Here is a 57455-nt window from a genome sequence, read left to right on the forward strand (position 1 = left end):
AGTGTTTGAGCAGCCTGATTTAAAGGCACGTTTCTTTTTTACGGTTGAAGCTCCCGCCCACTGGCTCGTGGTTAGCAATCAGCCGACCCCTGAGCCTGAGGCAATCGGTGTCGCGGGCGCACAGTCGCACAAGCCCGGCGAAGCGATCGCACGCTGGGTGTTTGAGCCAACTCCGATCATGTCTAGCTACATCACTGCGATTATCGCAGGCCCTTACGAGGGTGAACGCGGGTCGCTCACAAGCAGCGACGGTCGTGAGATTCCTTTGGGTGTGTTTGCGCGCAAATCCTTGGTGGAATATCTTGACGCTGATTACATCATGGAAAAGACTCGGCAGGGTTTTGAGTTCTTCGAGAAAGAATTTGACTACCCGTACCCGTTTGCTAAATATGATCAGGTTTTCTGCCCTGAGTTCAACATGGGCGCGATGGAGAACATCGGCGCGGTAACACACACTGAGGCTTATGTGTTCCGTTCAAAAGTGACCGATGCAATGCGCGAACGTCGCGTTGTCACAATCGAGCATGAGCTTGCGCACATGTGGTTCGGTGATCTTGTCACAATGCGCTGGTGGAATGATCTGTGGCTCAATGAGTCATTTGCCGAATACACCTCAACGGTGTGCACCGCCGAGGCAACAGAGTGGCAGGATGCTTGGACGACCTTCGCTTCTCTCGAGAAAAGCTGGGCTTACCGGCAGGATCAGCTGCCTTCAACCCACCCAATTGTGGCGAAAATTCGCGACCTGGAAGATGTGCTGGCAAACTTTGATGGCATCACTTACGCTAAGGGTGCTTCGGTTCTAAAAGCGCTGGTGGCCTATGTTGGCCGCGATAACTTCCGCCGCGGTGTTGCACGATACTTTAAAAAGCACGCCTACAAGAACACCGAACTGGTTGATTTGCTGACGGAGCTTGAGGCTGAGAGCGGTCGTGATTTGAAGGCTTGGTCGAAAGCCTGGTTGGAGACTGCCGGCGTGAACACTCTGCGAGCTGATTTTGAGCTTGACAGTGACGGAAACTACACCTCATTCGCAGTCACACAGAGCGCGACCGAAGACTACCCAACAATTCGCCCACACAGCATTGTGATCGGTTTCTACAATCTAGTAGACGGCAAACTAACCCGCACCGATAGCGTGGCTGCAGATGTTGTTAGTGAACGTGTTGAAATTGCTGAGCTTGTTGGCAAGCAGCAACCTGACCTGTTGCTGCTAAACGATGACGATCTTACATACGCGAAACTCCGTTTTGATGAGCGTTCGCTACAGACGGCGCTTAAAGCAGTCAGCACTCTCGATGATTCTCTCGCGCGAGCTGTTATTTGGGGGGCGCTTTGGGACACCACGCGTGACGGTGAACTAGCCCCGCAGCTCTTTATCGACGCTGTGCTCGAGCACATTGGCGGTGAGGATCAGTCGAGCACGCTGCGTGTTGTGCTGAGTCAGCTGCGCACCGCAGCAACACTTTATGTGAAACCAGAAAACCGCGCTAGCGTTGCTGAGCGTGTAGCTGATCGCCTGTGGGTGCTTGCCAAAGAGGCTCCAGCTGGTTCGGATCGCCAGTTCCAGTTTTTCACCGCTTTCGCAGGTGCGGCAGTTTCGGCTGCGCATCTGGATACTGTTGAGGCGTTGCTTGCGGGTGAAATTGAGCTTGCAGGAATGCCGCTGGATACCGATATGAAGTGGAATCTATTGCAGGCGCTCGTAGCTGGCGGTCGTGCGGGTGAGGCTGAGATTGCAGAAATGCTCGCCTCTGATAAAACCGCAAACGGGGAGCAGGCGGCTGCAGCCTCTCGTGCTGCTGCACCAACCACCGCAGGTAAGGAGAAGGTGTGGCACGACATCTTTGAAACTGCGGGGGTTGCTAACCTGATAATTCGCTCGAGCGGCACTGGCTTTAAGCGTGCAAGCGATGTTGAGGTGCTCCGCCCATTCGTTGCTAAGTTCTTCGACAGCCTAAGCACTGTGTGGGAGACGCGCAGCTACCAAATTGCGGAGGAGCTTATCACCGGATTCTTCCCGCTGCCGTTGGCTGACGAAGAGCTGCGCGATGCTACTGCGGCATGGCTTACTGCAAACGCAGATGCAGCCCCAACTCTGCGCCGTCTTATCACGGAAGAGCTCGCTGATGTTGAGCGAGCACTGCTCGTGCAGCGCGCTGACGTCTAACCCTTCTTAGAGGTTTCGCACAAAACCGTTTGGAGTGACCCGTGGAAGCAATCTGGCTCGCAATCAGAGATTTCTTTACCGACAATGAAACAGCGTGGCGCATTCTGTTTATTCTCGTACTCGCTTTCTTCCTCTGGTGGGGTTTGCGTTTCGGAATTAAGCAGGCGGTTGATCGTTTTGTGCACGGCGTAAAGAAAGCTCAGGCAACCGATTCAACAGCCGAAATCTCCACCTCAGGGCTGGTGCGGGAGCGCGCAATTCAGCGCACCCGCACCCTCGGCGCTGTTGGGCGCAGTGTTATCACATGGATTATTGTGGCCGTCACACTCGTGCTTGTGCTGCACGAGTTCGGAATAGACCTAACCGCTATTTTGGCCTCAGCAGGCTTCATCGGCGCCGGCCTCGCATTTGGTGCGCAATCTATTGTAAAAGATGTCTTAAACGGCATATTTATGGTTTTTGAAGACCAAATTGGTGTCGGCGATTACATTACAGTGGGTGAGGTCTCAGGCACTGTTGAAGATGTGGGCGTCCGAATAACGCAGGTGCGCGCACTCGACGGCACTTTATGGTTTGTGCGAAACGGTGAGATTCTAACTCTGGGTAACATGTCGCAGGGTTACGGTCAGGCTGTGATTGACATCACCGTTGCAGCAAACACCGACCTTGAACGAGCCCAGACTGCAGCCCTGGAGTCAGCCAAACAGGCGATCCAAATTCCAGAAATCCGCCGGAAGGTAACCGGCACACCAGAAATGTGGGGTGTGCAGGCACTCGCGGGTGATAGAGCGACAATACGACTGACCATCCGCACTCGCCCTGAGGTGCAGGGCGCTGTTTCGCGCGCTGTCCGCCTGCAGATTCAGAAGTACTTCCAAGAGCAGGGTTTGGAACTCGCGCCACAGACGGTAAACATTTTAAGGCCCGGGAATGCCTAACACACCAAAACCACAGCTAACACTGCGCTCTGGCGTGACGGGCGATGCTGTCTTAGATACGGTGTGGTCACATGTTGGTGGCAGTGAAACTTTCGAAAAAATTGTGCGGGAATTCTATCGCAGGGTGCAAACCGATGAAATTTTAGCTCCGATGTATCCCGATAACGACTGGGAGGGCGCTATCTGGCGTCTCCAAAAGTTTCTCGAACAATACTGGGGTGGGCCCACCACCTACTCTGAGCAGAGAGGTCATCCACGTCTGCGCATGCGGCACGCCGCATTCCCTATCAACGCTGTCGCCCGCGACCGGTGGCTGCTACACATGAATGCTGCTTTAGATGCTGTAAAACTACCCCCGATGCACGATACAGCCATCCGCGACTACGTTACACGGGCGGCAACCGCGCTCATTAACCGCGCCGACTGACGCTGCTGTCACCTAAAACAGCCGCTATCAAAGAGAAGGATCGTGACCGTCGCTGATTGCATCCCAATCTGAAATACGGTCGTCAGAGCTTACAGGATTGTCACTTCTACCCCGTTTTTCGCTCTGCACAGTAGCTGCTTCCCGCCTCTTTTTAGAGTCTGCGACGGTGTCATATTTTGAGCGCCCCAACTGCCAGCGACGATTTCCAGCAAGCCCTAAAACAGTGGCAAGAACCAGCAAAGCAGCGCCAATATACGTGACCGCGATAACACCAGATGTTGCAATTTCAGTAACGGCGTATGTGGCTTCTTCGCCGGTAATGCCTGTCAGTTCTGCAAGCTGTTTACCACCGGCAGTAATCGGCATAATTACAAACGTAGTTACGATATATAGGCAGGCAATAGCTGCTAAACCGGTCACTATCAGGCACAGATAGCGCAGCACTCGATTCAAAGCCGGTAATGCCAGGGTTGCAGCGATAGCAGCAAGCGTCGCCGCAATCAAACTCGCGGTTGTTTCAGCGCCTGTCACGGTGAACTCATCTACGACGGCAACACCCGGCTGTAGCTTGAAATTAAACCACACCTGGCTGAGGCTTACTAACAGCAGCGCCGCACCAAAGAGCGCTACAATCACCACTGTTTTCAGCTCGGTTATTTTCCGCATGACAGTATAAATCTAACAGTCTAAGCTGCACGCAAAGTATTTGCGATGGCAACCGCTCTGAGCGGCGCAGCCGCTTTGTTTCGACACTCAGCATCTTCGCTGACAGGATCTGAATCTGCGACGAGACCGGCGCCTGCCTGCACATAGGCGGTATCCCCCTTAAGTGTCGCAGTGCGAATAGCGATCGCTAAATCAGCGTTACCCCCCAGGCCGAAATAGCCTACGACACCGCCGTAAACCCCGCGGCGCACCGGCTCGAGATCATTTATGATCCGGAGCGCCCACGGTTTTGGCGCGCCCGAGAGCGTTCCCGCAGGGAATGTTGCAACCAGTGCATCCACCGGCGAACAGTCAGCGCGCAGTTTACCCTCGACGGTTGAGGAGATGTGGGTAACATGGCTGAAACGCTCAATCTCCATAAATTCAGTCACTGCGACTGAGCCCGGCTCACACACGCGTGATAGATCGTTTCGCGACAGATCTACGAGCATGAGGTGTTCAGAACGCTCCTTCTGATCGGCGAGCAGCTCTGCTGCGAGGGCTGCATCCTCATCGGGATTCGCACCACGTGGTCTGCTGCCCGCAATCGGATGGGTGAGCACCTGCTCCCCCTGCACGGTGATAAGCGCTTCAGGGCTTGATCCAACAACTGCGAAGGGCGCGCCGGAGGCATCACTCGCGCTCAGCAAATAAAGATAAGGGCTCGGGTTCAGATGGCGTAAAACGCGGTAAACATCGAGCGGATCAGCATGGTTTTCAAGCTCAAAGCGCTGAGACAGCACCACCTGGAAGGCATCACCGTCAATTATGTGCTGTTTTGTGCGCGCAACACCCGCAAAAAACTCTTCCTGGCTTGTGCGTCGCACAGCTTCAGCAACGATTTCTTTGTCAATCACACCCACCGGGGTTGCTGCTGCCTCTCTAAGGGCTTCCTGCATGACGTCAAGACGCTGCTGCGCTAGCTGCCACTGAGATTCTGCTTCTGCCTCGCTTAAATCATTATCTGTCAGCACATTGGCGACCAGTGTAACAGTTCCCTCGCGATGGTCTATTACAGCAAGATCTGCAACAAAACCAAGGTACTGCCGCGGCACAAGCGGTTCGTCGTCAGACTGCGGTTGAATGTTTTCAAACTCGACAACACTCTCCCAGCCAAGATAGCCAACAAAGCCGCTGACCAGCGGCGGCAGCTCGGGGTGGGTTGATCCTTCCCAATGGTTATAAACCGCTGCAACAGCTGCAACCGGATCGAGATGAGACACACCACCAGGCAGCAGCCTGTTTTCATCTACCGGATTGGGAAGCGCTAGATTGGGCTCCCAGTGCGCTTTCCCCTGCCGTTCTGTGAGCACGCCGAAAGACTGCACACCGACAAAACTGTAGCGGTCAAAAATACCCTGCGCCGCTGACTCCAGCAGGAAGGTTCCTGATCGGCCGCCGGTTAGTTTGCGGTAAATGCTAACAGGGGTGTCAGCATCAGCAAACAGCTCGCGACAAACCGGGACTATTTTTTGTGTCACTCGATCCGCCGCAAAATCAGCGTAAGAAGTTGTGAGCCGCATCTTTGTCTACTCTCCCTCGGTTTCTGCGCACAAGAGCACCGGCAGGCTCCCGGTTTCAAAACAGGAGCGAGTGCCTAGGTGGCAAGCTGCGCCCAGCTGTTCAACCAGCAGCAAAAGTGTATCTCCGTCGCAGTCGTATCGAATCTCTTTAACGAACTGCTTATGACCGGAGGTGTCTCCCTTCCGCCACAGCTCGCCACGTGAACGTGACCAGTAGGTAACCCGCCCCTCGGCGAGAGTTCTGCTCAGCGCTGTTTTGTTCATCCAGGCCATCATTAGCACTTCACGAGATTCGTGATCTTGCACGATAGCTGGCACAAGGCCGTGTTCGTTAAACTGAATTTTTGCGATATCCATAAGTTAAACCCTGCTCTGTCGCACGCTGATACCGCTTTCGCGCATCGCTTCTTTTACCTCTTCGATGGTGAGGATCCCGTGGTGAAACACCGATGCAGCCAGCACCGCATCGGCACCGGCGGTGATCGCAGGGGCGAAGTCAGCAGCCCTGCCAGCACCTCCTGACGCAATTACAGGGACTGTCGAGAAGTCGGCAATCTTTTCGATGAGCTCAATATCGAACCCGGCTTTGGTGCCGTCGGCGTCCATTGAGTTCACTAATAACTCGCCAGCCCCGCGTGTGATCGCTTCTCGCGCCCAAACGAGGGCGTCCAAATCTGTCTCTTTTTTGCCACCGTGCGTGGTTACAATAAAACCTGACGGCGCACGGTCAGAGCGTTTAATATCCAGGGAAAGCACAAGCACCTGATTGCCAAACCTGTCGGCTATCTCATTCAGCAGCTCCGGCCGGGCAATTGCCGCTGAATTCACACCAACTTTATCTGCTCCCACACCCAACAGACGTGCAACATCTTCAGCGCTGCGCACACCCCCGCCGACCGTGAGCGGGATAAACACACTCTCAGCGGTGCGCTGCACGATGTCATAGGTTGTCGCACGCTCATCAACCGTTGCTGTCACATCCAGAAACGTTATTTCGTCGGCGCCCGCAGCAGCGTATTTTGCGCCTAACTCAACCGGATCACCGGCATCTTTAAGATTTAGAAAATTCACACCCTTCACGACGCGGCCAGCGGCAACGTCGAGACAGGGGATCACACGAGCGGTAACTGACATTAGCTTAAATTCTTGCCGCGTGGATTGAAGTGACGATAATGGCTTTCGCCCCGAGTTCATGCAGTCTGTCCATAATTGGTGCGGTCTCATCGCTGGGCACCATGACGCGCACCGCCACCCAGCCGGCGGTGGATAGCGGGGAGACTGTTGGCGCTTCCATGCCCGGGCTAATAGCGGTGGCCGCCTCCAATTTTTCAGCTTCGAGATCGTACTCCAGCATGACGTACTTGCGCGCAACAAGAACGCCCTCAAGGCGCTGCAGCAGCCGGTTGGTTGCCGAGTTATTCTGCGGCAGAGACGGCTCTGTTCCGATAAGGATCGCTGTTGATTCGAGGATTATCGGCCCGAAAATTGTAAGCCCTGCTGCGCGCAGTGTTGCGCCGGTTGAAACCACGTCGGCAACCGCATCGGCAACACCAAGCCGCACAGCAGATTCCACCGCCCCCTCAAGCTTTACAAGTTTTGCGCTGATGCCGCGCGCCGCAAGAAAATCACCGACAAGCTTTGGGTAGCTTGTTGCAACACGTTTACTTTCGAGCTGCGCGAGTTCGGTGATTTCAGTTGCCGGGGCGGCAAATCTGAAAGTTGAGTCAGCAAAGTCTAGCGACCTTATTTCTGTCGCCTCAGTGTTTGAATCAAGCAGCAGATCGCGCCCGGTGATACCAACATCAACCGCGCCAGAACCAACATAGGTGGCAATATCGCGGGGGCGCAGATAGAAAAACTCAACCCCGTTGCGCTCATCAACCGAGATTAGGGTGCGACTGTCGCGACGCCCGCGGTATCCAGCTTCAGTAAGCATTTGTGCCGCTGTCTCTGAGAGAGAGCCTTTGTTTGGAACTGCGATTCTCAGCATTTTATTCTCGGTCAAGAGTTACAGCTCCTTATATACATCGTCTAGGGTTAGGCCTTTAGCCACCATAAGCACCTGCAGGTGATACAGTAACTGACTTATTTCTTCCGCCAATTCTGCATCACTCTCATACTCAGCTGCCATCCACACTTCGGCCGCTTCTTCAACAATTTTCTTTCCAATCTGATGCACTCCGGCGTCAAGTCGCGCGACTGTGCCGCTGCCGGCCGGTCTGGTTAGAGCTTTTTCGCTCACTTCAGCAAACAGTTCTTCAAAAGTTTTCATTATCTCTCAGATTCCAGTAGCGCGTTATAAATTGTTTAAGCGGCACACGTGTGGGCCAAAGCAGCGGCACGAAGCTCAGCAATCCGCGCGCTTGGGTCGCCCTTATACACGGCGCTGCCCGCTACGAATGTGTCGGCGCCAGCTTCCGCAGCAATCCCAATGGTGTCAACGCTAATACCGCCATCAACCTGCAGCCACATGTCGATCCCGTGGCGTTTGCGCGCCTGAGCAACCTGCTTCACCTTCGGCATCATGTCAGCCATAAATTTCTGGCCGCCAAAACCCGGCTCAACAGTCATCACCAAAACCATGTCAAATTCTGGGAGCAGCTCAAGGTAGGGAGCAGCGTCAGTGCCCGGCTTTAACGCAATACCGGCGCGCGCTCCGATCTCACGAATGCGTCGTGCTAAGGCGACCGGATTGTCAGTAGCTTCGGCGTGAAAGGTGACAGAGGCAGCACCCATTTCGGCGTATCCTGGCGCCCATTTGTCAGCGTTGCTAATCATCAGGTGCATATCGAGCGGAACTGGGGAGACCGCTTGAATGCGTTCAACAACAGGCGGACCAAAGGTTAGATTTGGCACAAAGTGGTTATCCATCACGTCCACGTGCACAGAATCGGCATTTGCGATGCGCTCTAGCTCGCTCTGCAGATTCACAAAATCTGCAGAAAGAATGCTCGGGTGTATCCGCTGGTGTGTGGTATCACTATTCACTCTGCCCATTTTAGTTTAGTTTCCGAGCTCCTGTTCGGTTGTGCTCTGCCGCATAATTAACGCGATAAACATTGCGTCACTGCCGTGGGCGTGCGGCCAGAGTTGCAGGGCGCGCTGCGTTGGGTATTTTTCGGATCGCAGGGTCTGCAATTCTTGCAGCCCCAACTGTGCGGTCACATCAAGCGCTGCCGCTGCATCATGATTGCGTAAAAAGCGCTCAACAACTCCCTTAGTTTCTGCCAGATGCGGTGAACAGGTGACATACGCAATAACCCCGTTCGGCGCAAGGTGCGCATAAGCTTTCTCCAGCAGTTGCTCTTGCAGCTGCACAAGCTCTGGAATATCGCTCGGTTGTTTGCGCCAGCGTGCTTCGGGGCGGCGGCGCAAGGCGCCGAGACCGGAGCACGGAGCATCGAGCAGAATACGATCATATTTAGTGTCGGGCGACCCGTATGCAGTATCGCTACGACCGTCTGCGGTAACGAAGGAAACCGGCTCACTATTGTCTGCAACTGCTTCGCGAACGAGACGGCTGCGATGCTCTGAAACCTCGTTTGCACGCAAGGTAATTTCTTTGCCAGCTGCGCGCTCGGCGACAGCCGCATTAGCTAGCACTGCGGTTTTCCCTCCGGGACCTGCGCACAGGTCGAGCCATGCTTCTTTTTCTGCAACCGGTTTTGCGCGCAATAAAGCTAGCGCGGCAAGTTGTGATCCCTGATCTTGCACACGCGCTGTGACACCCGCCGCGGCCAGCTCGGTGAGCGCTTGAGCTGGGCTTAAACCCGCTATTTCTGCGCCAATTGGGCTGACACCCGTAAAGCTGATTTTGTCTCCCAAAACAGCCTGCGCCCGCTCTATAACAGCTGTCAGTGACTGTTCTGGGCCGGGCAGAAACACTATGTTCACCCTTGGGGAGGTGTTATCAGCTGCGAGCAAGTCTGCTAATTCTTCGGCACGACCGTCAGATTTGAGCGCATCCGCCAGGGCTCGCACAACCCACTGGGGGTGGGATTCTGCTACCGCCATTTTCACTGTTGCGGAGGCAAGCTCCTCTGTGACGACTGTGCGCCATTCAGCAATTGACTGCCGGCTGACTGTGCGCAACACACCGTTAACAAAACCAGTCGCTTTTTTGTTTGCGACAAGTCTTTGCACCTCAACTGTTTCATATATTGCAGCGTGAGTGGCAACACGCATTGAGAGCAACTGATGCACACCGAGTCTCAGCACTCTCAGCGTGCGCGCATCAATTTTCTCAGCCGGGCGCTTAGCAGCGTGCGCGATAATTGCGTCGTACAAGCCCTGCAGGCGCAGTGTGCCAGCAGTAAGTTCGGTAGCTAAACCAGCATCCTGCTGATTCAGCCGCGCCGCACGAATCTTGCTCGGCAGCATTAAATTCGCGTAGGCGTCACGATCCTCCACGTCCCGCAGCACATCGTAGGCGACCAGTCTCGCTGCTGAAACCCGCTTAGCCATCGGCTGTCAGCCTCCCGCCTTTGCCCCGCAGCCAGTCTGCCGCCAACATTTTTGTTTTACCCGCCGGTTGCACTTCAAGCACCTCTAAAACACCCGCGCTCACGCCAAGGAACACTTTCTTTCCAAGCAGCGCAAACTCCCCTACGGGGGGCTCGATATCAGAGTTTTCAACCGGGGCGATACGAATAATTTTTAACGGTTGTTCCGCTGTTTGCACAAAAGCACCCGGCTCCGGCGTCACCCCCGCCCACTGCGCTAACACTTGTGCAGCAGATTTTGTGAGGTCTAAGCGCCCGTCTTCTCGCGTTAGTTTGTGTGCATAACTCACTTCTCCGTCTTGCGGATCGCCCGCGTTGGGATTTTCTGCCAGCTGCTCCAGCGCGGCAAGCATCTCGGTCCCGCCACGCAGCGCCATCGCAGTCAGCACCTCACCAGCGCTCTCCCCTGGGGTGACGCTGTATGTGAAGCTGTGCACAACAGCACCGGCATCAAGCTCTTCAACGAGTCTGAAGATTGTTCCGCCAATCTCGGTTTCACCGGCCATCAAAGCGCGCTGCACGGGAGCTGCCCCGCGCCATTTCGGGAGGGCAGAAAAATGCAAGTTGATCCACCCCAATCGCGGGGCTGTCAGCAGATCTGTTTTTAAGAGACCACCGTAAGCGACAACAACTCCGATGTCTGCGCCAAGCTCTGCTATTTGTTCGGTAGTGTCTGCGTCTAATCGGTTCGCTTTTATGGTTTTTAATCCTGCTTCTTGCGCAAAAGAAGCAACAGGCGAAGCCGTCAACACACGTTTGCGCCCCAAGGGCGCATCTTCACGAGTAACCACCCCGACCACTTCGTGTGCGCTCTCGGTTAGGGTTTTCAGCACCGGCACCGCAACATCTGGAGTGCCTGCAAAAACTATTTTCAGCTTCGCCATACTTCTAGCCTAATTCTTCCGGTGCCTCTGTGACAGTGCGGGTGTATGCATCGAAAACTGTCTGATCGTCCATCCGCACTCTTAACAGTTCTGGGGCGCGGGTGCGCGGTCTGGCCCGGCTTCCCTGCCGGCCAGCGGCTGCTGCAACCACCGCAGCGCGCAGTGTTCTAGCGACTTCTGCGCCGATGGCATAGCTAAACCGAACGATTGCGCGCCATGCACCATTCGACATTTTTACCGGCGGCAGCACATCGTATGCAGTAAATTCGGTAAGTTTTGCGAGCGCAGTTTCAACCTCTGTGTGAGTCCCCTCAACTGAGGCAACACGCACCGCAGGAGGAAAGCGCAAAGAGTTGCGCAGCGCCAGCTCGGAGCGCAGCCAAGCAATCAGCGTGCCTCTAAGAAAAACCTCAGTCACTCCACCGAGTTCGCGGGAGATGTAGCATATCCCATCTTCACGAGCCTTTGCAGCAGCATTCTCCCACCAGCGTAAACAGTCTTCAGAGATGCTGAGCGTCGGTATCTGCAGCATGTTTTCTGCATCTAACAACACCACAGTCGCATATCCTGCTGCGGCAACCGGTTCAGCACCCGGTGTTGCAACAACAATGGCGGGATCACCGCTCACCAGTTGCACAGGGTGGGTGCCGTCAGACAGTACGAGCGGCACACCAGGGAAGGTAACGCTCAGCTGCTCAACAGTGCGTTCACTCCCCGCTCCTCGCAGCTGGAGCTGTGTGCCACGACACTCCGTGCAGCGCCAGTGTGTGAAAGTTTCCAGGCACCACAGGCAGCTGATCTCAGCGGTTAACGAAGTTTTGCTTAGGGGGCCGGTGCAGTTTGCACAGCGGGCAGGAGTTTTACAGCGCGCGCAGCTGCCGGCGAGTGCGTAACCTGGTTTAGAAACCTGTATCAGCACCGGGCCTGTTTCAAGACCCGCACGGATTGCGACCACAACCCCGCTCGAGATGCGCCCGCCTGTGCGCTCTGCCGGCAAAGATTCAAGCGCCCGCACAGTGGTGCGTTTCGGCGGATTAGCTGCCGTCTCAAAGATCCCGATCTCAACCAGCCTCTGTATCGCAACTGAACGACTGTAGCCGGCGCTCAGCACTGCGCAGCCTGTTTGGCTCTGCCGCACCAATGCGATATCTCTGCTGTGCATATAGGGCGCTTTGGGAAATTGCAGGAGCGGATCGGCTTCATCCCAAATCACAATAGTTCCAAGGTTGTGCGCGGGCGCAAGCACAGCTGCTCTGTTTCCAATAATTACACGCGGCACCTCTGTTAGGCATTCAAGGTGTGCGCGATATCTATCTTCCTTTGATTGTTTTGCATCTACGCGCGTCACCCGCGCTGCAACCAGCGCGCGTAAGGCCGCTGCGAGCTGATTCAGATCACGATAGTCGGGCACACAAATAATAATTGAGCGCCCCTCACGCATTTCTCTTTCTGCGAGCAAGGCTAGGGTTGCCGCCCATCCCTGCACCCACAGAGAGTTGGGCAGCTGATCCATACCGTGATTCACTTCGAAGCTCAAACAGCTGCCAGCTTGAAGCTTTGCTGTAATCTCATCTATTACCGAGGTTGGGGTTACAGCGCTCTCCCATACGTCTCTCAGCGCGGGCGGGCTGTCATCATCGCTTGGCGCGGCAGATACTTCTTTTAAAAACGCTTTTTCGGCTCGCACGTGGCGTGGCGGAATCGCAAAGCGCAATAGATCACTGGCGTTTCCCGCCGCCCGATCAGCGCAGTGGTTTACGAGATCCCACACCTCTGCGGTTAAAACCGCTGGTTCTCCTAGAATCTGCGTCACCGGCTGCAGAATGCCGTCATATGCAGTGTTCGTTGCCAGGCGAATAACCCAGCCAAAGCTGCTTCTGCTCTGCGATCTGAGCGGAACTTTCACGCGCTGCCCGACCTTTATCTGAGCCGCCATCTCAGGTGTCACGGCATAGTCAAAGAGCTGATCGAGCTGCGGCAGCCGTGAATCCAACAGCACCGCAGCAACTGTTGGCACTTGGCCAGCAGGAACAAGATTCGCCATCTCGCTGCGCAAGCTGCCACACCTCCTCTCTAAAACCAAAACGCCGGGTACAACCAAAGGTTACCCGGCGCCTCTATTACTTTTACGGTTTTAGTTTGCTTCGCGAGTGTTGAGTTCGAGCTTGCCCTCAGCAATCTCACGCAGTGCAATAGTTAAAGGCTTGTCGTCGATTCCATGATCAACGAGCGGGCCAATGTTATCGCCAAGCTGCCCCTCCTGCAGATCTGCGTAATAGTCGTTGATCTGACGCGCACGCTGTGCAGAGAAAGCGACAAGTGAATACTTTGACTCAACCTGTTTCAGCAACTCGTCAATCGGCGGCTCAATAATGCCTTTGTTGGCAGACATGCTAGCTCCTAAAAAGTTTTAATAACCCACTCATTCTAGTTTATTGCCGCGATTAACTCAAAGCCGCACTAGCACCGATCCGCCCTTTGCCTCCAAACGCAACCAGCCATTAGCGCTGAGCAGTTTGACGTCTGAGCTCCCGTGCAAAAACCCGAGTGTGTCTAGCGCGAATGCCGCTCCGGCCGGCACCTGCGGCAAAATTTCGCGGGCCCACACCTCTTCTCGCAGTTTCTGCACCAAAAGCTCTCCTGGATTTTCAGGGAGCGCGTTTGCAATCTGCTGCGCACCTGTTTTCGCCACCTCGCTGAGGGAAGCTGCTGAGACAACCCCCTGCGCACGCCAGCCCGTCTGCGGCGGAGCGATACCCGCCCACACGGACGTGGTTTCTGTTGGTGGCAGCGGCAGCTGCGGTTCTGCAAGACGCGGCAGTCGTTCGCTTAGCGCACGCAACTGATACACCGCGTCCAGACCTTCAACGCCAACAGCAAGCTTGAATCCGCGCACGCCGAGAATAACAGGTGTATCGTCGAGCAGCGAGTGCGGCGCCAGCACACAGCCGGTCACCCCCAAAACAAGCTGCTTATGCACACGCTTTGTGGTCAGTCGCAGCGCACCCGCCCCGTCTAACGCGACAAATCTGCGCAAGAATAACTCAAAATCTCGCACATATCGCATATCTGGAAAACGCAGAGACTCAGCCACCGCACCAGTTTAACCTGCCCGGATAGGATGTGAACATGGCAATTCACATGGAGTTCATTCCGGGCGGATCCGCGCTTACCGTATTCCTGCACGGGCTGATGGGGCGCGGAAAAAACCTCGCACAAACGGCTAAGTCGGTAAAAGATGTGACTTCATCGCTGCTGGTCGATCAACCAAATCATGGTGAGTCTGAGTGGACTAATAGTTTTAACTACGGCGAGATGGCGCAGGCGGTGGTTTCCGCTGTACGGCAGCATGAGGCCTTCGCCGCGCACGGGAAGTTTCATCTAGTTGGGCATTCGATGGGCGGCAAAGTGGCAATGCTTATTGCCCTCGAATATCCAGAAATTGTGCAGTCATTAACCGTTGTCGATATCTCCCCTGTTAGTCAGCCAGATATGTCAGAGTTTAAGCATCTTCTGGGTGCGCTGGCTGAGCTCGATTTACTGTCTATCAAGAGCCGCGCAGATGCCGACAGGGCTCTTACAGAAGCAATCCCAAACTACGGCACGCGCGCCTTTCTGCTCCAGAATTTGCAGCGCGAGGTGGACGGTTTCAAATGGCAGCCAAATCTTCAAATGCTGCTTCGCGAGCTTTCTGCGATTGGCGCTTTCGATGCTCCCGCCGGCAAACAGTATGAGGGGCCGGTGCTCTGGGTTGCTGGCGCAGACTCAAACTATATTCAGCCGCGGCATTTACCGCGGATGCAGGAACTGTTTCCAGATGTGGTGCCGGTTACTGTTGCAGATGCCGGGCACTGGGTGCACTCTGAGCAACCCGAAAAGTTCACAGCTCTGCTTCGTGAGTTCATAACCGCAGAGCACTAACTCTGTTAATTAACGCCCCAGTTTCAGGGGTTCGTCACGCCACCGTTCAGCCGCCGCGCGCCCTTCGCCGGTCAAACGCGTTGGGCGCATTGTCAGGCCGTCGACAATTACTACTGTGGTGATGGCACGCGCAACGATCTGCTGCTGCGATTCGGAGTTATCGATTATTTCGTAGTGCACTTCAAGGCTTGACCCGCCGAGTTTCCCGATCCACATCGCAACGGTAATCGGAGATGCTGAATACTCGAGCACACGCACGAACTCAATCTGCTGCGCAGCTACAAGCATTTTCGGATCTTCGGGCTTACTGCCGCGGAAATGACCGTCAAGACCGGTATCTTCACGTGCGGTGCCCATCCAGAAAAGACGCACGCGCGCTTCCTCTAAGTAGCGTGCAAAAGCGACATTGTTGATGTGACCGTAGGCGTCTTGGTCGCCCCAACGTAATTCTATGTCAACGTGTGCTTTGGGCATACGTCCTCCCTAATAGGGGTGGCCCCAACGAAAGACTCGACGGGGCCACACTGCTGCAATTTTGGCGGCTGTTAATCGCGTGACAGCTTGCGATAGGTCACACGGGATGGTTTTGCAGCTTCCGGGCCGAGACGATCAATCTTGTTCTTCTCGTAACCTTCGAAGTTGCCTTCATACCAATACCAGTTTGCCGGATCCTCTGCGGTGCCCTCATATGCCAGAATGTGCGTTGCAACACGGTCGAGGAACCAGCGATCGTGGGTAATCACTACTGCACAGCCGGGGAACTCTAGGAGTGCGTTTTCAAGACTCGCAAGAGTTTCCACATCAAGGTCGTTGGTCGGCTCGTCGAGCAGTAGAACGTTGCCTCCCTGCTTCAAGGTGAGCGCCAGATTCAAGCGGTTGCGCTCACCACCGGAAAGCACCCCTGCCTGCTTCTGTTGATCCGGGCCTTTAAAACCGAAACTTGAAACGTATGCGCGTGACGGGATCTCAACCTGACCCACTTGGATAAAGTCGCGGCCGTCTGACACAACCTCCCAAACAGATTTCTTTGCATCAATTCCGGCACGATTCTGATCAACGTAGCTCAGTTTCACAGTCTCGCCGATTTTCAGGTCGCCACCGTCAAGCTCTTCAAGGCCAACGATGGTCTTAAAGAGCGTCGACTTACCAACACCGTTCGGGCCGATAATGCCGACGATGCCGTTGCGCGGCAGTGAGAAGCTCAAATTTTCGATGAGCACACGCTCCCCGAAACCCTTTTTCAGGTCTTTTGCTTCAAGCACGAGGTTGCCCAGGCGCGGCCCTGGCGGAATTTGAATTTCTTCAAAGTCAAGCTTCCGTGTGCGCTCGGCTTCCGCAGCCATTTCTTCGTAGCGTGCCAAACGGGCTTTCGACTTTGCCTGACGCCCCTTGGTGTTCGAGCGCACCCACTCTAGTTCCTCTTTGAGGCGCTTCTGGAGTTTTGCGTCTTTCTTCCCCTGCACCTGCAGTCTTTCTGCCTTCTTTTCAAGATAGGTAGAGTAGTTACCCTCATAAGGGTGCAGGTGACCGCGGTCTACTTCTGCGATCCACTCTGCTACGTGGTCGAGGAAGTAGCGGTCGTGGGTAATCGCGATTACCGCGCCAGGGTACTTTTGCAGGTGCTGTTCCAGCCACAGCACGCTTTCAGCGTCGAGGTGGTTGGTTGGCTCATCAAGAAGCAGCAGATCAGGTTTTTCCAAGAGCAGCTTGCACAGCGCCACACGACGTTTCTCGCCACCAGAAAGATTTGCAACGATCGCGTCAGACGGCGGGCAGCGCAGCGCATCCATTGCCTGCTCGAGCTGGTTATCGAGATCCCACGCATCTAGTGCGTCGATTGCCTCCTGCAGCTCACCCATTTCTGGCAGTAGCGCATCATAGTCTGCGTCTGGATTAGCCATTTCGGCGCTGATCTCATTAAAGCGGTCGATCTTTGCCTTAATCTCTCCAACACCCTGCTGCACGTTTTCAAGCACGGTGAGCTCTTCATCAAGCTCTGGCTCCTGCATCAGAATACCGACGGTGTACCCCGGTGTCAGTTTGGCCTCTCCGTTAGACGGGGTGTCGCGTCCGGCCATAATTTTCAAAATCGTTGACTTACCCGCGCCGTTCGGGCCAACCATACCGATCTTTGCGCCGGGGAAAAACGACATCGAAACATCATCAAGAATTACCTTGTCACCGTGCGCCTTACGAGCTCGCACCATCTGGTAAATATATTCAGCCATATTCTTGGGCTCTACCTTTTATGTCTTGGAAAAATGGTCATTTACAAGTGTAGGGCACTTAATCTACCAGTCGATTGGACGGGTTTCACCAATCAGGCAGTAGCCGCTCTCCCCAGCTAACAGCACTGGCGCAATATCAACCTGATATGTCCGGTCACTAACCTCAAATTGCGCGATCAGGCACTGGGAGTTTATGCGCACAGAGGCAAATATTGAATCTGCATTATCAGAGAGGGCTGTTTTATCGAGACTTACCTGCATCGCAGTTTTGTCAAAACCCGCGGCAACAAAGTGGTCTACTATGCTTCGCCCCTCAATTGGTGAATTCGATTTAGAGTAGTCATCAGCCTGCTTCGTGAAGTAGGCGAGATTCTCTTCGGCGCTGCCTCCCGCAACAAATTCAGCGTTTGAGTCAACCTCGTGTTGCCTAGGCTCTGCCCCAGAACCGTAAAGTGTCTCAACGGCAGAGCATCCCGTCAGCCCGAAAGCTGTAAACGCTAAGACAGCACCACCGAGGATCCCGAGAGATGAACGATTTGAAGCTACATGCATACTCTTATTCTAAGTGGGCCCTCGGTGGCGCTACCCGGAGCTAGCTGAATCATTCAGGCTGCTATCGGCTCTGCCTGTTCCGTTACTGTTTCTTCGCTCTGCGCTTCTAGGGGGTGCGAAGCAAAATTTTCGCTGCTATCAGGTTGCTCCGCTGCCTGGTTGTCATGCGATTCACTGCCCGCATCTAAGTGTTCACTGCGCACAACTCTTGTAAATCTGCTTATCCCGAATCTTAAGTCGAGACCAAAACCGTCTGCATCTATTTCTACGCTGATCCCGCGCTGCCCCTGTTCGGTTTCCCACTGCCGTGTGCGCAGTTTGCCGGTGACAATAATGCGATTTCCTTTTGAGATTGACTCAGAGACATTTATTCCAAAATTTCCCGGCACATTTACCGTGTACCAGTTCGTCTCTGTTTCGACCCACTTCGCGGTTGCCCTATTCCAACGTCTCTCGCTTTCAGCGATGCGGAAACTTGTTTTAGAACTACCGTTTGCAAATTTAAACACCCGTGGAATGTTTGCAACCGTACCAACCACTGTCACGTGCGCGCTCATGATTTACCTTCACTTCTGGGCATCGAGAATCTGTTTAGGGCGCGGGAGGCGCCGTGCCCTTGTCTCCTCCCGCGTAAGCAGAAGTCTCGCAGCAGAAGTGAAAAAACTGCGGCCGCAGCCAAAATCTGTGGACAACAGTCTCAAACCGGATCGGTTACAAACAGAGTGACTAATCCATGTCGTGCCCACTGCAGCCCAGCACTAACAGCGCCTGTTTCGGGTGCTAACCTGTAAGAAAATTGCGGTGACTATTTTTGATACTCTGCGAACCGCGCCCGCACCTTGTTAACCTTTGGAACAGCAACTGCGAGGCAGTATCCCTGACCGGGGTTTTTAGCGAAGAAATCTTGATGATACTCTTCCGCTGCATAAAAATTCTCGGCCTTACTGATCACAGTAACGATCCCCCCACCCCAGAATTCGGCTGCGCGCTCTCTAGCTGCGGTAAACAGCTCACGCTGTTCATCATCAGCAAAGAACATTTCAGACCGATATTGGGTGCCGACATCATTACCCTGACGGTTCAACTGCCGCGGATCGTGCATTGTAAAGTACGCGTCCAAAATCACCTCAGCTGGAATTACCTCAGGGTCGAAGGTTACCGCAACAACTTCTGCGTGTCCCGTATTGCCCGTGCAAACCTCTTTATAGCTCGGGTTTTCGGTTACACCACCCGCATAGCCGGACACCACCTGCGTTACACCTTTAAGCGCACGATAGGCGGCGTCCAGACACCAGAAACAACCGCCGCCAAGAATGAAAGTTTGCTCTGCTTTAGCGCTTTCTACCGTCATTTTTCCTCCTAATTTTCACGCCACCAAGTGTCATTTGGCCCCGGCGGCAGCTGCCGCTTATGTTCGCTTATCGCATAGCGTCGCTCTAAATTCTCACGCACCCTATCAGCCACCTGCTCACCTGTGAGATAGCGGTCAATTTCGGTGTAGCTAACGCCTAGGGCGTCTTCGTCTGTCTGACCGGGATCGCTGTCTAACAGATCAGCGGTCGGCTTTTTCTGCCAGAAACGCGCATCTGCTCCAAGAGCTGCCAATAGTTCTGCACCCTGGGCCTTAGTCAGCCCCTGCAGAGGAACTAGATCCGCAGCACCGTCGCCGTGTTTCGTATAGAATCCTGTGATGGCTTCAGCCGCATGATCGGTGCCGATCACCAGCAAGCCCCGATCCCCCGCGATGGCATACTGCACCAGCATCCGCGCCCGTGCCTTCAGGTTACCTTTATTGAAATCTGTCATTCGTGCACCGTCACCAACAGCGGCGGCAGCAGTTTCAATCGCCTGCACCAGGGCATCCACGCTCGGTTTTATATCTACCGTAAGAACGGTATCCGGCTCAATAAAGCTGAGCGCTGCCTGTGCATCTTCCTCGTCACGCTGCACACCATAGGGTAGGCGGACAGCAACAAATGTTGCCTCCTCACCCGCTTCTCGCAGTTTATTGACAGCCAGTTGCGCAAGTCGCCCGGCAAGCGTTGAATCTTGGCCACCAGAAATGCCGAGCACAAAACCCTTTGCAGGCCCTGCCGCACGCAAATAGTCAACCATAAAGTCGATGCGACGCTGCACCTCAGCGGCCGGATCAATGCGGCTCGAAACATGCAAAGCGCGACCTATTTCTAACTGCTTTGTTTTGCTCATCTGTGCACCATCTTCGATCTAGCGGCCTGTGGGTCACCCATTACCAACACTAGCGCTCACAATACAAGATTTACCGAAAAGCGCTTTCAGCTCACCGAATAAATCTGTTGCTGCCCGCACCCGCTCACGCAGTTGGAAGCGCCGCAGTTGGCCGTCGGGTAATTCCAGTTCCAGAAAAACATCGCTAGATCCGCGATGCCGCTGCACAATGCGCTGCAGTTCCTGAATCGCGCGCTCTGTCGCTTTTGCATCAGGAATGCGCACTGTCACTGGTTGCACTGTGCCAGCATTTGCGACATTCACATTAGTGATGCTGTAAGCGTGCATACTGACTTTATCGTCTCGCTTATTAAGGCGCCCCCGGATCGATACGACTGAGTCTGCAATCAGCTTGGCTCGATACTCCTGAAATGTGTTCCCCATAAAGAGCACTTCAATTTCACCGGAGTAGTCTTCCAGCGCCGCCATACCGTACATTTTGCCGCTCTTCGCGGTGCGCAGCTCCACGCTTGTAAGCAGACCGGCAAGCGTTACGGTTTCACCGTCCATATCCGACTCTTCACCGATAACCTGCAAAACCTGGTGGGTGCACTCGCGCGTCAGCACATCGTCAAGACCGCTGAGCGGATGATCCGACACATAGAGGCCTATCATCTCACGCTCAAAAGCTAGTTTGTCGCGCTTTGAATATTCCGGCAGATCCACAATCTGATCGACGCTCGCAGGGCTGTCATCGTCGGTCGCATTCGCTTCTGCAAACAGTGAATCAAAATCGAAGCCGATGTTGCCACTTGCGGCATCCTTTTTATCGCGAATGCCCTGCTCAATCAGCCCCTCATGAGCTTCCACAAGAGAGCGACGTGTTTTGCCAAGGCTGTCAAACGCCCCCGCCTTAATCAGCGACTCTACTGTGCGCTTGTTCAAGACGTGTACGGGCACTGCTTTCACAAAGCCACTGAAGGTGTCGTATTTTGCCTGCTTGCGCCCCTCAATAATTCCCTGCACTACGTTGTGACCAACGTTTCTAACAGCACCCAGCCCGAACCGGATTTCCTCGCCGACCGCTGAAAAGTTCTGCACAGATTCATTCACGTCGGGGGCCAGCACTGAGATGCCCATCCGGCGGCACTCATTCAAATACAGGGCTAGCTTATCTTTATCTTTGTTGCCAACGCTCGTCAGCAGCGCAGCCATATACTCCGCCGGGTAGTGCGCTTTCAGGTACGCGGTCCAGTAGCTAATCACACCGTATGCAGCAGAGTGAGCTTTATTGAATGCGTAATCTGAAAACGGCAGCAAAATATCCCACAGTGTCTGCACCGCCTGCATTGAGTAGCCGCGCTCCTGCATACCAGATGCAAATCCTGTGAACTGTTTATCCAGCTCAGCTTTCTTTTTCTTACCCATCGCGCGGCGTAAAATATCAGCCTGACCGAGCGAGTATCCAGCAACTCTTTGCGCGATCGCCATAACCTGCTCTTGATAAATAATCAGACCGTAGGTTGTGTCGAGAATGTCAGCGAGCGGCTCAGCAAGCTCCGGATGGATCGGCACAATCTCCTGTTTGCCGTTTTTTCTTAGCGCGTAGTTGGTGTGTGAATCAGCGCCCATCGGGCCGGGTCGATAGAGCGCCAGCACAGCAGAAATATCTTCAAAGTTGTCAGGCTTCATAAGGCGCAAAAGGGATCGCATTGGCCCACCGTCCAATTGGAAAACCCCTAGTGTGTCACCACGCGCCAGCAGCTCGTAGGAGGCGCGATCGTCTAATTCGAGGGCTTCTAGATCGAGATCAAAACCTCGATTCAACTTAATATTCTCGATCGCATCCGAGATGATTGTGAGGTTTCTCAGCCCTAAGAAGTCCATCTTAATAAGCCCGAGACCCTCACACGTCGGGTAGTCAAACTGCGTAATAATTTGACCGTCAGCCTCGCGCTTCATGAGCGGAATAATGTCGACTAGCGGATCGCTCGACATAATCACGCCGGCCGCGTGCACGCCCCACTGCCGTTTCAGCCCTTCAAGCCCCGTGGCTGTCTCAAACACCCGTTGATAGTTCGGGTCGGTCTGAATCAAATCTCTGATCTCAGCGGCTTCTTTGTGTCGCGGATGCGAGCCATCAAAAATACCGGAGAGTGGAATATCTTTACCCATTACCGCCGGCGGCATCGCCTTCGTCAGTTTCTCACCAACGGAGAATGGGTATCCCAGCACACGACCGGCGTCTTTCAGCGCCTGTTTTGATTTAATCGTGCCGTATGTGACGATCTGCGCCACCCGCTCATCACCGTATTTTTCTGTGACGTATTGGATCACTTCCCCACGTCTACGATCGTCGAAATCAACGTCGAAGTCTGGCATGCTGACACGATCGGGGTTCAGGAATCGTTCAAATATCAACCCGTGTTCTAGCGGATCGAGGTCGGTGATGCGCATCGCATACGCCGCCATTGAGCCAGCCCCCGAACCACGGCCGGGGCCGACCCGGATACCGTTGTCCTTCGCCCAGTTGATAAAGTCGGCAACCACCAAGAAATAGCCGGGAAAACCCATTTGGGTGATAACTTCGGTCTCATACTCGGCCTGTTTGCGCACCTCGTCTGAGATCCCTTGCGGATACCGATACTTAAGGCCGCGTTCAACCTCTTTAATGAACCAGCTTTCTTCGCTCTCGCCATCCGGCACAGGAAAGTGCGGCATAAAGTTTGCGCTCTGATTAAATTCAGCGTTACACCGTTCAGCGATTAACAGAGTGTTGTCGCAGGCTGCAGGAAAATCGCGTAAGAGGTGTCGCATCTCGGCGGCAGACTTCAGGTAGTAGCCGTCACCGTCAAATTTAAATCGGTTTGGATCATCGATCGTGGATCCCGACTGCACGCACAATAGCGCCTCATGGCTGGTTGCATCGTGCTGATGCGTGTAGTGCAGGTCATTAGTGCCGACGAGCGGAATGTTTAATTCTTTCGCCAGTCTGAGCAGGTCTTTTGTGACCCGCCTTTCGATTTCGAGACCGTGATCCATAATTTCGGCAAAGAAATTATCCTTCCCGAAAATGTCTTGGAAACGCGCCGCTGCTGCACGGGCTTCTTCGTACTGCCCTAATCGCAGTCGGGTTTGAATCTCCCCCGATGGGCACCCTGTGGTGGCGATAATTCCTTTCGCATAACGCTCTAACAGCTCAACATCCATCCGCGGTTTGAAGTATTGACCCTCAAGCGATGAATAGGTTGAGAGGCGAAACAGGTTGTGCATTCCCTGAGTTGTCTCTGCCAGCATCGTCATGTGTGTGTAGGCACCCTTACCGGAGACATCGTCGGGGCCGCCATTACCGAAAAAGTTTGGCTCGCGAACACTGCGGTGTGTGCCCGGTGTCAGGTATGCTTCGATACCGATTATCGGCTTAATACCAGCGTCTTTTGCCTGCCGCCAAAAGTCAAACGCCCCGAACATATTGCCGTGGTCGGTGACGGCAATCGCAGGCATATTTTGTGCGGCCGCTGCTTGCACCAACTCACCAATCCGCGCCGCACCGTCAAGCATTGAATATTCGGTGTGCACGTGGAGGTGCGCAAAATTATCGCCGTTCATTTTCGCCTACCCGTTTTGAAAATCAGAAACTGTTTGAGTGTTAGTGGCAGAGATGTTACTTGCTAAGTTGCTAATATTTCTAGCGCTGCCGCAAGATCCGGAGAATAATCGCTTTTGAAGGTCACTCGCTCTCCTGATCCCGGGTGCGTAAATTCAAGTTCGACCGCGTGCAGCCACTGCCGCTCAAGACCAAGTTTTTTAGCCAAAGTTGGATCCGCACCGTAAGTGATATCACCAACACAGGGGTGCCGAAGTGACGACATGTGCACCCTAATCTGATGAGTGCGCCCGGTTTCTAACCCGACCTCCAGCAGGGTCGCATGGGGAAACATCTCTAACATCTCGTAGTGGGTCACGGCGTGACGCCCATCAGCGGTTACCGCAAACTTCCACTCTGATCTGTTGTCCCGACCGATTGGCGCGTCAATCGTGCCGCGGAAAGGATCGATGTGACCGTGCACAACTGTGTGATAAATTTTGTGCACTTCGCGCGCTTTAAACTGCCGTTTCAACTCAGAATAGGCATACTCACTCTTCGCAACAGTCATAACACCGCTTGTGCCCTGATCCAATCGATGCACAATTCCCTGTCGCTCGTGCGCCCCGGATGTCGCTATCTGAAAACCACGAAACGCCAGCACGCCCAATACCGTAGGCCCGGCCCAACCCAATGATGGATGAGCGGCCACCCCAGCAGGTTTGGATACGACAACGATATCGTCATCTTCGTGAATTACTGCGAGCTCGGGCACGTCCAGCGGCACAATTTCTGGATCGGGTTTTTCCGACCAGTCAAGCTCTATCACTTCCCCCGCGTAAAGCCTGTCACTTTTCTTCAAGACATGATCTGCACGGGTCAGGTTTCCAGCCTTAACTATTTCACTCGCCCAGGCGCGGCTCACACCGGTGAGCTCCGCGACAGCGGTGTCAGCGCGGACACCGTCTAGAGTCTCAGGAATAGTGAGTTTTTGTTGCACTGCTATCCCTGCTCCTTCTCACGTGGCAGCAGCAAAGACAGCAGCACTAACAGCACAACTGCAAAGGTTAGAGCGATGTCGGCGAAGTTGTAGACCGCAGGCATCAGCCACGGGGTGTACACGAAGTCAACCACATGCCCCTCAGGAAACCCCGGCGTGCGGAATAAACGGTCTATTAGGTTCCCTAGCGCCCCACCAAGCAGCAACCCAACAGCGACAGCCCAACTTGTGCGCACGATCTTCGGTAATTGTGTGCAAATCACCACAACAACCACCGTCGAAAGCAGGGTGAAGACCCATGTTGCATTCTCGAGAAATGAGAATGCTGCACCCGGGTTAAACACCAGCACAAACTGCAGGGCCTCACCGAGAATGTGAACCGCTTTTCCAGGTTGCAGCCGGTCGAGCGCAATCAGTTTTGTGAGTTGATCAGCTAATACCACTAAAGCCGCGACGCCGACCGAAAACAAAGCCTTCGATCGGCGTCGTACTGGCGGTGCCTGCTGAGAATCTACAGAAGGCATCGCGGAAAATTATTCTGCTTCAGGAGCACCGGCTGGCTCTGCGCCCTCGTCCAGGCCGCGCAGCTGCTGTTGAATGTATGAGCGCAGGGTTGAGCGGTACTCTGCTTCGTACTCACGCAGTTCGGTAATTTTATCGACGAGCTTGGTGCGCTCGACACCGAGCTGGTTGAGCACATCTTCACGCTCAGTCTTCGCCTCGTCAACCAAACGCTGCGCGGTCTCTTCACCCTCAGCGATAAGGGTTGAGCGCTGAGTTTCACCCTCGTGCACATATTTGTCGTGCAGCTCAAGAGCCATCTGCAGCATTGCGCTTGATTTCTCTGCCTCTGCGGCGCGTGCGTTGCCGGTTGGGGCGGTTTCTTCTTGAGCAGCAGCAGGCTCAGGAACAGCACCACGTGCAGCCTCAAGCTCAGCAGTCAGCTCTTCGATTTGCTGCTGCAGCTCTGCCTTTTCAGCATCACGACTCTTTAGCTCTTCAGCAACCTCGTCAAGAAAAGCCTCGACCTGATCCATCTCGTATCCATCGCGGAATTTCGTGATCGAAAAACTCTTCAAATCAACTGATTCTGGTGTGAGGGCCATGTTAAATCTTTCTACTCTTGGTCAGGTGGTGGTCTGTGACCGTCTGCAAACATTCTATGCGCTACCCGCTGTTAAAGAAAATATAGCTAGCGCAACACAACAAATGTCAGCACATTCATAAGGACAATAATTGCGAACATCAGGATCATCAGTGACAGGTCTAGCATGACTTCCCCGACTCGCACTGGTTTTACCCAGCGTCGTATCAGCTTTAGCGGCGGATCAGTAACCGTAAAAATTATTTCAAACAGCACCAATACTATGCCGCGGGGGCGAAAACGTCGGTTTAAGACCAGCACCCAGTCAATTATCAGGCGCGCCCAGAGCACATACAAATAGATGCGCAGCGCAAGGAACGCGATGCTGATAACAACGGCCAGTATCCCCATCTGAGACAGCTATTTACTGGGCAGCGGGCGCTATAAAGAATGAGCCGCTGTCATTTGCGTTTTCTTCGTCTGCTGGCTCTCCTACGGCAATATGTGCCGGGGTGAGCAAGAAAACCTTTCCAGTAACGCGCTCAAAATGACCGTTCAAGCCCATCACAAGACCTGAAGCGAAGTCGATTAGACGCTTGCTGTCAACGTCGCTCATTCGCGACAGGTTGATGATGACGGGAACGCCCTCGCGGAAATTTTCTGCAATCACAGGAGCTTCTGCATAGTGCGTCGGATGCACGGTCAGGATCTCGCTGAGCGGTTGCGCCTGCGCGCTATATGTTGGAGTGACCGCGTGCAGCGGAGTCACGTTTCCGGCTCCAACAGGCTGTTCGGTTAGGTGCTTCTGACCGCGACCTGCAGGGGCCTCAACAACCTCAGTCTCGTTCTCGCTGGGCGCCAGTTCTTCCTCAGCTAACCCGAGGTAAACCATGGCCTTCTTCATTGGATTTGCCATTATCTGCTCCTATTAAATCTTTCGGATACCTAATTACTTCAGGAAATCTGGGATGTCTAGATCGTCATCGTCTGCATCAAACGCAGGATCTGATATTTGCTGCTCCAAAGGCGCAGGGTGGGCAGCAAAATCTGGCACACCGCCGGTAGCGTTAGCGCCTGGGGCAACAACCGGGCCGGTTTCATTCACAGCTTCTGCCGCCACTGCTGGGGCTGCAGCACGCTGCACAGCCGGCCGCGGCGCGCTACGCTTTGCCGCCTGGTCGTCAAAGCCGGCAGCAATTACAGTGATGCGCACATCATCGCCAAGGGACTCATCAACAATGGTACCGATGATGATGTTAGCTTCTTCGTGCACAACCGCCTGCACAAGCGAAGACGCTTCGGTAATTTCGCTCAAGCTCAGGTTTGAGGAGCCCTGGATCGAGAAGAGCACACCGTGCGCTCCCTCAATTGCGGTTTCCAAGAGAGGCGAGTTAATCGCGTGCTCAGCAGCTTTGATCGCGCGATCTGCGCCGCGCGCAACACCAATACCCATAAGCGCGGTTCCAGCGCCCTGCATAACCGACTTCACGTCTGCAAAGTCGAGGTTAATAACACCAGGGGTTGTGATCAGGTCGGTGATGCCCTGCACACCGGCCAACAGCACCTGGTCTGCCTCAGCAAACGCATCGAGCATGCTAATTCCAGGCTCTGAAATATCGAGCAGGCGATCGTTTGGCACAACGATCAGAGTGTCAACCTCTTCACGTAAGCGGTGAATACCCAGATCAGCCTGTGCGCTGCGGCGCTTCCCCTCAAACGAGAATGGACGGGTTACAACACCGATTGTTAGCGCCCCGATTGACTTAGCAACCTTTGCGACAACTGGCGCAGCACCGGTGCCTGTGCCACCACCCTCACCGGCGGTGATAAACACCATATCCGCGCCAGAAACCGCCGCTTCAATCTCTTCAATATGATCTTCAGCTGCCTGACGCCCAACTTCTGGGTCTGCTCCTGCACCGAGACCGCGGGTCTTTTCGCGGCCGATATCGAGTTTAACGTCTGCTTCGCTTGAATCAAGCGCCTGCTGATCGGTGTTAATCGCAATAAACTCGACGCCACGCAGGTTACGAGCGATCATCCTGTCAACGGCATTTACGCCGCCGCCACCGACACCTACAACCTTGATCACCGCCGGTGAAATGCTGTGCATAACTTCCGCGCCCTTCGCTACAACCTTAAGGTTCAGGTTGAACCTTAAACTATATACTGAGTAGTTCTTTAAGTAAAAACTATTTGCAGACACACTTAGGTCGGCGCAGACACACCGAGACGCGTGACAAAACTATCTAAATTATCCAAAAACAGGAGATTCAGTAGAGCTCACATCAATAACTGAAATGCTGCGGTCAGCAAGCGCGCCACGCATCCGTGCATAAATCACTGATTTTAAGGCGGTATCTTCGGCGCTGCCCCACCGCAGAGTGAGCCCATCGCGCATCCTGAACACCACATCTTGTGAAGTGGTCGCGCTCACCTCAGCAATCTCTGCCCGCAACTCCGGAGCAATATCGCGCAACACTTCAGCGGCGGCAAAAAACCCTTTCGAGCCGGGCACAGCGGCCTGTTCTTTTGCAACGGGCACCGTTGGTGGATCCGCATTCTCAAACAGCGTCACCCCGGCAGCGTCAACATAGGTGAAGTTTCCCGCACTCTCCAGCGCCAGCACCGCCTGTCGCTCCTGAATTCTGACAACCAGGGTGTGCGGGGGCACAGTCTCGTATGTGTATCGCTGCACCAGCCCAAAAGGCTCTAGCGCCGCAGCAACATCCTCACTGCTCACAAGCGCAATAGGTTTGCCCTGCAGCGGCCGCAGTGCCTCTTCAAGCGCACTCGATTCAATGGCACTGTTGCCGGTAATTTCAAATTCTTGCACTGACATTAACGGCGTATACACACCAACCGCAACAGTTCCCGCAACCAGAAAAACTGCGCCACCAACTATCGCAGCGCGCAGCAACTGCTTGCGCCTGCCCGCGACTATGCGTAAATTGCTTAGCAGACGGCGCTTCTTAAGCTTCCGCCGCACCGTTTTCAATTCCTGTTTTGCGGATCGCACATTCTCTGGCCCGCGTAAGCGCTCTTTACCGCCGTTCCATAGAGCCGTAAACTGTTCGCGCAGCTTAGCGGAGGCAGCTGCTACCCCACCCCGCTCGCTGTCATCGCCTGCTACGCTCTCTTTTTCAGTCGGATCAAGGTGATCGGCATCCCACACTGAAGCTTCACGCTGCTGGTGGTGAGCGCGCTCGACAGCCAATAGCAGCGCTTCATCCCGCTTTTTAGGGCGTCGAAAAAGACGCACCTCATCAGAATCGGTCTCTGCCGGCGAGATGATTAATGTTTCTGATTCAGAATCAGGCACTGGGTTTGCGTGCGATTCTGTCTCGTTTTCTTTAGGTGTTTGGGCAGCTTTCCTCTCCCCCAACGCTGAATCTTGGCGCTGTGGGCGATCAAAACCGCTTGGTCGCTTCACCTAATCAGTTTACTTTCCGCTTAAAAGCCCGGCGCTAACCTCGTGTCTGCAGCGGGGTTTGCAGCAATCAATTCTTCGACAAGCTGCGGAATTATTTGATAGACCGATCCGCAGCTCATTGTGACGAAGAGATCTCCAGGCTTAGCTATTTCAGCGACGTGCGCAGCAGCATCAGCCCAGTTATCGATATAACGCACTCTGTCCTGATTATTAAAATCATTCGACACAAGCGCGCCGGTTACTCCTGGCACCGGGTCTTCGCGTGCGCCGTCAACTGGGAGCACGATTGTGTAATCAGCGCCGTTCTCTAACACCTCGGCAAACTCTTTATGGAAGTGTTGTGTGCGAGAGAAAAGGTGTGGCTGATGCACAGCAATCAACCGGCCCGGCTGCGCGACAGGTCGCGCAGCGGCAAGCAGAGCCGCAACCTCCGTGGGGTGGTGTGCATAGTCGTCATAAATACGCACACCACCAATCTCCGCGTGAAATTCAAAGCGCCGCTTGGTGCCCGCAAAGTTTGCAACCGCTGCCGCAGCCTCTCGCAGGATATAGCCGAGGTGTAAAAGAGTGGCGACAGCACCGGCAGCGTTAACCGCATTGTGCGCACCAAAGACCTGCAGCTGAGTGCGAACACTCTCGCCGTTCGCGGTAACAGTAAAAGCAACCGGACCGGTCACATCAATCTCGGAGACTCGCACATCGGCAGTTTCTGCGAGCCCAAAGGTCACAACCCTGGTTGCCTCCGGCAGAGCTGCCAGCACCTCCTGCGTGCCGGGATCGTCACTTGAGGCAATGACAACCTCAGAAGCGGCACGCGCAAAATCAACAAAGGCCTGCATGAAGTTTTCGCGCGACCCGTAAAAATCAAGGTGCTCGGGATCAACGTTGGTAATCACCGCAATCGCAGTGTCATAAAGCAGGAATGAGCGATCCGACTCATCCGCTTCAATGATGAAGGTGTCATCAACTCCGTCACGCGCGCTCACACGCAAGCTTTCAATAACTCCGCCGTTCACAAATGACGGATCGGCACCAACCCCAAGAAGACCGGTAACAACCATGCCGGTCGAGGTTGTTTTACCGTGCGCCCCAGCAACAGCCACCAGCCGACGGTTACGGGTGAGCCACGCAAGCGCCTGTGAGCGGTGCAGCACGGGAATGTTGTTTTGCAAGGCGTACTGGTATTCCGGATTATCCTGCCACAGCGCTCCCGTAACAACCAGCGTATCGGCGCCCGCAACGTGCTCAGCAGCATGCCCTATGTGCACGGTTACCCCAAGCTCCTTAAGAGCTTTTGTGGCCGCGTTTTCGCTACGATCTGAGCCGGTCACGAAAACCCCACGGGCGTGCAACATGCGCGCGATACCGTGCATCCCGGAGCCGCCAATTCCAACAAAATGGACGCGACCGAGATCGTCTGGGATCTCTAGGTCAAGATCGGGGTAAATCATGCTAGCTAGCGTACCGCGGACTGCCGTAAGAGTTACTGATTACGCGCCGCTAGCGCTTCGCTAACCAAGGCAAACAGTTGCTCTGCGCCATCAAGCACCCCGACCGTTTTCGCCGCTTGCGACATTGCCTCAAGACTCTCACTATCGTGCAACAGCGGGATCAAAGTGTGCCGCACAAATTCGGTTGTGAGATCCTGATCCTCAACCATCAGCGCTCCCCCGGCCTGCACAACCACCTGACAGTTCAGCGCTTGCTCACCGTTACCGTGCCGATAGGGCGCAAAAATTGCAGGAATACCAAGGCCGGCTATTTCGCTAACTGTGGTGGAGCCGGCACGTGACACAATCAGGTGTGCAGCGCTGAAGGCAAGATCCATACGATCGCAGTAGGACAGCACCTGATAGCCGGGCACATTCGGATCTTTGAGCTCAGTCAGCCCTCCCCAAATATGTAAAACCTGGGCTCCGCTATCGATAATCTCCTGCGCATTTTGTGAAACACCCTCATTTATGCCCTTCGCGCCAAGCGAACCACCGGTCACAAGCAGCGTTGGCTTCTCTGCATCGAGGCCAAAGTGCGCGCACGCTTCTTTTCGTAAGGCTCTGCGGTCGAGCGCCTCAATCTCACGGCGCAACGGCATTCCGGTCACGCGGGCGTTTTTAAGCGGTGTGTTCGCAAAAGTCACAGCAACAAAATCGGTGTATCGAGCCCCCAATTTATTTGCTAGACCGGGCTTTGCGTTTGCTTCGTGAATAACAATCGGCACACCCTCCTTGCGTGCGGCGCTGTAAGCGGGAGAGGCTGCATATCCACCAAACCCGACAACAACATCAACACCGCGGTGCCGGATCAACTGGCGCACCTGCTGCACGGCCGAACGATATTTCGCAGGGAACTTCAGCGCAGCTGCGTTCGGGCGGCGCGGAAACGGGAGACGCGGAATCACCACCAACTCAAATCCGCGCTCCGGCACAAGACGCGACTCAAGCCCTTCGAGAGTTCCCAAAGCAATAATTTCAGCGTGCGGATCGCGCTCTCGAATAACTTCGGCAAGCGCAAGCAGCGGATTTACGTGGCCTGCGGTGCCTCCGCCGGCTAACAGATAAACGGTCATTGTTTTCTTTCTTCCCACCTACGCTTCAAATTTGCTTAAGCTATCACCGCTGTTTTGCTTATTTGCATCGCGTAACACAGCAATCACAATTCCCATAGCCGATAGACACGAGATAAGCGCGGTGCCACCCATCGAAATCAGCGGCAGCGGCACACCGAGCACCGGCATCAGACGCAAAACAACAGCAATATTCACCAACGCCTGACCGATGATCCACACCATAATGCCGCCCACAAGCGATTTTCCGAAAACTGTCGGGGCGATCCGAATCACACGCACCAGCAAGACAGACAGCACAATGTACGCGAGAATCACGGACACAGTGCCAATTAGTCCGAGCTCTTCACCGATGATTGAAAAAATATAGTCGTTTTCTGCCGCTGGCAGCCACTGCCATTTAGCTTTTGAGTTGCCCAATCCTGCTCCAACCAGCCCGCCGCTGGCCAGTGCCCACACGCCGTGCAGTGGTTGCCAGTCGAGCCCAACATAATCATCACCACCGCCACTAAGGCTCATGATGCGCCGCAGTCGGTTCGGGCTGGTAATCACAAAAAAGAATGCAAAAGCTGCAAGAATACCGCCGAACGAGAGGATGGTTTTCCACCGTGTGCCGCCAAAAAATAGCGCACCACCAAAGGCCAATCCCATAACACTTGCTGTGCCGAGATCGTGACCTAGGATCACCGGGCCGATCGCGACACCCGCTAAAGCCAAATAGCGAATAATCTCTGCCCCCACGGCCAGCCGTTTCTTAAAGTGGATAGCCGCGAAGGAGGCAACCATGAGCAGCATCGCAATTTTCATAAATTCCGATGGTTGCAGAGAGAAGCCGCCAATTCTTAGCCAATTTCGGTTGCCCCAAACCTCAACGCCCAGGGGTGTAAACACCAACAGTTGCACACCAAAGGCACCCAGAAATAGGAAGGGCGCAAACCGCTCATAATAGCGCAGCGGAATCCGTGCAGCAGCGATCATTAACAGCACACCGGCAATAGCGAATCCAAGGTGCCTAAAACCATCACCCCAGGGGCTGCGGTTCGCCTCGAATGAGGTGATCGACGATGCGGAAGCAACCATCAGGGTGCCGAATCCGACCAGCCCACAGACAACAACCCACAGCCAGTACTCAATACTGTTAGCGCGTGGTTTACGCACCCAGCTCACCACGCCGCGGAGGTTGTTTTCGAGCCCGCCCGTCTCAGCCATAGCTAACCTGCAACAATCTCTCGCACCGCGGCGACGAACTGCTCACCCCGGTCTGCGTAACTGGCAAACTGATCCATGGAGGCAGCAGCAGGCGCCAGCAGCACCGTATCACCTGCCTTCGCAAGCTGCTGCGCTTTTGCGACAGCTTCCAACATCACCGGCAGGCCTGCACGCGCGGCTATCGGATAAACAGCAACATCGGGTGCCATCTGAGCAAAGGCTTCTGTGACCGCTGTCTGCTCTGCCCCAATTACAATCGCAGCGCGCAGACGATTCGCATTTTTGGCAATAAGCTCAGAAATATCGACGCCCTTCAAAAGGCCACCGACGATCCACACAATGCTCTCGCTTGTGGCAAGACTGGCTCTCGCTGCGTGCGCATTTGTTGCTTTTGAATCGTTCACCCAACGCACATCATCAGCGACCGCCACTAACTCGCAGCGGTGCCTGTCTGGTGTAAAGCCTAAAATTGCTTCACGTATGGCAGCCGGGTCGATATCGAGAGAGCGCACCAGCGCGGTCGCAGCTAAAATATTCTCGATCGTGTGCGGCTGCAAAAGCCCCCGCTCCTGCAGTTCAGTCAGTGTCACAATTTCAAGCGCTGAGGTTTTGCGTTCCTGGTGGTAGCCGCGATCCGCAAGCAAGCCCTCAACAACGCCGAAGCCGGAGACCGGGGGCACATCTAGGCCGAAGCTAACCGCCCGCGCCCCCTCGCGCACATCCGCGTTTTCCACCATGCGCAAAGTATTATCGTCTGCGCGGTTGTAGATGCACGCTGCTTTGGTGCGCTCAAACACATTTGCCTTATCGGCAATGTATTGTTCAAAGCTGCCGTGCCAGTCAATATGATCCGCAGCAATATTTAGGCAAACGCTGGCGTGTGGCTCTATGTCGCGCACCCGAGCGAGCTGAAAACTGGAGAGCTCTACAACCAACACGTCAAAGCCCGCAGGGTCCCGCACCGCATCCAGCACCGGAACACCGATGTTACCGACCGGGGCAACACGCTTTCCCGCAGCTAGCAGCATGTGCGCAGCGAGCTGGGTGGTGGTGGTTTTCCCGTTGGTTCCGGTGACGCACAACCATTCAGCCGCGTGCACTTTGTCGCGCACCCGCCACGCAAGATCAATATCGCCCCACACCGCAACATCGTTTTCTACGGCCCAGGCGTCGAAGGGGTTTCCCGGGTAGAAACCTGGTGAGATAACCATCAGATGCGGATCAAACTCAATCAGTGAACGCAGCATCGCCTCTTCATCGCCGGCAAAAAAATCTGCGCCAATCACCTCTAATAAGCGCTCACGGTCGGGGTCGTTAGAACCGGCAATTACCCGCACTTCAGAGCCGAGTTCTGCGAGTGTATCAGCGACTGAAAACCCAGTGACGCCGAGCCCGAGCACGGCCACCCGCAAACCTCTCCAATCTGCATACCAGCTGTTGAGACCGGCTAACCGGTCAGCGCTTAGATTAGCCACTTAGCACCACCCATTCAGCGTAGAAGAGCGCAACACCGACCAGCACCAGCGCGCCAGCGATAATCCAAAAGCGCACAACAATTGTCACTTCCTTCCAGCCCTTCAGTTCGAAGTGGTGATGGATCGGGCTCATTAGGAAGATGCGCTTACCGCCGGTTGCTTTAAAGTAGAGTCGCTGCAAAATCACAGATCCCGCTTCCATCAGGAAGAGCCCCCCGAGCACGATCAGCAGCAGTTCAGTGCGGGTGAGGATCGCAAATCCCGCTACCGCGCCACCGATTGCCATCGAACCGGTGTCACCCATGTAGAGCAACGCTGGTGAGGTGTTCCACCACAGGAATCCAACCAACGCGCCGGCGAAGGCTGCGGCAACCACAGCTAAGTCGAGCGGGTCACGCACCTGGTAGCAGCCAGTCACTTCTGGCTTATAGACACAGCTTTGGGAGAACTGCCAAAAGCTAATAATGAGGTATGCAAAGAAAACCAAAATTGAGGTGCCTGCCGCCAAGCCGTCAAGACCATCTGTCAGATTCACTGCGTTGGAGGTCGCTGTTGTAATAAGCAGGATCCAGAGCACAAACAGGATCACGCCGACAACTGTGCCCATCACAAAAAAATCGATTGACGTATCACGAAACAGTGATATCGCTGTAGACGCCGGTGTAACGCCGGCATCATTCGGGAAGTTAATTGCAACAAGAGCAAAAACGCCCCCAACCAGAACCTGGCCGATAATCTTAGCCCAGCCGCCAAGGCCCAATGACTGCTCTTTTTTAACCTTCAGGTAGTCATCAATAAAACCGACAAGACCGCACCCGAGAGAGAGCCAGAAGATGAGCAGGGCTGACAGAGTCGGGGTCTCCCCCGCAATTAGTTTTGCCACAAAGTAGGCAAAAACTGCGGCGGTCACAAACCAGAGGCCCCCCATTGTCGGAGTGCCGCGCTTTGAGTGGTGACTTTCCGGCCCGTCTTCACGAATGAACTGCCCCCAGCTCAATCTCGTCAGCACTCGCACAAACAGTGGTGTGAAAAACAGCGACAGAGCCAGCGCGATAATGCCAGCAAGCACTACGGCGATCAACTCAGTGCCTCCTTCAGGTCGTCACCTAAAAATCTTAGTCCGGCAGCGTTGGATGATTTGATGAGCACTGTGTCGTGCGGTTTAATTTCATCCCGCAGATAGGTGAGAGCCTCTGCGCTAGAGGGGAAATATTTTGCTTCCGACTCGCTCCAGGCGCCCTCGTTGATAGCGGAAATATACATCCGGCGATTGTTTTCACCAACGACAACAACCTGCCCGATGCGCAACCGCACCGCAAGCAAACCGATACGGTCGTGTTCTGGGCCGGATTCATCTCCCAGCTCACTCATTGCACCCAGCACTGCGATGCTCCGCCCCGCGGGATCTGCAATTTGTGTCAGCGTTTTTAGGGCAGCGGCCATAGACTCAGGGCTCGCGTTGTAGGCGTCGTTAATCAGGGTTACTTCGTTAGGCAGCTGGGAAACCTCCATGCGCCACTTTGCGGGGCGCACAGTCGCTTCCAACACTTCCACAATGTTCTGAAGATCTAGGCCAAGATCACTTGCAACAGCTGCCGCAGCGAGCGCATTTGCAACGTGGTGCTCACCGAGCACCGGGAAATTCACGGGTTTTGAGACTCCATCGACTGTGAGGATGAAGCTAGTTCCTGCGGCGCTGACCGTAATCTCTGCGGCAGTCACTTCTGCGGCACTCACTGTTCCTGTTGCATCGAACCAGCGCACACGGCCGCGCGCCTGCTGCTGCATCGCTGCAACGAGAGGATCGTTTGCGTTCAGCACCGCAACCCCCTCTGCCGTTAGGGCCTCAACCATTTCACCCTTGGTTGCCGCGGTTGTCTGGATCCCGCCAAACCCGCCGGCGTGCGCTTTTCCAACCATCAAAACAACGCCGTAGTCAGGCTGCGCCATACTGGTGAGCAGCGCAATCTCACCACGGGCGCTTGCGCCCATTTCAACAACTAAGTATTCGGTTTCCTGACAGACGCGCAGCATTGTCAGCGGGCCACCAACTTCGTTGTTAAACGATTTTTCTGATGCGACTGTGTTTCCAAGCCGGCCGAGCATCTTGGCAAGCAAATTCTTGGTGGTAGTTTTGCCGTTGGAGCCGGTTATCGCAACTACTTTCAGACCGTGCTCTCGCTTCGCTTTTGTGACGACGTATTTCGCCAAGCTGCCGAGCGCGGTGTCAGCACTGTCAACAATTATCTGCGGCACGCTCAGATTATCTTGCTGATCCTCACCGATAATTAGCGCCGCACCGACCTCTACCGCGTTTCCAATGAAACGATGCCCGTCTGTCACCTGCCCGCGGCGCGCAAAATAAATCTCCCCCGGTTTAACCTCGCGCGAATCGGTCTTGGCGTCGCCGCTCACAATACTTGTTGCAGAGTATCCCGCCGCAAGCTTAAGGTTCCCAGAAACCGCATCGGCAATTTCTTGCAAAGTCAGTGCGATCAAGGCTGCCCCCTTAAGATTTTCTGGTTCTTTATGCTGTCAGCGGCGCGTTTGTAATCTCACCCGCATAAAGAACTACTGTACTCGCATCGCAGTTTGCACCGGCCGCAACTTTAGCTTCAGATACCGAAGTGTAATAAGAGACCTGAGCTCGGCCACCGCTGGCAGCGATCCCCTCTCTAACATTCTGCGCGGTTTCGCAGGCAACATACAGCAGATGCCCGGAGTGCGCAGCTTGAGCTCCGATCATGGCAGACTCTTTAGCATCGCAGCGGGCTGCAACTGTTTCGGCGTCGAGCACGATCCGCACCTCTCCGGGTGCCACATCGGTTAGCGCGTCAAGCAGATCGCGCAGATACACGAGGCCGACAATGTTGTGCTCAACCAAGAGCGGTGCTGTCTGCGCTGCCGACAAGCGTGCGCCGCAATCCACCTCTAGTGAACCAACATTTTTCAACATCGCGGCGATCTCAGCTATCGGCACGCCAACGGTCGCCAAAGTCGCAAGCGCAAGCCCAGCAGCTGTGGCCAAATCGGTCGAGAAGGTGGCGAGCCGCCCTCGAAGATAGCCGTCTTCAGGCCCCTGCATCGCAAAGCTCACAGCGTTTATGTTGTGGTTTGTAACCGCGAGATACCAGTCGGCGGTCTGCCCGTATTCAGAGGAATAGCGCACCACTTCACCCTGGGCTCGCTTCGCTAGATGCGCCCCGCTGCTGTCGTTGACGTTAATCACCGCTTGTGCCGCAGTCGCAGCTGCAAAAAACTGTGCGAATGTTTTAAAGCTGTTCTTTTCTGCCTCATTTGCCGGTTGGCCAAGCGTTTTAAATCCGCTAAAAACCAGTGTCTCAATTGCGGGTAGTGCAGTGCCGTTCACAAGGGCGTTAGCTATCTCCTGCTCTGAAAGCACTCCAACTTCGATATCACGACCCAGCAGGCGTAGATATGTCGACAGTAAGTGTGCGGTCTCAGCCGCATAGTGTCTTCCGGTGACCGCGATCCGCACTAGTACTCCTCCGGAATATCTTGGAAGCTCCCTGTGGAGGGCTCGATTTTAAAATGCCGGATCGCAGCTTCTGCGCTCTGTTTCCAGGTGCCAACCGCAGCAACACCACCGTGGCCATTCTTCGGGAAGGCGACCGAGGTCACCAGCACGTATTGCGGGTTATCCGCGGGGAAGTAACCTGCAAACGAGTGGACGAAGTCGCTGCGCAGCCCGCCCTGCCCGTCTGACTGCTCTGCTGTGCCTGTTTTTCCGGCGAGGCGGTAACCATCGATGCTGATTTCTTTGCCAGGCCAGTCAGCGTTAGCAACGTTCTCAAGCATGTTTTGCAGTTGCTGTGCTGCTCCCTCACTAATTACGCGATGGGATTCTCCCGCATCGTGGGTGGTTATTTCACCGTCAGATGCGGTGCAGTTTTTGATAAGAGTCGGTGGGACGTAGACTCCGTTGTTAGCAATCGTCTGATAGATAGCAGCGGTTTGCACAATAGTGCTGGAAACACCCTGCCCAAACATGACGTTGTAGCTGGTTTGCGCATCCCACTGTTCGGCAGGATACAGCAGGCCCGCGTCTTCAAACGGCATTCCGGCTTGGGTTGAGCGGCCGAGCCCGAAGCTGGTCATGTAGTTGAAGCGGGTTTCGCGGTCGAGCCGACTGCCAAGCATCGCTGTGCCAACGTTTGACGACCGTTCAAGAATACCGGTTGCGGTCCAGGGCGTATCGGCGTGTGCAAAAGAGTCGCGGAACAGCACATTAGGCTCAGGGTTCCAGGTCCAGGGCGTCAGGTTTTGAGTTTCGGGAGTGATCTGCCCCTGATCCAAAAGCGCTGCCATCGTTACAGTCTTATAGGTTGATCCCGGTTCGTATGGCAGCAGGAAAGCGCGCGAATCTCGGTGGCTCGGCTCGCTGGCTGCAACATTGTTCGGATCGACGGAGTAGTCTTCTGCGACCGCAACCAGCTCTCCGGTTTTCACGTTCATCAGCACCTGCATAACCCACTCAGCCTGCGCTTTATCGCGGATTTCGTTGGTGCGTTGCTGCAACTCCCACTGCAGGTCGCGGTCAATTGTGAGTTGCAGCTGACCGCCGTTGCGCACGGGTTTCTCGATAACACGGCTGCCAGGCAGTTGCACACCGTCAGCTGAGCGTTCATAGGTTTCCACACCGCTTTCACCGGTTAGGCACTCATCCTGCGACAGCTCTACCCCCGCTTGCGCAGCACCATCGGATCCAACGAACCCAATTATGTTGCCCGCAACAGCTCCGTTAGGGTAAACACGGTTAAAAACTGAGCTGAAGGTCAACCACGGAATGCCGAGCTGTTTGAGGCGATTAAGTGTTGTGAGATCAACTGATCGCTTCACATAAGCAAAATCAGAGTCAGGATCCTCTGCGAGAGCATCGTCGACAATTTTCTTTACCTCTTCAGGCTTCTGACCTATCACCTCAGCAATTTCGGCAAAAGCTTCTTCCGCTGTGGTTGCTTCATTTCCCCGGTAGAAAATACCGTTGCGCACCTTGGTGTTTTTTGGCGAGAGCTGCACATCGTAACGTTCATCGGTAACAGCCAACACCTGACCGTTCGCATCAACGATGCTGCCTCTCAGCGCCGGCACTTGCACCGGCACGGCACGCTTGCCCTGTGATTGCGCCGCGAGCGCGGGGCCGTTTACCACCTGCAGATCAACCAGCCGCACACCAAAAACGAGCCCCACAGTTACAACAACCGCAATAGCTGCTTTCGATCTGCTGATATTTATTCGCTTTCGTGCCACGCCCACACCTTAGGAAATTTTAGTGCGTCACCGGCGCTGGTAATTCACCCTTCCAGCTAACCGGACGCAAAACATCAGGATCCACAGGTTTATCACCGACTGTGTCAGCTCGCTGTGTGACACCGCCTGTTGCATCAAGAATTGTAATATCTGTGAGTGTTGAATTGGCCACTGTGTTTTTGACCGGCTTGCTTGTTGAGGGTGTTGGATTTCCGATGATGACACCGTCACTCAACCGAAGATATGCGGGGCTTTCGCTCAACACCATCCCGAGACTTGCTGCATTGTCAGCGAGATTCTGTGGGGAATTTTTAGCCTCAACATTCTGCGCTAACACAGTATTTACGCGTGTTACATCCCGCACCTCGCTCTTGAGTGCGGTTAGCTCGTAGGCGTCCATAGATGTGACCGCAACAAGCCCCATCTGCCCGAAGATAACCCCCAGCACAGTGAGCCCACAGGCAACCGTCATGCCAAAAGAGCGCTGCGCTTTTTTGGTTTGCGGCACAAGACGTAACTCGGGCCGTGTATATGTCGCAGTCTCATGCTGCGGTGTCTGCTGCAGCTGCTGGACTGCACTCAGTTTTCGCTGGGGGTTGCTCACTTGATTCTCACTCGGGTTACAGCTCTTAGGCGAACGGGGATTGAACGGGGATTAATTTCTTGCTCTGCTTCACTCGCGGTTTCAGCTCCGCGCGTCAACAGCTCAAACTCTGGGGCAAACTGCGGCAACTGCTGCGGCAAACCCGCTGGTGTAGTGTCGCGAGTAGCTCTAGCAAATTCAGTTTTTACGATTTTGTCTTCATGCGACTGATAGGCCATGGCTACGAGACGCCCGCCCACCGCAAGTTCGTGCATCGCTTTTGGCAGGGCGTCTGCCAGCACTTCAAGTTCGTTGTTTACGGCAACGCGCAGCGCTTGGAAAACACGTTTTGCCGGATGCCGCTGGTTTTTTAATTTTGCCGGGGTGGCTTCCTGCAAGATCTCCACGAGCGCCCCGCTGCGGCTGATCGGCTCGGCCTGGCGCGCGCGCACAATTGCATCAGCGTAGCGTGCCGCTAACGGTTCATCACCGTAGCGTTTGAACAAACTACGAAGCGCAGCTGCGTCCAGGCGCGCAAGCAGCTCAGCAGCGGTCTCCCCCTGCGACTGATCCATGCGCATATCGAGCGGTGCATCCTGCGCATAGGCAAAGCCGCGCTCAACTTCGTCAAGCTGCATTGAAGAAACGCCTAAATCAAACAGCACCCCACGCAGCTCGGCGTCAGCGCCTATCAGCCCCAACTCTTCCCGCACCGTCTGCAGCGCCGCTGGCAGTTCGTTATATACGGCGTGCACCGACACAAAACGTTCTTCGTATTTTGCTAAACGTTCTGAGGCCAGGCTGAGGGCGTTGGTGTCTCGATCAAGACCGATTAGCGTGACATTCTGGAAACGCTCTAACAGTGCTTGAGAGTGCCCCCCAAGACCTAGAGTTGCATCAATGATGATGCCGCCATTCTCTAGAGCGGGGGCGAGAAGCTCAACACAACGATCGAGCATCACCGGGGTGTGTTTTTGGGCTGCGAGCGAAGAGGTCATATTCGCGGGCTAGAACATGCCCGGAATCACCTCCTCCGCAACATCAGCAAAGTCATTTTCCTGCGCGGCAAGATATTCATTCCACGCCTCAAGATCCCAGATCTCCGCACGCTGCCCGGTGCCGATAACCGCAAGCTCGCGGTCGAGACGCGCATAGCTGCGCAAATTTGCGGGGATAGTCACACGGTGCTGCTTGTCTGGTGTTTCAGCGTGCGCGCCTGATAGGAAGACGCGCAGGTAGTCTCGCCCCTGGCGCGATGAGATCGGGGCTGTGCGCAGGCGCTCATTCATCTCTTCAAATTCACGCATTGTGAAAACGTAGAGACAGCGCTCCTGACCGCGCGTAATAACCAGCCCCTGACTAAAGGCATCACGAAATTTCGCAGGCAGAATGAGGCGCCCTTTCTCGTCCAGTTTGGGCGTATAGGTTCCCAAAAACAGCACAGAGCACCTCCCTTCCTATCACACCACTTTACTCCACTTCTTCCTCAAAGGTCGCCAAAATACTCCACGGCACACCGAAATATTCCCTATTTTTCAGCATTTTAGGCGGTGGATGAAAGTGGAGTTAAAAAAGAAACCCTGCTCCGAAGAGCAGGGTTTCTAAACACAAGGCCACACTAGAGGCGGCAGATTAGTTTCGGGGGTACGCTGCACGAAATCTGCGTAGCCCCGGTTAAACGCGACTACGCAAAGTTAAATCACAGCTCGCCTTCCATGCGACGACGCCACCGATCCTCAATTTTTTCCATGGGCGACTGCCTCGCCGCCTGAGAGTTAGCTGACTTTTCTGCAGCAGTTCTCGCTGTATTTTTCTCATTTTTTACGTTTGCGGGGCGAAAAGCGAAAAAGCCGCCCGCCAACATTGCAACAAAGCCAAGCAGCCCCAGCAGCGGCTGCTTCAAGGCAACCGCAGCAAGCAGCACCCCAACGCCGGCGATAATGATCAGTAGGCCGAACACTAGGTTGCGGTAGTTCAGCGGCTGCGGCGCCCTGTCAGTGGGCACCTCATCAGCTTCAGACGCATAGAACTCTTGTTCGATGCGTTGAAAAATCTCCTGCTCACGGTTGCTTAGGCTCACTACTTCGTCCTCTCAAGTGGGATGAATCCAGTCTAAAGTCGAAATCGCGGCTATGCTAGCCAGCGTGGGGCAATCAACCAGACTTGCAGAACTTGTTCAGGAACGAATTAATACATTTGTCGCTTCCAAGCGCACTGATTTAGAGCCGCTCGGTGAGAGCATTGCAGATTTGCTCACCGCCGCAAGCGACTTTCTCAGTGGCGGGAAGCGGATCCGCGCATATTGTATTAGCTTAGGTTTTACGGCCTGCCGCGAGCTGAATCTCACCTCGCCTTTAAACAATGATGCCGCTCGCGTTGTCAACGCCGCAGCCGCGCTGGAACTGTTCCACGCTGCAGCACTTGTGCACGACGACGTTATTGACCGCTCCGAAACCCGCCGCGGTAAGCCGTCTGTGCACACTAATTTCGCACGCAAACACTCACGTTCTGGGTGGCGCGGGCAGGCCGCCCACTTCGGTGTAGCTGCCGCCATCCTGTTGGGAGACCTACTGCAGTCGTGGGCTGATGAGCTGTTTCAAGAGGCCGTCGACAGCAGCGAGCCTGCCGCCGGCTCTCGCGCGCGTGGGCACTTTAATCGGATGCGCACAGAAGTCGCATTTGGCCAGTATTTTGATGTGTTAGAGGAACAGCAGACCACTTTCGCACCGCATGCCGAGCAGATGGAACGCGCAACCCGAGTGCTGCTCTATAAGTCTGCAAAATACAGCGTCGAAGAGCCCCTTCTGATAGGCGCAGCGCTTGCAGGGGCGAGCACGGAGCTTGAAAAAACGCTCTCTGGCTTTGGGGTGCCTGCGGGGGTGGCCTTCCAACTGCGAGATGATGTGCTTGGCGTGTTTGGTAACAGTGCGGTCACCGGTAAACCCAGCGGTGATGATCTGATAGAGGGCAAGCGGACGGTGCTTGTCACCCTGACTCGCAAGGAACTCAACACTAGCCTGCGCGCTATTTTTGATGACGTTTTTGGTGACGCTGAGATGACATCGCTGCAGTTAGAGATGTTGCAGCGCACAATCCGTGAAACGGGTGCGCTGGATCAGGTTGAAGAATTAATCGCAAAGAATATGCGTCTCGCGCAGCGGTTCGCTAGATCACCTGAGGTGGCTCCAGCTGCAGTAGAAAAACTTGTATCCCTCGCTGAGAGCATGGCAAAACGGCAGGCATAACTCGTGGCGTTAGCCGAGCAGCAAAGCTGCCGAACGCACGTTTGCCTTCTGCCCTTTTCTAAGCAGGGAGATCGGGGTGTCACCCAAGTGATCGTTTTCGGTGAGCAACCAGTCAACAGCTTCTTCAGTTGAAAGGCCGGCGTCTGTCAGCACTATTAGCGTGCCGCGCAGCGAGGAGACCACCACCCCGTCGGTGATGAACTCTTTTGGCACACGCAAAACTCCGTCAATTTTTACCGCTGCCAAAATTTGTTCTTCAAACATGCGGCGAACTTTTCCGGGGCTAGAGTCAAAAAGTTCCACTAAATCTGGAACAGTGTATGTATTTGTGATATCCACACCTCTACTCTGCCAGAAACAAAGTCATCACAACCAGGTTACAGAGCCTAAATTTTCGGTGAATCGTAAACATCTCTCGTAGACTAAATCAGGTGAGTGCAGTAAATCGTGATCAGTTCATCGGGAAGACCCTCGATGGCCGCTATCATGTTCGCGCTCGAATCGCCCGTGGTGGAATGGGAATGGTATACCTCGCAGACGATCTGCGACTCGGTCGGCGTGTTGCGGTAAAGGCGATGCACGCACACCTCGTGGACGATGACTCTTTCTTACGCAGATTTGAAAAAGAGGCGCAAGCGGCCGCCCGCCTCAACGATCAAAACGTTGTAAACGTATTTGATCAGGGGCTTGATGGCGATGTCCCGTATCTTGTGATGGAGTATGTGCCTGGGATCACACTCCGGGAGCTTCTCAAGCAACAAAAACGCCTGACTGCCGCACAAGCTATCGAGATCAGTGAGGCGGTGCTCAGCGGTCTCTCGGCAGCACACCAAGCTGGTTTTATTCACCGTGACGTGAAGCCAGAAAATGTTTTTCTGGCTGATGACGGGCGCATTAAAATTGGTGATTTTGGTCTCGCACGTGCGGCAAATAACAACACAACAACCGGCCAAGCACTGCTCGGCACCATTGCTTACCTCTCGCCAGAGCTGGTAACGCGCGGTGTCGGCGACACTCGAACCGATGTTTACGCTTTCGGGATCATGCTTTACGAAATGCTCACAGGGGTGCAGCCATTCCGTGGTGAGCAGGCTGTGCAGGTTGCATATATGCACGCGCACCAGGATGTTCCAAAACCATCCCTGATCTCACGCGAAGCATCTCCGGAGCTTGACGAGCTGGTGCGTTGGACAACCGCCCGCGATCCAGAAAAACGTCCGCGTGATGCCACAATCGTGCTCGCTCGGATGCGGGAACTGCTAGACGGAGGCCTCCACGCACCAACCAGGGTGCTGCCATCCGACGGGCCGGGATCCACCCGCAAGCTTGATCTGAATGCCACCGCAGCCACCACGGTGCTGGGCGCAACCGCTGTGACCTCTGTAGCTCCTGCAGCTGTAGCAGCAGCAGCCGTGCAGGAGCCAACACCGGCCGCTCCTGCCGGATCAAAAAAGCAAACTCCAAAGAAAAAAGCAACAAAACCGCGGGATGATGAGGGCCGGTTGCAGCCGGTTGCACAATCGCCAATTGAACGAGCACAGGCGCTGCAAAGAAAGCGCAGCAAGCGCGGCGCAATTGTAGCTGCTATCGCACTCATCATCACCGTCGCAGCAGGCGCGATCTCTTGGTACACATTCCAAGGTCCCGGCGCTCTCAAAACAGTTCCACAGGTATTGGGCTTGGAGCCAGAACAGGCGAGTAATGCAGTTACCGCTGCCGGGCTTATCCCTGAGCTTGCTGACTGCACAAACCCAACCGTTGCCCCCGGGCTTATCTCTGACGCAAGCCCTGCCCCGGATACCAGGGTGCCGGCTGACACCACGGTTAAACTCTGCCAGTCGATTGGTCCAGCAAGCTTGCCAGTCCCAACTTTGGTGGGGCTCTCTAGCGCTGAAGCTGAAAAGCTCATAACAGAAGCGGGCTTTACTTTTGACGGCATCACCTCCGAAGTTTTCGACGGCGGGGTTGCAGACACTGTGCTGGCCGCATTCGATGCAGACGGTAATCCCCTGGGTGCGGAGTATCGCGAACAGGGGCCGATAACCCTCGTTCTCTCCGCAGGCCCCGTTCCAAATGTGTCAGGCCTGAGCGCAACCGAGGCCAAAAACGTCGCACTTTCGGCGAAACTTAATTTTGATGAATCGCTAAACAGCGAAGCCTCTAGCGAAGATATCGAGTCGGGCCGGGTGATTGCGCTAGCGGGGGCAGAGACACTGCGTGTCGGTGACAGTGTGGGATTAATTATCTCTACAGGGCCCGAGCTTTTTGCAGTTCCTGACGTTACCGGCCTGCGCATGAACGAAGCGATCAAACGACTCGAGGAAGCCGGCTTTAAACCGCTGACAGGGGTGCCGCAGGCGCTCCGTAACGCGGTGCACGTGAAGGACACAAAGCCCGCTGCCGGCGAGAAAGTGCGCGCCGGCAGCGAGGTAGAACTCGGGTTTGAGCTTTAAAACTAATTAATGCTCAGCTTTTAGCAGCTCGGCAACCTGGAAGGCTAATTCCAGGGATTGCATGTGGTTGAGTCGCGGGTCACAAAGCGACTCGTAGCGCGTCTCCAGCGTCGCTTCATCGATATTTTCCGCCCCACCAAGACACTCAGTAACATCGTCGCCGGTGAGTTCAACATGCACACCACCGGGCACAGTGCCAGCTTCCCGGTGTGCTTCAAAAAAGCCCTCAACCTCATTCATGACGTCGTCAAATCGACGGGTCTTATAACCGGTAGAGGTGGTTATCCCGTTTCCGTGCATAGGGTCTGTCACCCACACAGGCTCTATGCCCTCTTTTTTCACGCCCTTCAGAATGTTCGGCAACACCTCGCGGATCTTGCCGGCCCCCATGCGAGTAATGAGTGTCAGGCGGCCAGGCTGACGCTCCGGATCCAGTTTGTCGACCAGACGCAGCACATCATCAACCGTTGCGGTTGGCCCAACCTTTAACCCGATCGGGTTTGCAACCTGCGATAGGTAGTGCACATGCGCGCCGTCCAGGTCGCGGGTGCGCTCACCTATCCAGAGGAAGTGCGCAGCGGTGTCGTAAAGCTTTCCGGTGCGTGAATCAACGCGTGTCAAAGGGCGCTCATAGTCGAGCAGCAGCGCCTCGTGCGCAGTAAAGAAGTCTGTCCGCGTTAGTTCACTAAAGTCTGCACCGCAAGCCGCCATAAAACGCACAGCGCGGTCAATCTCTTCTGTCAGCTCACGGTAGCGCGCATTTGCTGGGTTGTCTGCGAAGCCGCGATTCCACTCATGCACTGCGCGCAGATCCGCAAACCCACCCTGCGTAAACGCACGAATCAAATTCAAAGTTGATGCAGAGACATGGTATCCCTGAAGCAACCGGCTGACATCTGCCGCGCGCGACTCGGGTGTGAAGTCATAACCGTTAACAAGGTCACCGCGGTACGCCGGCAGCGTCACTTCACCGCGGGTTTCGGTGTTGCTTGAGCGCGGTTTTGCAAACTGACCGGCCATCCGACCAACTTTCACAACCGGCGTAGAGGCCCCATAAGTGAGCACAAGCGCCATCTGCAAAAGCGTTTTTACGCGATCGCGAATCTTATCTGCGGTCGCATCCGCAAAAGTTTCTGCGCAGTCACCGCCCTGCAAAAGAAAAGCTTTACCCTGGGCAACATCAGCCAGCTGTGTGCGCAGCTGATCCGCCTCACCAGCAAACACCAGCGGAGGTTGCGCAGCAAGCTCCCTTTGCACTTTCTCGAGCGCGCTTTTATCGGGCCACTGTGGCTGCTGTTTAATCTCCAGGTTTTTGTATTTATCGAGTTCAGCAAAGAGCTGCTCTTGAGCGTTCATTTTCACTTCTCCTGGATGGTGACCTAAGCCATAATTTTAGCGTTTTTTCTGAGCCTTTTGTGCTGCCAGTTGCGCACGCTGCTCACGCTCGATCTGGCCACGCACTGTCGAGGCATAAACGTCGACATACTCTTGTTTACTCAACGCTTGGATCTCATACATTATTTCATCGGTGATGGAGCGCAGAATAAACCGATCAGTCTCCATGTCTTTAAAGCGTGAGAAATCGAGCGGTTTGCCGATTATTGTGCCTATCCGGCGAATGCGTGGCAGACGCACACCAATGGGCATTGCTTTTTCGGTGTCAACCATAATTGCCGGAACAACCAGCGCACCAGACTGTAAAATCAAACGAGCAACGCCCGTCCGTCCCCGATATAAGCGCGCATCTGGGCTGCGTGTGCCTTCAGGGTAGATCCCGAGCACTTTGCCCTCGCTCAGAATTTTTAGACCTGTGGCCAATGAAGACTCTGAAGCTTTTCCGCCGGATCGATCCATGGGAATCTGCCCGACGCCCAACATGAAGTTGCGAACAAACCAGCCTTTAAAACCCTTGCCGGTGAAGTAGTCACTCTTAGCGAGAAAATAGACCCGCCTGTCGATCATCAGCGGTAGGAAAAAAGAGTCGATAACAGAGAGATGGTTACCAACAATAATTACCGGCCCCTCTTTGGGCAGATTTTCAAGCCCCTCAACCCACGGCCGATAGATCGTCTTCAGCAGCGGGCCAAGAATTAGGTGTTTCAGTATCCAATACAGCACCGAGGCATCCTTTCAATTGCTCTAAAGACTAACAGTTAGTGTATGCTAACAGCGCATTTATGCTTAATTTCTAACTGCTTTAGCATTTTTGCAGTTTCACCGGGTAGAGTTTTTGCAAACTACCTGAGCAACTTACATCAGTATCAAAGGAGCTACACGTGAAATCAACGAAGGTTGAGCTGCTGACAGACTTACTGCCAGACGAGAACCTCACCTACCTACTCGAGTCTCGCGTGGCTGAAACCCCCGATCGAGCACTCTTCTCAATTCCAGAGGGCAGCGCCTGGCGCGATGTAACCGCTCTAGAGTTTCACAAAGATGTGATCGCACTCGCGAAGGGCTTCGTCGCTGCCGGCATCCAACCTGGCGAGGGTGTGGCCCTGATGTGCAAAACGCGTTACGAGTGGACACTCATCGATTTTGCTGCGGCATACGCGGGTGCGTTTGTGATTCCAATTTATGAAACCTCCTCAGCGCTGCAAACACAGTGGATTCTGTCAGATTCTGGCGCTGTTGCGATTATCACTGAGAACGCAGATCATGCTGCCCGTTTTAATGAGATCAAGGGCGAAACTCCCGAGGTGAGAGAGCACTGGCGTCTTGATGAAAACATACTCGACGACCTCCGCAAGCAGGGCGCTGCTGTGCCAGATGCTGAGATTAATCACCGCCGCAGTATTGCTAAGGGCGCTGACACTGCAACGCTGATTTACACCTCGGGCTCATTCGGCCGCCCGAAAGGTTGCGTGATCACCCACAGCAATTTTGTTGATCTTTCAACAAACACTATGCTGCGCGTCGAAGAAGTGTTTAGACAAGAGGGCGCAGCAACTCTGCTCTTTATCCCGCTGGCACACGTTTTTGCTCGTTTGATTTCTGTGCTTGCTGTTTATGGCGGCATTCGGGTCGGGCACGCAGAGCCAACCAATCTGGTTGATGCGCTCGGATCCTTCCAACCGACCTTCCTGCTAGCTGTGCCACGCGTCTTTGAAAAGGTGTATAACGGCGCAGAACAAAAGGCAGAAGCGAGCGGTAAGGGCAAGATTTTCCGCACCGCAGCGCGCACCGGTGTCGAGTATTCACGTGCCTTAGACAAGGGTAAAGTGCCGCTCGGGTTGCAGCTAAAGTTCAAACTGTTCGATCGCCTTGTTTTCGCTAAACTGCGCCAGGCCCTGGGCGGAAAAGTGACCTACGCTGTCTCAGGATCAGCGCCGCTAAGCTCCCACCTCGGTCACTTCTACCGCGCACTGGGTGTGAAGATTCTTGAGGGATACGGTCTGACCGAAACCACCGCCCCGCTGTCAGTAAATCTGCCAAGCAAGCTGAAAATCGGTTCTGTCGGGCCGGTGCTTCCCGGCACCGAAGTGCGTTTGGGTGAAGATGATGAAATCTTGGTAAAAGGAATCGGTGTTTTCAAGGAATACTGGAATAACGAAGAGCAGACCAAAGCGGCTTTCACTGAAGACGGCTTCTTCCACACGGGAGATCTTGGTGAAATAGATGAAGACGGTTATATAAAAATTACCGGCCGTAAAAAGGAAATTATCATCACTGCGGGTGGCAAGAATGTTGCCCCGATGGTGCTTGAGGATCCGATCCGCTCTAACACGATTATTGCGCACCCGGTTGTGGTTGGCGAAAAACGGCAGTTTATTTCATGCCTGATCACTCTCGATCCCGAAATGCTGCCAAAGTGGCTAGAGAATAACGGTGAGGATCCAAATATGAGCCTCGCTGATGCTGCGAAGCATCCGAAGGTTATCGCTGAGGTGCAGCGCACAATCGACGAAGCTAACAAGTTTGTGAGCCGTGCAGAGTCTATTCGAGAATTCCGCATTCTGCCTGTGGAGTTTACCGAAGACAGCGGTCATCTAACCCCAAAGATGAGCATTAAGCGCGCAAATATTCTGAAAGATTTCAACTATGTTGTTGAGGAAATCTACGGCCCACGGCCACACACCGGCACTATCGGCACGGTGCAAAGCTAAAAACAACCAGTAATGATTCCGCCAGAGTCAGCGTAAACACACTGTCTCTGGCGGAATCTTTTTTTTAAAACCAGGCCGACTCGCGAATCTGCTTCATCGCCTGTTTACGCTGTGCTGCATCAAGCCTCTGAATATACAGTTTGCCGTCAAGGTGATCGCACTCGTGCTGGAGTGCCTGGGCTAATAACCCTTCTCCTGCGATCACAACCTTATTACCGTTAAGATCTATGCCGGTAACACGAGCTTTCGGGTAACGCTGCACTTGGAACCACAGGTCAGGGACCGATAGACAGCCCTCACCCGTTGGCACAGGCTCACCGAAGACCTCCAGCTCGGGATTCAAGATATAACTAACTTTCCCATCGATATGCAGACTAAACGCGCGCACGTTGTGACCGATTTGTGTCGAGGCGAGACCCGCACGACCGTCAAAGGCAACGGTGTCTAAAAGATCGGTGACATGCTGCCGCAGACCATCGTCAATTTTGGTGATCGTATCGCAGACGCGACGGAGCACCGGATCACCAAAAACTCTAATCTCACGAACAGCCATTCTCTCCTCAATCTTCAGCTTCGTTTTAAAACCAGATTACAGCCAGCTCATTGGTAGTTACCATGTGGGTGGCTATAGAATTAGTACCGTGAAGGTTATTAGCATCAGTTCCCTAAAAGGCGGCGTCGGCAAGACAACCGTAACACTCGGTCTCGCGTCTGCAGCGTTCTCGCGCGGCCTACGCACGCTTGTGGTTGACGCCGATCCACAGTCAGATGTGTCCACCGGGCTTGATGTTGAAATTACCAGCGAGAATGTCAATATCGCAGATGTGCTTTCCGATCCGAGCCGCGTGCGTGAGGCAATTATTCCAAGCGGCTGGGGCCGTCACCATGCGGGCACAATCGACCTGCTACTGGGAAGCCCTTCAGCAATTAATTTTGATGGCCCACACCCCTCTATGCGAGAGGTGTGGCGTCTCGAAGAAGCACTAGCTCAGCTCGAGAACGACTACGACCTGGTGCTCATCGACTCTGCTCCCTCACTAAACGCCCTCACTCGAATCGCTTGGACGGCCAGCGACCGTGTGTTGGTTGTGACTGAGCCCGGCCTCTTCTCCGTTGCAGCAGCCGATCGTGCACTGCGCGCCATCGATGAGCTGCGCGCCGGTGTCAGCCCCCGTCTTGATCCGCTCGGTGTTGTTGTTAACCGCGTGCGCCCTCAGTCGCAGGAGCATCAATTCCGTATTCGTGAGCTGCGAGAAATATTCGGCGAGCTGGTGCTCGACCCAGTGCTCCCTGAGCGCACCACTATCCAGCAGGCAACCGGGGCCGCCAAACCAGTGCACATGTGGCCGGGTGAGACAACGCAACAGCTTGCCGCGAGTTTTGACTTTTTGCTCGATACCGCCGCAAAGTCTTTGAATATGTCTATCCCGCCGGCAGGCCCAGTGGGAACAACTGAGCTTATTACCTTAGACGCGATAACAACCGCTGATCTCAGCAGCGTCGATGTTAGCTAAGGCGTTAAGGCAAACAAAATATAGGTGAGGGCGGGTGAAACAATTTTGTTTCGCCCGCCCTCACCTATAAAACCTCTAAGCCAGCTTCAGCTGTGCCCGGCGGGCAGCGTACTCCCCCTCTTGGGCAGCAGCATGCTGTTCGGCAGCCTGGCGGTGCTCTTCAAAGCTCAACAGCGAACTCTCAACCTCGTGCACAACCTTGCCAACAGCGATGCCAAACACACCCTGTCCGCGGCCGAGCAGATCCATAATCTCATTACCCTCTGTGCAGAGATAAATACCCGCACCATCACTCATAAGGGTCACACCGGCAAGATCCTGCACACCGTGGCTGCGCAGCTGCTCTACCGCAAAACGCACCTGTTGCAGATTCACCCCAGCCTCAAGCAGTCGCTTCACAAGCTTTAAAACCAAAATATCTCGAAAGCTGTAAATGCGCTGCGATCCTGACCCGTGCGCATCCTGCACTGTTGGAGTTACAAGGCCTGTTCTTGCCCAATAGTCGAGCTGACGGTAGGTAATATCTGCGGCTTTCCGGGCAACACTGCCACTAAAACCACCGTTTTCATTGGGGCACGGTAAGCCGTCAGTAAAAAGCATCTCACTATCGACAGGGGTCAAGCTCGGGTCAACACTGCTCTCCAACACCGACTCCTTTCATAATATAAAAACCAACCGCGGCTAGGCCACAGAGAACTACGCTATCTATCGTGCTGTTGAATTGCAACATCGACGCAATCTAATGCAGCGTGTCGCGAGTGCAAAGGTTACAACTTAACAACGGCATCTAGTTGCGTTTATCTGCGCTTAAGTGCTCTGCGCATAACAGCCGCCCGTAAAACTTCATAGTGAGATGCCAGCTGCAGCTCAAATTCACTGCGCTCAGGAGAGGGTGCCTTACCTTTACGGGCAATAGCCGTGTGCCGGATCACCTCAGCATCTTTCTCTGCTCCCAGACGGAGTGCGCGCAAATGGCGCGGGGTCAAACCCGCTTCAGCCATACGCATAATCGCTTCGAGCTCTTTGACCGCATCTGCGGGATACACTTCAGCTGCTGGAAGAAGCCCGGCACTGATAGCCTCTGCTAAAAGTTTTGCGGGGGCACCTGTTATGCGCAGGAGCTCTTCTCGATTCAAAACGGGATGCGGAGAAAAGATGGACGGCGCCTCTTGCGCACCACCCGGCAGCTGGGGGGCGCCGCCGGCGTCAAGCTCAGTAAAATACTCGACAATCTTGTCGATAGGCATGAAGTAGTCTCGTTGCAGCACAAGCGCCTGACGCAACCGTTCAATATGGGCTTGAGTGTACTTACGGTAACCGCTCGGAGTGCGCAGTGGATCAACCACGCCGCGATCCTGGAGGTAGCGCAGCTTGGAAGCTGATAGATCACTAAAGTCACGCTTCAGCAGCTGCTCAACCTGACCGATTGTGAATAGCTGCGTGCTTGAATCAGTTGCTTGCGCCCTAAGCGCGGTTAACTTCACCATTAGACGGTCTCGGGTAGATCAAATCGTGAGGCGAAGAAAGTAAAACGATACTTCCCGACCTGCACCTCATCACCATCGTTAAGCACTACGGTGCCGCTGATGCGCTGACCACCTAGATAGGTGCCGTTCAACGACCCGAGATCAGACACTGAAAATTGCACACCGTCGCGCACAAACTCAGCGTGGCGGCGCGAGACCGTGACATCGTCAAGGAAGATATCAACCGCTGGGTGGCGCCCAGCAACAGTGCTATCCTGGTCGAGCAGGAAGCGAGCGCCCTGGTTGGCGCCGCGCCGCACCACCAGCAACGCAGCGCCTGACGGAAGCGACTCTACCGCCTCACGTTCTTCAATGCTGAGATCAGTGGCGCGAGCGCGAATAATCGCGGCTAAATCGGCCTGAAACTGTTCGGTAGCGCGCACCTCAGTTTCTGCTTTTTCGTAAGCCTCATTAGCCACGATTAACACCGCCTTCACTATCGTATTTAGGGGAAATACCTCACCCTCTAAACTATCTCAAATACTATTCTTTTGCACCTTCAGATGCAGCAGCTGTGAAGCTACTGAGAGCACCCTAGATTAGTTATTTACGGCGGAGTCAGCCGGTTTAAATAACGCCTCTAAAAGCAGCGCAACAATGACCACCATTGCACCGAAGTGCAGCCATGGAGTGAATATGTATAGATAGTTAGTAGCGACCATTGCCACAATCCATGAAACTAAGGCGAGCGTGAGATATACGAGCTGCTCACCTTTGGGTGGCGCAGTTTTTCCGTATTTTCCGGCGGCGCAGTGTAGCGCCACAATCGCTAGCAGAAACAGGATAAATTGCAGTAGTGCCGGCACCACAGCCCAGACTGACCGATCCAAGCCTTCCGCCGTCAGCGCCATAACCGCCGGTAGAACTCCCCCGCCGAGAACGGCAGCAACAGCGTTCACAATTTTAAATCTCATTTTGATTCTCCTTCGAATCTAGGCTTGAGACGCGCCGATCACAACGCTGCCCCAAGCCTTCGTAAATATAAGTGATACGCTCTGCAAACCGACCCAGTGTCGAAGTTCTAGTCGGGGGGGGTATTAGGTTCAGTAATTTTGCACCTTACGGAATCTAATGTAATTAGTTTCTTTAACATGAGAACTCTCCCTTCGTCTTTGAAATTGAGTACTCATTTCTCTGTATAACACAAACTCCTATAATTAACAAAGTTTAAGTGTTTTTGATCGACCAGCCCTCTTCCGCTGAAATATCAATGCGTCTAGGATCCTCTACGTCTGTGTTCGCACGCTGAATAACCGGCTCAAGCTCATCCAACGCCAAATGTTCGCGATCAATATGACCCGCACGATACGCAGCGCGACCAGCCATGTGCGCCGACACAGGCGCAGTAAGAGACTGCAGAATAAAAACCGGCAGCAGCGCAAATAGTGTCATCAAATTACGCTGATCAAGAGCAACCGCCAAAATAATCAGTAGCAGCCCAAAAATCTGTGGTTTCGTCGCTGCGTGCAAGCGGGACAGAGGGTCTTTAAAGCGCAGCAAACCGATTCCTGCTGTTGCAGAAAGCAGACCAGCGCCGAGCACACACACTGCTGCTGCAATTTCCCAAATAGGAGACTCTAACACGGCTACCCCTCCTTCTTAGCTGTAAAGTCTGTCTGCGGTTCAGAATTAGCGTGCGTAATCTGAATTTCTCCGGTCGCAGGACGCTCACTTTCTGTGCCCTGGCTTGTAGAAACGCCCTTCTCCAGAGTTGTCGGATTAGCGCGACGCACATATCGCGACACAGTTACGGTTGCTAAGGCTGCAGTCGCAGAGATACCGATCATAACCGGGACAGAGTTGTTGTGATTATTAATAACCATCTCTGCCCCCATCGCTAACACAATAGTTGTGAGCAAAACGTCACTGGCCACCAAACGATCAAGAATCGTCGGCCCCTGAAGAGCACGAATAAGGGCGCACAAAGCAGTGATGGCCAGCGCCCCAGCTCCGACCCAGACGAGTGTATTCTCAAGAATTAGCACGACAATCCTCCATATCTGAACGCGAACCAATGGCGTTTACCAGCAAGCGTTCGATCTTATGGACATCGCGACGCAGCTTGTCGCGCTGTTTCTCTTCCGGCCCGTGCAACATGTGTAGATAAAGCACGGAATTAAAACGGTCAACATCCACAATCAAGGATCCGGGGATCAGTGAGATTGTCAGGCCTGTCATCGTAAGGATAAAGTCACTTCTTGTGCGCAAACGCACCTCTACAACCGCCGGGCTCACCCTTTTGAAAGGGTTAACCGCATGCCATGCCACCTGCAGCGAACCGAGCACAAGCTCCCACAGGAAGTAGATAAAGTACTGCAGCGCAGCAAAAATATTAAAACGTCCGGCAAGCTCAACCGGTGGCAGATAAAAAACACGGGTAACAAGAATCGCGACCGCAATACCGGACACAAATGACATTGGCGTGACTTCTTGCCACAGCATCATCCACACCACAACAAGACCGAAAATTAGTGGCAGTTCATGCACCCGAATCAAAAAATGAAAACGCCGGTCTGTGTAGCTTTCTGCGCTGTCACGCAAGCGCTGCGCCCGCTTCTCAGTTAGTTCGGTAGTCATGGTTTAACCTCCTGTGGTGGGTCCACATACCATGGGATCTGCAGCTCTCGATCGCTTAACACGCGACCAGCCCGGTCTGCGTAGCTCATCAAAGGCCCTGCGAACAGGGTCAACCCTAAACAGACAACAACCATGCTCGCAGTTGCGGCAGTCATCAGTTTTGGAACCTCTCGTGACCCGCGCTCCGGCCCCAAATCTGGTGCATCTACTAGCTGTTGGAGCATACTCTGCCCGTCTTTTATTTCGCTCTTCGGGCGCCAGAAAGAAAGTGTCCACATCCGGATCAGCGCGTTTAGAGTTAGCAGCGACACAACCGTGCCGATCCCGATTAACCAATAGTGCGTTGCAGTCGGGTTTGCAGCAGCCGCACTGAACAAGCCGACTTTACCAAGGAACCCGGAAAACGGCGGAATACCACCAAGATTCATCATGGTTATGAAGGTCATAACTGCAAGCAGAGGCGCTTTCTTTAACAGACCACTGAGTCGCTCCATGTTAGTTGATCCGCCGACGCGCTCAATCATCCCAACACACAGGAACATAGTTGTCTGCACAATAATGTGGTGAATTATGTAGTAGACGGTCGCGTTAAATCCCGCCGCAGTATTGATCGCGATACCAAAAAGCAGGTAACCGATATGGCTGACCAGCGTGAAACTCAAAAGCCTCTTTATATCGCGCTGTGATAGTGCACCAAGAATACCGACGATAAGAGTCAGGGCCGCCATCCACATCAGCAACTGATTAATATCAGACTCCGGAAAGAGCATAGTTTGGCTGCGCAAAATAGCGTAAATACCAACTTTTGTCAGCAGACCCGCAAAAACCGCAGTAACGGGCGCGGGAGCGGTTGGGTAAGAGTCTGGCAGCCAAAATGAGAGCGGGAAAATAGCTGCTTTAATGCCAAAAGCAACAAGCAAAAGGAGATTTAGGGCGAGCTGTATTTCTGGGTTCAGCTCAGCAATTCGGATCGAAAGCTGCGCCATGCTTACAGTGCCTGTGGCGCCGTAAATAATGCCCAGCGCCGCAAGAAAAAGCACAGAAGAGACCAGGGAGACAACAATATATGTGATGCCCGCACGAATACGTGGTCCGGTGCCACCCATTGTCAGAAGCACATAGCTTGCAACGAGCAAAATTTCAAAGGCGACGTAGAGGTTAAACAAATCGTTGGCTACGAATGCGTCGAAAACTCCCGCTCCCAAAACCAAATAGCTTGGGAAGAAGATAGAAACAGGGGTTTCCTCATCACCATCAGATAGACGCTGCCCGATAGAGAAGACAAGCACTGCTATCAGCACAATCGCCGAAGTTGTAACAAGCGCTGCAGAAAGTCGATCGGCCATTAGCACAATTCCAACAGGCGCTTCCCAACCACCGATAGCCATTACCAAAGGCGCATCCTGCACATCGATAATGACCATCATTGCAACACCGATTAACGCTACAACAGTGAGCGAAACGAAGGTGATGAGACTCTGCAGGTTTCTGCGCTGCGGCACCGCCAACGCCATAGCAGCACCAAGCAGGGGAACAAGCACCACCAGGGGCACAAGTGCGGCTGTGTCCATTATTCTCCCTCCGTCTTAGTCTGCTTTTTCGCGGCCGCGCTTAAGCGGTCATCTTCGCCGTCATCATCGATATCGAACTCAACAACCTGTTCGAGCTCTTCGGGTGAAATCTCTTCCACAAAACCGTGCTGTTCAGACTGCGTAATCTCAACATCTTCAGCGTCATCACTCACCCGGTCGTCGTGATCTTCAGCATGCCGGAAAGCGCGATATATCAGTGCC

General features: G+C 54.2%; 59 protein-coding genes (2 of these 59 cut by a window edge). 8 read left to right on the forward strand and 51 right to left on the reverse strand.

From position 1 onward, the window contains the following. The 3 genes in view from pepN to HCR00_RS02665 are tightly spaced (at most 41 nt apart) and all read left to right on the forward strand, a layout consistent with a single transcriptional unit that may run on beyond the window. On the forward strand, window positions 1-2170 hold the 3' portion of the coding sequence (gene pepN / locus HCR00_RS02655; protein WP_167142474.1) for an aminopeptidase N. The gene continues 407 nt to the left of window position 1, outside the view; 2170 of the gene's 2577 nt are visible here — the last part of the coding sequence; the start codon falls outside the window, past its left edge; the stop codon is at window positions 2168-2170. Between the two features lie 41 nt (window positions 2171-2211). Next, a complete protein-coding gene (locus tag HCR00_RS02660; protein WP_166984588.1) occupies window positions 2212-3108 on the forward strand; it encodes a mechanosensitive ion channel family protein in 897 nt (298 codons plus the stop codon). Next, window positions 3101-3535, forward strand: coding sequence for a globin (locus tag HCR00_RS02665; RefSeq protein ID WP_167142477.1), 435 nt, complete (start codon window positions 3101-3103; stop codon window positions 3533-3535). The genes HCR00_RS02660 and HCR00_RS02665 overlap by 8 nt, the downstream gene beginning before the upstream one ends. 27 nt (window positions 3536-3562) lie before the next feature. Here HCR00_RS02665 and HCR00_RS02670 read toward each other — a convergent pair whose 3' ends face one another. The 12 genes from HCR00_RS02670 to HCR00_RS02725 form a co-directional block, all read right to left on the reverse strand. Beyond that, window positions 3563-4201, reverse strand: a complete 639-nt coding sequence (locus tag HCR00_RS02670) for a Trp biosynthesis-associated membrane protein (protein ID WP_167142479.1) — start codon at window positions 4199-4201, stop codon at window positions 3563-3565. A gap of 20 nt (window positions 4202-4221) precedes the next feature. Beyond that, complete coding sequence (locus HCR00_RS02675) at window positions 4222-5763, reverse strand: chorismate-binding protein (protein WP_166984585.1); 1542 nt, start codon at window positions 5761-5763, stop codon at window positions 4222-4224. A 6-nt stretch (window positions 5764-5769) separates the two neighbouring features. Beyond that, entirely contained in the window at window positions 5770-6120 is a 351-nt protein-coding gene (gene hisI, locus HCR00_RS02680; protein WP_166984584.1) for a phosphoribosyl-AMP cyclohydrolase, read from the reverse strand. Window positions 6121-6123: 3 nt separating this feature from the next. After that, window positions 6124-6897: an imidazole glycerol phosphate synthase subunit HisF gene (gene hisF, locus HCR00_RS02685; protein WP_166984583.1), complete on the reverse strand. Its 774-nt coding sequence runs from the start codon at window positions 6895-6897 to the stop codon at window positions 6124-6126. Between the two features lie 4 nt (window positions 6898-6901). Further along, on the reverse strand, window positions 6902-7753 hold the full coding sequence (hisG, locus tag HCR00_RS02690) for an ATP phosphoribosyltransferase (protein WP_166986352.1): 852 nt from the start codon (window positions 7751-7753) through the stop codon (window positions 6902-6904). A gap of 18 nt (window positions 7754-7771) precedes the next feature. Continuing rightward, complete coding sequence (locus tag HCR00_RS02695) at window positions 7772-8035, reverse strand: phosphoribosyl-ATP diphosphatase (protein ID WP_166984582.1); 264 nt, start codon at window positions 8033-8035, stop codon at window positions 7772-7774. A gap of 35 nt (window positions 8036-8070) precedes the next feature. Beyond that, entirely contained in the window at window positions 8071-8751 is a 681-nt protein-coding gene (gene rpe / locus HCR00_RS02700; RefSeq protein WP_424945189.1) for a ribulose-phosphate 3-epimerase, read from the reverse strand. Between the two features lie 15 nt (window positions 8752-8766). Beyond that, the gene (locus HCR00_RS02705) at window positions 8767-10227 is read right to left on the reverse strand and encodes an RsmB/NOP family class I SAM-dependent RNA methyltransferase (RefSeq protein ID WP_167142485.1); all 1461 of its coding nucleotides are present in this window, start codon (window positions 10225-10227) and stop codon (window positions 8767-8769) included. Further along, window positions 10220-11149 (reverse strand): methionyl-tRNA formyltransferase, encoded by a 930-nt coding sequence (fmt, locus tag HCR00_RS02710; RefSeq protein WP_341766005.1) that lies wholly within the window; start codon window positions 11147-11149, stop codon window positions 10220-10222. The genes HCR00_RS02705 and fmt overlap by 8 nt, the downstream gene beginning before the upstream one ends. A 4-nt stretch (window positions 11150-11153) precedes the next feature. Further along, window positions 11154-13205 (reverse strand): primosomal protein N' family DNA-binding protein, encoded by a 2052-nt coding sequence (locus HCR00_RS02715; protein WP_167142488.1) that lies wholly within the window; start codon window positions 13203-13205, stop codon window positions 11154-11156. Window positions 13206-13283: 78 nt separating this feature from the next. After that, the gene (gene rpoZ, locus HCR00_RS02720; RefSeq protein WP_166984578.1) at window positions 13284-13541 is read right to left on the reverse strand and encodes a DNA-directed RNA polymerase subunit omega; all 258 of its coding nucleotides are present in this window, start codon (window positions 13539-13541) and stop codon (window positions 13284-13286) included. 57 nt (window positions 13542-13598) lie between these two features. Beyond that, window positions 13599-14243, reverse strand: a complete 645-nt coding sequence (locus tag HCR00_RS02725) for a DUF8185 domain-containing protein (RefSeq protein WP_167142491.1) — start codon at window positions 14241-14243, stop codon at window positions 13599-13601. A 35-nt stretch (window positions 14244-14278) separates the two neighbouring features. Here HCR00_RS02725 and HCR00_RS02730 point away from each other — a divergent pair, with 35 nt between their 5' ends. Next, window positions 14279-15070 carry an alpha/beta hydrolase gene (locus HCR00_RS02730; protein WP_167142494.1) on the forward strand — a complete coding sequence of 264 codons (792 nt, stop codon included), beginning with the start codon at window positions 14279-14281 and terminating at the stop codon, window positions 15068-15070. A 9-nt stretch (window positions 15071-15079) separates the two neighbouring features. On the opposite strand, the gene HCR00_RS02735 is transcribed toward HCR00_RS02730, so the two are convergent. From HCR00_RS02735 to HCR00_RS02860, 26 genes are all read right to left on the reverse strand, one after another. Beyond that, window positions 15080-15544, reverse strand: coding sequence for an acyl-CoA thioesterase (locus HCR00_RS02735; protein WP_167142496.1), 465 nt, complete (start codon window positions 15542-15544; stop codon window positions 15080-15082). A gap of 71 nt (window positions 15545-15615) precedes the next feature. Next, window positions 15616-17298 (reverse strand): energy-dependent translational throttle protein EttA, encoded by a 1683-nt coding sequence (ettA, locus tag HCR00_RS02740; protein ID WP_166984574.1) that lies wholly within the window; start codon window positions 17296-17298, stop codon window positions 15616-15618. Window positions 17299-17361: 63 nt separating this feature from the next. Further along, window positions 17362-17850 (reverse strand): DUF6993 domain-containing protein, encoded by a 489-nt coding sequence (locus HCR00_RS02745; protein ID WP_167142499.1) that lies wholly within the window; start codon window positions 17848-17850, stop codon window positions 17362-17364. Window positions 17851-17903: 53 nt separating this feature from the next. After that, complete coding sequence (locus HCR00_RS02750) at window positions 17904-18407, reverse strand: single-stranded DNA-binding protein (protein ID WP_167142502.1); 504 nt, start codon at window positions 18405-18407, stop codon at window positions 17904-17906. 248 nt (window positions 18408-18655) lie between these two features. Then, a complete protein-coding gene (msrA, locus tag HCR00_RS02755) occupies window positions 18656-19201 on the reverse strand; it encodes a peptide-methionine (S)-S-oxide reductase MsrA (RefSeq protein WP_166984571.1) in 546 nt (181 codons plus the stop codon). 8 nt (window positions 19202-19209) lie between these two features. Beyond that, a complete protein-coding gene (gene nadE, locus HCR00_RS02760; protein ID WP_166984570.1) occupies window positions 19210-20058 on the reverse strand; it encodes an ammonia-dependent NAD(+) synthetase in 849 nt (282 codons plus the stop codon). A 33-nt stretch (window positions 20059-20091) separates the two neighbouring features. Next, window positions 20092-23646: a DNA polymerase III subunit alpha gene (gene dnaE, locus HCR00_RS02765; RefSeq protein ID WP_167142505.1), complete on the reverse strand. Its 3555-nt coding sequence runs from the start codon at window positions 23644-23646 to the stop codon at window positions 20092-20094. 62 nt (window positions 23647-23708) lie between these two features. After that, window positions 23709-24623 (reverse strand): RluA family pseudouridine synthase, encoded by a 915-nt coding sequence (locus HCR00_RS02770; protein WP_167142508.1) that lies wholly within the window; start codon window positions 24621-24623, stop codon window positions 23709-23711. A 2-nt stretch (window positions 24624-24625) separates the two neighbouring features. Further along, complete coding sequence (gene lspA, locus HCR00_RS02775; RefSeq protein ID WP_208317291.1) at window positions 24626-25147, reverse strand: signal peptidase II; 522 nt, start codon at window positions 25145-25147, stop codon at window positions 24626-24628. Window positions 25148-25156: 9 nt separating this feature from the next. Next, entirely contained in the window at window positions 25157-25729 is a 573-nt protein-coding gene (locus HCR00_RS02780) for a DivIVA domain-containing protein (protein WP_167142511.1), read from the reverse strand. A gap of 86 nt (window positions 25730-25815) precedes the next feature. Beyond that, entirely contained in the window at window positions 25816-26118 is a 303-nt protein-coding gene (locus tag HCR00_RS02785; protein WP_243854510.1) for a YggT family protein, read from the reverse strand. 13 nt (window positions 26119-26131) lie between these two features. Continuing rightward, window positions 26132-26623 (reverse strand): cell division protein SepF, encoded by a 492-nt coding sequence (locus HCR00_RS02790; RefSeq protein WP_167142514.1) that lies wholly within the window; start codon window positions 26621-26623, stop codon window positions 26132-26134. A gap of 33 nt (window positions 26624-26656) precedes the next feature. Then, on the reverse strand, window positions 26657-27820 hold the full coding sequence (ftsZ, locus tag HCR00_RS02795) for a cell division protein FtsZ (protein ID WP_167142517.1): 1164 nt from the start codon (window positions 27818-27820) through the stop codon (window positions 26657-26659). Between the two features lie 141 nt (window positions 27821-27961). Then, window positions 27962-29140: a cell division protein FtsQ/DivIB gene (locus HCR00_RS02800; RefSeq protein WP_167142520.1), complete on the reverse strand. Its 1179-nt coding sequence runs from the start codon at window positions 29138-29140 to the stop codon at window positions 27962-27964. A gap of 20 nt (window positions 29141-29160) precedes the next feature. Further along, window positions 29161-30591 carry a UDP-N-acetylmuramate--L-alanine ligase gene (gene murC, locus HCR00_RS02805; RefSeq protein WP_167142523.1) on the reverse strand — a complete coding sequence of 477 codons (1431 nt, stop codon included), beginning with the start codon at window positions 30589-30591 and terminating at the stop codon, window positions 29161-29163. A 32-nt stretch (window positions 30592-30623) separates the two neighbouring features. Further along, the gene (locus HCR00_RS02810) at window positions 30624-31706 is read right to left on the reverse strand and encodes a UDP-N-acetylglucosamine--N-acetylmuramyl-(pentapeptide) pyrophosphoryl-undecaprenol N-acetylglucosamine transferase (RefSeq protein WP_167142526.1); all 1083 of its coding nucleotides are present in this window, start codon (window positions 31704-31706) and stop codon (window positions 30624-30626) included. An 18-nt stretch (window positions 31707-31724) separates the two neighbouring features. Beyond that, on the reverse strand, window positions 31725-32912 hold the full coding sequence (locus HCR00_RS02815; protein WP_167142528.1) for an FtsW/RodA/SpoVE family cell cycle protein: 1188 nt from the start codon (window positions 32910-32912) through the stop codon (window positions 31725-31727). A 2-nt stretch (window positions 32913-32914) separates the two neighbouring features. Continuing rightward, window positions 32915-34387, reverse strand: a complete 1473-nt coding sequence (gene murD / locus HCR00_RS02820) for a UDP-N-acetylmuramoyl-L-alanine--D-glutamate ligase (RefSeq protein ID WP_167142531.1) — start codon at window positions 34385-34387, stop codon at window positions 32915-32917. Further along, window positions 34380-35468, reverse strand: a complete 1089-nt coding sequence (gene mraY / locus HCR00_RS02825; RefSeq protein WP_166984558.1) for a phospho-N-acetylmuramoyl-pentapeptide-transferase — start codon at window positions 35466-35468, stop codon at window positions 34380-34382. The genes murD and mraY overlap by 8 nt, the downstream gene beginning before the upstream one ends. Then, entirely contained in the window at window positions 35465-36886 is a 1422-nt protein-coding gene (locus HCR00_RS02830; RefSeq protein ID WP_167142533.1) for a UDP-N-acetylmuramoyl-tripeptide--D-alanyl-D-alanine ligase, read from the reverse strand. The genes mraY and HCR00_RS02830 overlap by 4 nt, the downstream gene beginning before the upstream one ends. 28 nt (window positions 36887-36914) lie before the next feature. Then, window positions 36915-37886: a hypothetical protein gene (locus HCR00_RS02835; protein WP_167142536.1), complete on the reverse strand. Its 972-nt coding sequence runs from the start codon at window positions 37884-37886 to the stop codon at window positions 36915-36917. Then, window positions 37886-39658 (reverse strand): peptidoglycan D,D-transpeptidase FtsI family protein, encoded by a 1773-nt coding sequence (locus HCR00_RS02840; RefSeq protein ID WP_167142539.1) that lies wholly within the window; start codon window positions 39656-39658, stop codon window positions 37886-37888. The genes HCR00_RS02835 and HCR00_RS02840 overlap by 1 nt, the downstream gene beginning before the upstream one ends. 19 nt (window positions 39659-39677) lie before the next feature. Beyond that, complete coding sequence (gene ftsL / locus HCR00_RS02845; RefSeq protein ID WP_166984554.1) at window positions 39678-40262, reverse strand: cell division protein FtsL; 585 nt, start codon at window positions 40260-40262, stop codon at window positions 39678-39680. Then, entirely contained in the window at window positions 40259-41239 is a 981-nt protein-coding gene (gene rsmH / locus HCR00_RS02850) for a 16S rRNA (cytosine(1402)-N(4))-methyltransferase RsmH (RefSeq protein ID WP_167142542.1), read from the reverse strand. The genes ftsL and rsmH overlap by 4 nt, the downstream gene beginning before the upstream one ends. A gap of 9 nt (window positions 41240-41248) precedes the next feature. Continuing rightward, on the reverse strand, window positions 41249-41680 hold the full coding sequence (gene mraZ, locus HCR00_RS02855) for a division/cell wall cluster transcriptional repressor MraZ (protein ID WP_167142960.1): 432 nt from the start codon (window positions 41678-41680) through the stop codon (window positions 41249-41251). 260 nt (window positions 41681-41940) lie between these two features. Further along, complete coding sequence (locus tag HCR00_RS02860; protein WP_167142545.1) at window positions 41941-42321, reverse strand: DUF3040 domain-containing protein; 381 nt, start codon at window positions 42319-42321, stop codon at window positions 41941-41943. Window positions 42322-42385: 64 nt separating this feature from the next. On the opposite strand from HCR00_RS02860, the gene HCR00_RS02865 reads away from it, so the two are divergent. Next, window positions 42386-43486, forward strand: a complete 1101-nt coding sequence (locus tag HCR00_RS02865) for a polyprenyl synthetase family protein (protein ID WP_167142546.1) — start codon at window positions 42386-42388, stop codon at window positions 43484-43486. A gap of 9 nt (window positions 43487-43495) precedes the next feature. Here the strand turns inward: HCR00_RS02865 and HCR00_RS02870 are convergent, their stop codons facing one another. Continuing rightward, the gene (locus HCR00_RS02870) at window positions 43496-43825 is read right to left on the reverse strand and encodes an Rv2175c family DNA-binding protein (protein ID WP_243854511.1); all 330 of its coding nucleotides are present in this window, start codon (window positions 43823-43825) and stop codon (window positions 43496-43498) included. A 92-nt stretch (window positions 43826-43917) separates the two neighbouring features. Between HCR00_RS02870 and pknB the strand changes: the two genes are divergently transcribed. Next, window positions 43918-45939 carry a Stk1 family PASTA domain-containing Ser/Thr kinase gene (pknB, locus tag HCR00_RS02875; protein WP_243854512.1) on the forward strand — a complete coding sequence of 674 codons (2022 nt, stop codon included), beginning with the start codon at window positions 43918-43920 and terminating at the stop codon, window positions 45937-45939. A 6-nt stretch (window positions 45940-45945) separates the two neighbouring features. On the opposite strand, the gene HCR00_RS02880 is transcribed toward pknB, so the two are convergent. Further along, the gene (locus HCR00_RS02880) at window positions 45946-47295 is read right to left on the reverse strand and encodes a class II 3-deoxy-7-phosphoheptulonate synthase (RefSeq protein WP_166984550.1); all 1350 of its coding nucleotides are present in this window, start codon (window positions 47293-47295) and stop codon (window positions 45946-45948) included. 36 nt (window positions 47296-47331) lie between these two features. Beyond that, on the reverse strand, window positions 47332-48057 hold the full coding sequence (locus HCR00_RS02885) for a lysophospholipid acyltransferase family protein (protein WP_166984549.1): 726 nt from the start codon (window positions 48055-48057) through the stop codon (window positions 47332-47334). A gap of 158 nt (window positions 48058-48215) precedes the next feature. Here HCR00_RS02885 and HCR00_RS02890 point away from each other — a divergent pair, with 158 nt between their 5' ends. Next, window positions 48216-50045: an AMP-dependent synthetase/ligase gene (locus HCR00_RS02890; RefSeq protein WP_167142549.1), complete on the forward strand. Its 1830-nt coding sequence runs from the start codon at window positions 48216-48218 to the stop codon at window positions 50043-50045. Window positions 50046-50109: 64 nt separating this feature from the next. Here HCR00_RS02890 and def read toward each other — a convergent pair whose 3' ends face one another. Continuing rightward, complete coding sequence (def, locus tag HCR00_RS02895; protein ID WP_166984547.1) at window positions 50110-50598, reverse strand: peptide deformylase; 489 nt, start codon at window positions 50596-50598, stop codon at window positions 50110-50112. A gap of 88 nt (window positions 50599-50686) precedes the next feature. On the opposite strand from def, the gene HCR00_RS02900 reads away from it, so the two are divergent. Beyond that, window positions 50687-51559 carry a ParA family protein gene (locus HCR00_RS02900; RefSeq protein WP_166984546.1) on the forward strand — a complete coding sequence of 291 codons (873 nt, stop codon included), beginning with the start codon at window positions 50687-50689 and terminating at the stop codon, window positions 51557-51559. 75 nt (window positions 51560-51634) lie between these two features. Here the strand turns inward: HCR00_RS02900 and HCR00_RS02905 are convergent, their stop codons facing one another. The 9 genes from HCR00_RS02905 to HCR00_RS02945 form a co-directional block, all read right to left on the reverse strand. Beyond that, complete coding sequence (locus HCR00_RS02905) at window positions 51635-52159, reverse strand: MerR family transcriptional regulator (protein WP_166986331.1); 525 nt, start codon at window positions 52157-52159, stop codon at window positions 51635-51637. Between the two features lie 197 nt (window positions 52160-52356). Beyond that, window positions 52357-53046 (reverse strand): transcriptional regulator FtsR, encoded by a 690-nt coding sequence (gene ftsR, locus HCR00_RS02910; protein WP_167142580.1) that lies wholly within the window; start codon window positions 53044-53046, stop codon window positions 52357-52359. After that, window positions 53046-53504, reverse strand: a complete 459-nt coding sequence (locus HCR00_RS02915; protein WP_424945190.1) for an FHA domain-containing protein — start codon at window positions 53502-53504, stop codon at window positions 53046-53048. Before HCR00_RS02915 ends, ftsR begins: the two co-directional genes overlap by 1 nt. Before the next feature lie 120 nt (window positions 53505-53624). Then, window positions 53625-53999, reverse strand: a complete 375-nt coding sequence (locus HCR00_RS02920; protein ID WP_167142583.1) for a hypothetical protein — start codon at window positions 53997-53999, stop codon at window positions 53625-53627. A gap of 253 nt (window positions 54000-54252) precedes the next feature. After that, window positions 54253-54669: a monovalent cation/H(+) antiporter subunit G gene (gene mnhG, locus HCR00_RS02925; protein ID WP_166984541.1), complete on the reverse strand. Its 417-nt coding sequence runs from the start codon at window positions 54667-54669 to the stop codon at window positions 54253-54255. A 2-nt stretch (window positions 54670-54671) separates the two neighbouring features. Further along, window positions 54672-55070, reverse strand: coding sequence for an MrpF/PhaF family protein (locus tag HCR00_RS02930; protein WP_243854513.1), 399 nt, complete (start codon window positions 55068-55070; stop codon window positions 54672-54674). Continuing rightward, a complete protein-coding gene (locus HCR00_RS02935) occupies window positions 55057-55662 on the reverse strand; it encodes a Na+/H+ antiporter subunit E (protein ID WP_167142586.1) in 606 nt (201 codons plus the stop codon). Before HCR00_RS02935 ends, HCR00_RS02930 begins: the two co-directional genes overlap by 14 nt. Continuing rightward, on the reverse strand, window positions 55659-57233 hold the full coding sequence (locus HCR00_RS02940) for a Na+/H+ antiporter subunit D (protein ID WP_167142589.1): 1575 nt from the start codon (window positions 57231-57233) through the stop codon (window positions 55659-55661). The genes HCR00_RS02935 and HCR00_RS02940 overlap by 4 nt, the downstream gene beginning before the upstream one ends. Beyond that, a protein-coding gene (locus HCR00_RS02945) for a Na(+)/H(+) antiporter subunit C (protein ID WP_167142592.1) crosses the window boundary here: on the reverse strand, window positions 57233-57455 show its end. The gene runs 269 nt beyond the window's last position; 223 of the gene's 492 nt are visible here — the last part of the coding sequence; its start codon lies beyond the right edge, outside the window; it ends in the stop codon at window positions 57233-57235. The genes HCR00_RS02940 and HCR00_RS02945 overlap by 1 nt, the downstream gene beginning before the upstream one ends.

It is taken from the genome of Canibacter zhoujuaniae, from assembly GCF_011752005.1.
Classification (GTDB): Bacteria; Actinomycetota; Actinomycetes; order Actinomycetales; family Microbacteriaceae; genus Canibacter; species Canibacter zhoujuaniae.

What these genes read in the sequence shown, in the direction of transcription:
- HCR00_RS02665 (WP_167142477.1), top strand. Translation starts at nt 3,101, where the DNA reads ATGCCTAACACACCAAAACCACAGCTAACACTGCGCTCTGGCGTGACG.
- HCR00_RS02670 (WP_167142479.1), bottom strand. Translation starts at nt 4,201, where the DNA reads ATGCGGAAAATAACCGAGCTGAAAACAGTGGTGATTGTAGCGCTCTTT.
- HCR00_RS02675 (WP_166984585.1), bottom strand. Translation starts at nt 5,763, where the DNA reads ATGCGGCTCACAACTTCTTACGCTGATTTTGCGGCGGATCGAGTGACA.
- hisI (WP_166984584.1), bottom strand. Translation starts at nt 6,120, where the DNA reads ATGGATATCGCAAAAATTCAGTTTAACGAACACGGCCTTGTGCCAGCT.
- hisF (WP_166984583.1), bottom strand. Translation starts at nt 6,897, where the DNA reads ATGTCAGTTACCGCTCGTGTGATCCCCTGTCTCGACGTTGCCGCTGGC.
- hisG (WP_166986352.1), bottom strand. Translation starts at nt 7,753, where the DNA reads ATGCTGAGAATCGCAGTTCCAAACAAAGGCTCTCTCTCAGAGACAGCG.
- HCR00_RS02695 (WP_166984582.1), bottom strand. Translation starts at nt 8,035, where the DNA reads ATGAAAACTTTTGAAGAACTGTTTGCTGAAGTGAGCGAAAAAGCTCTA.
- HCR00_RS02705 (WP_167142485.1), bottom strand. Translation starts at nt 10,227, where the DNA reads ATGGCTAAGCGGGTTTCAGCAGCGAGACTGGTCGCCTACGATGTGCTG.
- fmt (WP_341766005.1), bottom strand. Translation starts at nt 11,149, where the DNA reads ATGGCGAAGCTGAAAATAGTTTTTGCAGGCACTCCAGATGTTGCGGTG.
- rpoZ (WP_166984578.1), bottom strand. Translation starts at nt 13,541, where the DNA reads ATGTCTGCCAACAAAGGCATTATTGAGCCGCCGATTGACGAGTTGCTG.
- HCR00_RS02730 (WP_167142494.1), top strand. Translation starts at nt 14,279, where the DNA reads ATGGCAATTCACATGGAGTTCATTCCGGGCGGATCCGCGCTTACCGTA.
- HCR00_RS02735 (WP_167142496.1), bottom strand. Translation starts at nt 15,544, where the DNA reads ATGCCCAAAGCACACGTTGACATAGAATTACGTTGGGGCGACCAAGAC.
- ettA (WP_166984574.1), bottom strand. Translation starts at nt 17,298, where the DNA reads ATGGCTGAATATATTTACCAGATGGTGCGAGCTCGTAAGGCGCACGGT.
- HCR00_RS02745 (WP_167142499.1), bottom strand. Translation starts at nt 17,850, where the DNA reads ATGCATGTAGCTTCAAATCGTTCATCTCTCGGGATCCTCGGTGGTGCT.
- HCR00_RS02750 (WP_167142502.1), bottom strand. Translation starts at nt 18,407, where the DNA reads ATGAGCGCGCACGTGACAGTGGTTGGTACGGTTGCAAACATTCCACGG.
- msrA (WP_166984571.1), bottom strand. Translation starts at nt 19,201, where the DNA reads ATGACGGTAGAAAGCGCTAAAGCAGAGCAAACTTTCATTCTTGGCGGC.
- nadE (WP_166984570.1), bottom strand. Translation starts at nt 20,058, where the DNA reads ATGAGCAAAACAAAGCAGTTAGAAATAGGTCGCGCTTTGCATGTTTCG.
- dnaE (WP_167142505.1), bottom strand. Translation starts at nt 23,646, where the DNA reads ATGAACGGCGATAATTTTGCGCACCTCCACGTGCACACCGAATATTCA.
- lspA (WP_208317291.1), bottom strand. Translation starts at nt 25,147, where the DNA reads ATGCCTTCTGTAGATTCTCAGCAGGCACCGCCAGTACGACGCCGATCG.
- HCR00_RS02780 (WP_167142511.1), bottom strand. Translation starts at nt 25,729, where the DNA reads ATGGCCCTCACACCAGAATCAGTTGATTTGAAGAGTTTTTCGATCACG.
- HCR00_RS02785 (WP_243854510.1), bottom strand. Translation starts at nt 26,118, where the DNA reads ATGGGGATACTGGCCGTTGTTATCAGCATCGCGTTCCTTGCGCTGCGC.
- HCR00_RS02790 (WP_167142514.1), bottom strand. Translation starts at nt 26,623, where the DNA reads ATGGCAAATCCAATGAAGAAGGCCATGGTTTACCTCGGGTTAGCTGAG.
- ftsZ (WP_167142517.1), bottom strand. Translation starts at nt 27,820, where the DNA reads ATGCACAGCATTTCACCGGCGGTGATCAAGGTTGTAGGTGTCGGTGGC.
- murC (WP_167142523.1), bottom strand. Translation starts at nt 30,591, where the DNA reads ATGATTTACCCCGATCTTGACCTAGAGATCCCAGACGATCTCGGTCGC.
- HCR00_RS02810 (WP_167142526.1), bottom strand. Translation starts at nt 31,706, where the DNA reads ATGACCGTTTATCTGTTAGCCGGCGGAGGCACCGCAGGCCACGTAAAT.
- HCR00_RS02815 (WP_167142528.1), bottom strand. Translation starts at nt 32,912, where the DNA reads ATGGCTGAGACGGGCGGGCTCGAAAACAACCTCCGCGGCGTGGTGAGC.
- rsmH (WP_167142542.1), bottom strand. Translation starts at nt 41,239, where the DNA reads ATGACCTCTTCGCTCGCAGCCCAAAAACACACCCCGGTGATGCTCGAT.
- HCR00_RS02880 (WP_166984550.1), bottom strand. Translation starts at nt 47,295, where the DNA reads ATGAACGCTCAAGAGCAGCTCTTTGCTGAACTCGATAAATACAAAAAC.
- def (WP_166984547.1), bottom strand. Translation starts at nt 50,598, where the DNA reads ATGGCTGTTCGTGAGATTAGAGTTTTTGGTGATCCGGTGCTCCGTCGC.
- HCR00_RS02905 (WP_166986331.1), bottom strand. Translation starts at nt 52,159, where the DNA reads ATGCTTTTTACTGACGGCTTACCGTGCCCCAATGAAAACGGTGGTTTT.
- ftsR (WP_167142580.1), bottom strand. Translation starts at nt 53,046, where the DNA reads ATGGTGAAGTTAACCGCGCTTAGGGCGCAAGCAACTGATTCAAGCACG.
- HCR00_RS02920 (WP_167142583.1), bottom strand. Translation starts at nt 53,999, where the DNA reads ATGAGATTTAAAATTGTGAACGCTGTTGCTGCCGTTCTCGGCGGGGGA.
- HCR00_RS02935 (WP_167142586.1), bottom strand. Translation starts at nt 55,662, where the DNA reads ATGACTACCGAACTAACTGAGAAGCGGGCGCAGCGCTTGCGTGACAGC.
- HCR00_RS02940 (WP_167142589.1), bottom strand. Translation starts at nt 57,233, where the DNA reads ATGGACACAGCCGCACTTGTGCCCCTGGTGGTGCTTGTTCCCCTGCTT.